We start from the raw sequence: 57,671 nt of genomic DNA on the forward strand, positions 1-57,671 counted from the left end.
ATGGGCGCTAAGGAACCTGCGTAACCGGGTCTGTGTCGAACCGTTGAGAGGATCCATCATACAGCCTCTTCATCCTCGCGCAGTGGAGATGTGATGGACGATGCAAGATCTGGTCAGGCAGGTCCCGTGCTGATGCCTGCTGCTGCAACGTCTTCGAAGGTTCCGATACCGATGGCGGCCATGTAACCCATATCATGTAGGGTTTCCCGCCAAGCCCGAGCGTCCGCTGACACACAGTGCGAGAGGATGGTTTTAGCCTTTTGGGTTGTGATACGACTGTCTGTGGTCGGCAGTGCCGACATGTGCGAGTTGATCCACGATGCCTTGCCTATCGAACACCGTATTCCTGGATTTCGAGGCGTCCTCCCTTGGCAAACAGGGCTATCCCATCGAGGTCGCCTGGGCTTTCGCCAGTGGCGAGGAGGAGAGCCATCTCATCAGGCCCGCCGCATCTTGGACCGATTGGGATACCAAAGCGGGGAGAATTCATGGCATTTGCCGAGAGCAGCTGAAGTCGGAAGGAACACCGCTCGAAGATGTCGCTCAACGAATGATATCGGTTTTGACGGGCCGCGCCCTCTATGCAACGGCCCCATCATGGGATGGAAAGTGGCTGAGCAAGCTCCTGCGGGCGGCAGGATTGCCACGGCATGCCTTGCGTCTCGAGGACACTGAGATGGCTCATAAGCGGGTGATGCGTGACGTGCTGCGGGCTGCTCAAGTCCCGGATGACCTTCATCGCACGCTCATGCAGGATGTTCTTGCGCAGGCGCACCGCAGCAATGATGAGCTCGGTCCTGCAGCACACCGCGCCCTTGCCGATGCACAACGGGAGCGACGTCTTTGGCTCGATATACGTCGTCGCGCGGAAGAAATCGCAGCGCAATTTCAACAGCCTGTTATTGAACCCACAAGGAACAGATAGCCAAGCAATCGACACGCGTGGCAAACCGGCTCGGCATTTCGCGACATATCTTTCTGTCAACGCCTCGATCAACAGATTAGTAGCCGTCCGGCAATCCAGATGCGATATCCTGATCAGGACGTGTCAAAACGTCGATGCGGCGGCCGTCCGGGAGCTGAATGGTTCGCAGCCTCATGACCTGAAGACCTGCGTCCAGCCCTTCCTGCACGGATCCATAGCGTGTAACCCGCGCACGACGTTCAATTGCACCGCGGGATTCTGCCTGCGACAGCTGCGTTCCGGTTGCACGCCGGCGCGCCACTTGCCCTTCCCGTCTCTGGCTGCGCGCCGATGCGTTGGCTTGCTGCGAGGAAGCACGTGACTTCCGTGCCGTGGCTGTCTTTTGCTTGGCTTGGTGACCCGTTGCCGCTTTACGCGGCGAGGCCTCGTCGGCCGGCTGAGTCTCCGCGCTTGCCTTAGCTTCCGTGGGAGCCGGAACGGGAGGAGCTACAGGATTAGGCACCGCAGCTTGGGTCGGCGGCTTCGCCGGAAGAGACGATGGCGCCGACATTGGTGCCGGGGCCGTGGTTTCTCCCTCAGACGGAGGGTCGATCCATGGCCGCCCTGCTTGGGCGAGAGCAGCCAATGGACTTCCGAGCATTCCCACCAACGAGGCGGTCACCAGCCACCGTCCTGAAATTCCTGCCATGACACGCCTCCAGATCATTCCATGAGGGAACGCTTCTCCTGCCATGGGCGGTTCCATAGCGCTGCCGCCGCATAACCGGCACGAGAACTAAAGCACTGAAACCAAAAGTTATTTCGCCTAGATTATAGGGAGGCGGCCCCAACGCTCGTCTTTGAATCATGTGGGCGCAGGCACTCGCACTTCAACGGCCTCGATGTCGAAATCAGCGAATTGTGAAAGCGGCAAAGAGCAATGGATGCCAGCCCGCCCCCTTGCGCAAGCTCGACAATAACCGAAATAAGGGCATGACATGATAGGAAGGGCTTCATGGACTATATTTTTGCATTGGCCGCCGATCCGACAGCTTGGGTTGCCTTGGCGACACTTGTCGTCATGGAAGTCGTGCTCGGGATCGACAACCTCATCTTCATCTCGATCCTGACCAACAAGCTGCCTGCCGATCAGCAGGCCACGGCCCGGCGCATCGGCATCGGCCTCGCTCTTGTTCTCCGACTGGGTCTGCTCGGAACCATCGCGATCATCGTCCAGCTCACGGAGCCTCTCTTCACGGCCTTCGGCCATGGCTTCTCCTGGCGAGACCTGATCCTGGTCGCCGGCGGTCTGTTCCTGGTTTGGAAAGCCACCAAGGAGATTCATCACAATGTCGACCCCGATCCCGGACCCGACCTCTTCGAAGGTAAAAAGGTTCAGATGAGCTTCGCCTCGGCGATCGTGCAGATCCTGCTCCTGGATCTCGTTTTTTCCATCGACAGCATCATTACCGCCGTCGGCATGACGGATCACGTGCCGATCATGGTCATCGCCGTCGTTGCCGCCGTGACTGTCATGCTGCTGGCAGCCGATCCCCTCGCCCGCTTCATCCAGGCCAATCCGACGGTCGTCATGCTCGCCCTCGGCTTCCTGCTTATGATCGGCATGGTCCTGATCGCGGAAGGCTTCGGAGCTCATGTGCCGAAGGGCTACATCTACGCGGCGATGGCCTTCTCTGCCTTGATCGAGGCATTGAATATGCTCTCGCGGCGAGCCCGGAAGACACGATAACCGACAAGAAATGACCGGGCGCAGTCGAGAACCTAGAGCATTGGATCGAGAAGTGGATTTGTCCTTTTCGGTCCGATGCTTCTTCTCTTGGCGGCACATCGTTCGGAGCGGAAAACCGGGTCCACCTTTTGCTGACGCGGACCTCCGGTTCCGACGATGCGTTAGTCGACTGTGCCCGAAGTCTTTTCGTAAATCAGAGCGATCTTAACCGTACAGCGACACAATCCATGTGGGCCAAGTATCGTAGAATTCCGAACAAACCCGCATGGCCCTCGGGCTTTACATATGTTAATAATTGAATGAGATAATCGCAATGTTATTCCAGATAAAAGCTTTATTGTGAAGCTTACCGGCCAAGCTTGGGAAGCCACCACCCTATTCGATAGTCTCACCCATTCCACGATTGTGGAAATCCATTAGGATCGTCTAGAATATATTCTGTAAAGAGTCATGCGCCGCCGAATGAAACGTCTGTTCTCAGAAGTCTATTTACACCTGATTGCAGGCGTGATCGCCCTGGGCATTCTCGGGATTTCAGCACACACGTTGTGGATGGATCGCCAGAATACATGGCAGGAGGCCGAAAAGGCCTCACGCAATGTGCTAACCAGCATCGCCCACGATCTCGACGGCAATCTCGAACTCCTGGATCTCTCGCTGAAGGGGGCGATGGAGGGGCTGAGATATCTCGGCATTCAGCAGCTTCCTCCCGACCTTCAATACCGAATGCTCTTTGACCGTGCGGTTTCGGCCTCCTTCATGGGAACGTTGCTGCTTGTGGACGAGGTTGGCAATCTCATCGCCGACGCAGGTCCCGTCATCGCCTCGCGGTCGCTCAACGTTGCGGACCGCGAGTACTTCATTGCCCACAAAGAGAACAATCACATTGGCCTCTATGTCAGCCGCCCCTTTGCGAGTCGAACGCGGCATGGCGACCTCAGCATCGGAATCAGCCGGAGGCTTTCGGATTCAGCCGGGCGATTTGCAGGGGTCGTCATGGGATCGATGCCCCTGACCACGATCAATCAACTGTTCGACAATCTGAGCCTCGGTCAGCAGGGAGCAATCAATCTCTTCCGGAACGACGGCGTCCTGCTGACGCGCTATCCTTATGACGAGAGCCAAATCGATCAGGACTTGGGCGGCTCTCCGCATGTCCAGCGCCTCTTACAGAAGAATTCCGGCACGTTCGACTCGGTCTCCCCCATCGATGGCGTTCGACGCATCATCTCCTTCGAAAGGCTCGACAAGTATCCTCTCGTTCTCACCGTTGCGCTCTCCGTCGATGAGATCTTCTCCGCCTGGCAGCGAAAGGCTCTGGTCCTGAGCTTGGTGACATTGATCCTGTGCTGTGCGGTCGTCGGACTCACGATCCTGTTTCAGCGTGAATTGAAACGCCGCACAAGGGCGGAGACCAAGCTCCGGCGTATCGCGCGGACCGATGACCTGACGGGCCTGCCGAACAGACGGGCCTTCCGCGAGACCTTCGAGCGGGAGTGGCGGCAGGCCATTCGCTCCGGTTCGGTGTTGTCGCTGCTTTTTGTCGATGCCGACTACTTCAAGAGCTTCAACGATCGTTATGGACATGGACGAGGTGACGAGGTCCTCCGCGCGATCGCGAGCACGCTCGACACAAATATCCGCCGCCCACGCGATATTGCAGCCCGTTACGGCGGCGAGGAGTTTGCCGTAGTGCTACCGGAAACGGATCTTGCTGGCGCCCAATTGATTGCCGAGACCATTCGCCAGACCATCGTCGCCATGGGCATTGCGCATGAAGGCAGTCCCTATCATGTGGTAACGGCCAGCATCGGGATCGCCTCAGTCCAGCCGTCTCGCGGAAGCGAACGAGCCACTGTCCTCGAAACTGCAGACCAGGCGCTCTACCGGGCCAAGGCCGCAGGCCGAAACTGCGTTCGCAATTTCGAGGATGGCATCGGATCGCGTCAACAGCGGCACCCGCATGCCGCAGCCTGAGCGGTACCTTTGAATGGGCTGGATACATGGGCTCGCATGGATAAGGCGAAGCCCCTCGTCAGCAGTTCGGCTGCTCCAGAAGAGCCCGCTCCTGCAAAGCCTTTGGAAAAGACCTTAGATGAGCAGAGTTACAATTGCCGCATGACGAGAGCGGAACTGGGCTCATGCCAATGTCCTCTACAGGCGGATCGTACAGTTTTGTCTTGGGAAAGGGTAGCGGAGGGATACAAAACTAGAGACACTGCGATCGATCCCTCGGACGAATTCCCCACTCGCTCCGCCAGACTGATCTACGAGGCGACCAGATTCCTTCGTGAATAGATTGAATTGATCGAGCATTTGCCAGAGGGATCCTCAAACCCAGACGTGCCGGATACTTTGTACGGTGCGATACGAAACTATCCCTGTGGCTGCTGCCCTGTCCCTCGGACAGGGCATGGCAACAATAGCTCGCTCAGAGAACCTTGGCGAAAAATCTGCAGTCGAAATGCACGAAGTCATCATACTTGGACCCACTTCTGGGTCCGATGCTCCTTCTCGTCGCTGGTGCATGGCTCGGGGCGGAAAACCGGATCCGCTTTTCGCTGACGCGGCCCTCCGGGTCTGCACGATGGGCTAGAGCATACCTCCCGTTCTACGCGGCTTTTACGCCTGACAGGAAGTGCCCCACCTCCTGCCCCAGGCTGTCGGAATGGCGGGCTAGATCCTGAGCCGACGAGAGAACCTGGGCGGCCGCTGTGCCCGTCTCGCCCGCTCCCCGGCGAACTTCGCTGATGCTGCCAGTGACAAACTCAGTACCACGGGCGGCCTCCTGTACGTTCCGGGCTATCTCGGAGGTTGCCGCACCCTGCTCCTCCATGGCCGCGGCAATCGATACCGAGATCTGGGACATCTCGCCAATTGTGCTGGCGATCGCCTGAATGGCTTGAACCGCGTCCGTTGTCGCCTGCTGCACACTAGTAATCTGAGCCGAGATCTCGTCCGTTGCGCGGGAGGTTTGGCTCGCCAGCTCCTTCACCTCAGAGGCCACGACCGCAAAGCCCTTGCCGGCCTCACCGGCGCGTGCTGCCTCGATTGTAGCATTCAATGCCAGCAGGTTGGTCTGAGACGCAATGGTGCTGATGAGCTGGACCACATGACCAATCTTCTCAGCAGAAGCTGCAAGCATCTGCACGGTCTGATTGGTACGCTGGGCATCCATGACAGCCCGCTCGGCAACACGAGAGGATTGTGTCACCTGAGCGGCGATCTCACGGATCGAGATCGACAGTTCTTCCGTGGCCGCCGCCACCGTTTGCACGTTGGCCGAGGTCTGCTGGGCCGTTGAGGCAACGCCCACCGACTGCTGGGTCGTCTTGTCCGCCACAGAGGTCATGGATCGGGCCGTGTCCTCCAGCCCGTTCGCCGCCACCGAAAGACGCTGGACCAGGGCACCGACCTTCGTCTCGAAGCTCTGCGCCAACTCAGCCATCATTCGGCGCTTCTCGGCCTCGCTCTGCACGCGGGTGCGCTCCTGCTGGCCCCTGAGGTGTTCCATTTCTCGAGCATTGTCCCGGAACACCTCGACGGCCCTGGCCATTTCACCAATTTCGTCGCGGCGCCTTGCCCCGATCACGTCAACGTTGGTGTCTCCATCTGCCAGAGCCCTCATCGTCCTGGTCATGGCACCGATCGGCCGCAGGGCCCCGCGAAGCAGGTAGAGACAGAGGCCGATTGTTATCAGAAGAGATATCGTGGCGGCCGCTACATTCATCCAGCGGGTTATGGCAGCCAGCGCGCCAGCCTCCTGCTCCAGGCGCTCTGCCACCTCTCCGATCCGGCCGCTGATGGTCTCCATCGCATCTTCGAGCACATCAAATCTCTGTACAAAGTCAGGAAGCATACGCTCCGCCTCCCTCGTACTCTCAAAGGCCGCTTCAACGAGAGTCGAGGCGGCTTTCGCATAGGCTGCCAGCGGCTCCTCGACATCGGCGAGAGCGGTGCGGATATCAGGGCTGAGAGCAAGCCCCTTGTTCTCATCAATATTGCGTCGAAGCTGAGCCAAGTGATCGCGTAGGTCTTCCTCGACCTGCGAACGCGACGTCGGCTCGACCCGCGCCGCATGGAGGGCACGATAGACGTCGCCTCGCAGAGCATCGTGCATCATGTCTGCGTTGCCCTGATTGCGGGTTGCCTGCGCCAGGACCAGGTTTTGCGAGATGCCGTCCGTCAGAACTGCGTTGCTCCACACTGCACTGATGCCCGCCCCCAGGCCCACTGCGAGCATGAGACCAGTAATAATGATGAATTTAGCCCGTAACGACTGCATGATTCCCCCCACTTCCCCAAGGAATCATGTTCGAGTTGCTGTTAAAAAAGTCCTACGGCCACAGATTTCATCAAATATTCCGATCACATTGACGTATCGCTGCATTGAATTTCGGGCCAAATCGATTACCCGATCATAATACATTCGTAGTGGTTCGTGGGATATCCACAATACTGCCTCGTCCTCACAGTGTAAGGTCCTCACTGGGTCACAAGTGGACATATATCCATTCCCGAGCGTCGGATCAAAAACGGTAGGTTCCGAGGACAATCGCAAGGTCCGCTTTGTGCCGTTTCTAGACCTTCCAGCACACCGCTTAGGTTGCATGTAGTCGGTCGCAACGTTCGGCGCCGTCGCCCATGGATCCAGCGGGGTAGCATGCCCTCGTGCGATCGGCCGGGGCCGCAACGAGTCGCGCCGAACCTTCTGCCAGGAGAGATGAGCACGGTTGCCATGCGGTGATAATCCGCCCGAGCTTTCAGGAGCTGGCTGCCGAAATCAAATGGCGGCCTGCCCATATCGATTCCGGTTGGACAAGGCCAGGCTCTGCGCCCATGTCCGACCCAGGCTGCCGTTGGTCGGCGGAGATCATCAACGCCCGCGTCAGAACGTAATCCTTCTGAACCATCTTTTTCGAAGCGGCGCGAGCCGTGTCAATAGGCCTTGACCACAAGGCTCGCCAACGTCACTCGTCCGTCGGTCGTGTAGTGGTTAACATGTTCCGTGGCGAGACATTGGCCGGCCTGATACACTTTCACCGCCTCGATGGACCCAATGTTTTTCAACTCATCGATGATAAAGTCACGCTCGACATTCGTGTCCGAATCCGTGGCGTGGGTGATCTGAAACGTAAGATGGGTCAAGGACAGACCCGTGTCTCTCGTACCAGCCCCAACCCAGAGAACGCGTTCGTCGTCCGGTGGACGGTCGGTGTTCAGCCAGAAGCTTGCGGATCCCCCTGCCCAGGTGTCCTCGGCCCGCGCGAGGCTCAAGGACCAGAACCGAATGTGATGGCGCTTCCGAGGGCTGTTGTCGATTGCCTTCTGAAACCCGACATCCTGGCCGCGGCCGAACAGATAAAGGGTGCTGAACGGGGCCGTTGGATAGGGTGCGTTGAACACGAACGCCCGGATCATGCCCCAGGAGCTGGCCGGGCCCAGCCGGTCCGCCTCTGACCAGCCGAGGGCTGCAAAGGCCGCGCGAAGTTGTGCGAGCGTTCCTACGAGCGCCACGTTGACGGGATCACCCGGCAACCCATCGCCTGTTGACGTGAAGCTGGGCACCCGTTTCTGGTGGAGAAGCTTGAGGCCTATACGAATAATCCGCGGGAGGATGACATAGGCGGCGATTGCGTAGGTGAGGCCCACAGCCAGAATCCATGGCAGCCTTTGGTCCGCAGTGTCGAAGACCACGAAGACTATCAACCAGACAGAAAGAACGCCCAATCCAAGAATCACGAGGCGTTGCAAGAAGCGGTTTAGCAATCTCATGATCCAGGCTCCATCACGATGGGCGCACCGGTGAGCTGAGAATCGTTCAACCCCCGCTCGGCTATTCAGGCCGCGACGCTGTGCGCTGGCAGGCCTCGGCTATGGCTTCGACATCAGCCCTCCACGAGCTTGTTGCGGACGGCGTAGCGGATCAGCGCGGCAGTCGTGTCGAGGTTGAGCTTGCGCAAGGCCAGGGCGCGATGGGTCTCGACGGTCTTGGTGCTGATGCTGAGGATGTCGGCGATCTGCTTGTTGGTCCGGCCTTCGGCGATCAGCTGCACGACGGCCTTCTCACGGGCAGTCAGCACCGACTCGTGCGTGCATCCCTTCGCCAGATAGGTCTCCAGCAAGGTTTCGGAGACTTTGCCGGTGAAGAACGGCTTGTGCGCGACAAGGCTCTCCACCGCCGCGACCAGAAACTGCCGGGCGTCGGATTTGAGCAGGAAGCCGCGTGCCCCTGCTTCGAGCACGTCCCGGACCAGGCTATCCGTGTCGTGCATGGTGAAGATCAGGATTTCGACACCGGGAACGCGGGCCTTGATCTGCCGAGTGGCCTCGACGCCATTCACCAGCGGCAGACCGTAATCGAGGATGACGATGTCGGGCCGGGTGGCCAGGGCCTGATCGACGGTCTGCTTGCCGTCTGTCGCCTCGCCGACAACTTCCCAGCCTTCATGCGCCTCCAGGATGGTCCGGACGCCGGAGCGGACCACGTCATGATCGTCCGCGATCAGGATGCGCGTCATTGTGAACCTTCCTTCGGCGACCCGATGCCTGCGGCCGCTCCGGTGAGCCCGAGTCCCACCGCAGGATACACCTTCCGGCAGCCGGACCCACCTGCGCAAAACCCTGAAACCGTCGGAGGCAGACCCTGAAATGTCAGGAAAGGGTCCTGCCGTTTGCCTTGGGCAAGTGTGCCTGCCATGGCATTCGCAGGCGGCCGGCGCTTTGCGGGACTTGTCTAGTCCGGATGACCGGGGTCATTGCGACGACGCAGGTGCCGACGCGACCCGTCCGGATCTTCAGGCTGCCGCCGAACTGCTCCATGCGGGCCCGCATGCCCGCAACCCCGACGCCGAGCCGGATCGGACCATCCGGCCGGGCCGGGCCTCCTATCCCGTGCCCGTTGTCACGGATGCGGACCACCAGCCGACCGGACCGGATCCGAGCGTTGACCGACACGTGCGAGGCATCGGCATGCCGATGCACGTTGGTGAGCGCCTCCTGCACCACGCGCAGGATCGCCCGCTGGAGCTCCGGCGGCAGATCATCGACTTCCTCCGGAATCCGAATCCGCGCGACGAGCCCTGTGCGCCCGGCAAAGCCCTCGGCAAAATCCCGCAATGTGGCCTGGAGGCCGTCCTTCGCCAGGTTCGGCGGATGCAGCAGATAGGTGAAGATGCGCAGTTCCCTGAGTGCCTCGGTCAGTAGGCTTTCGATTTCCGCAAACGCGGAGCGGGATGCCGGAGTGGCCACAACCGTTCCCTCGAGACTGGCGAGCCCGAGGTTCGCGGCCACGAGATGCTGCGCCGTCGAGTCATGCAGCTCGCGGGCGATGCGCTGCCGCTCCTCCTCTTGGAGTGCGAGCAGTTGCCCGGACAATTCGCTGACCTTGTTGTTTGCTCCCGTGACCTGATCCGACAGTGTCCGGAGCGGCTGCTCGAGTTGACGGGCAGTGAACCAGGCGGCAAGCCCACCAGCCAACAGGAGGAGAGATCCAGGTCCGGCCATCTGCCACAATGCGGCGGTGACCGGTGCATTGAGATCCGCAAGCGGCACCGTGACCGCCGTCGTCCAGTTCGTCGCCCCCGAGCGGCGGAAGGTGACCAGAACGGGCAGCCCGTGCTCATCCGTGGCCTCGACCGTTCCCGTGATCGTGCTGTCCGGCCCGGCATCGGCAAGGCGGGCGGCCAATGCTGCGGGGGCCGGCAAGTCGGACCCTTTGCGACCGTCCCTGTCGGCCACGATCGGCTGGAACTTGCGGTCGTAGAGACCCTTCACCCAGCCGGTCGGCAGCGTCTGGTCATCGAGGATCGTGCCGAGCCGCGCCTCCCCCAGGATGATCGTGAGATGGCCGTTCATCCGACCCTCGGGATCGTCGAGCCGGAGGCTGAGGGCCACGACGATGCTGCCCTTCAAGGGAGCCAGCATCCGGCCGGAGACGGCCCATCTCCGGTCCCGGATCCGCTCAAATGCCTCGCGGTAGTTCGGGAAGTCGACGTGCCGCGGCAGCGGTGATCCAAACGGTCGCAGGGTGTTGGCGACCTGCCCGGCGAGGTCGTTGAGAACCAGCCAGGAGCCTTCCGGCACTGGGGTCGCCTTGAGCTGGTCGTAGAAGGTCTTGGTATCGCCTGAGAGGAGCGCGGGGGATTTGGACAGACCCTTGAGCAGATAATTGACTGCCGCCACCTCCTGATCGAAGCCAAAGGAGAGCGCCTTCGCAGCCTCCAGGGCACGTTGCTCGATCGCGCGCCGCTCGTCGGCCGCGTGGGAGTGCAACAGGGCCGCGGCGACGAGGCATGCGGCAACCGTGATGACCATGAAGATCAGGGCGATCCGCCGCCGCAGGCGGGGTGGCATGCCCGAGAAAGATCGCGAAACCACCGGAACGGTGCCATTGCTCATGAGGGCGGTCTCCGGCCGCAAAGGCGACGCAACGGGACCGGGGTCGCGACGGGAGCCCTCGTCCAATAAATCTAAGTTAAACCCTGAGGCCACTCGCTGTCGACCGGGACGGCATGGACGCGCAGGCCGGCAGATCGACCCCGTATCTCGGCTGAAGATGTTAGCGGCCACAAATCAGGGTTTGCCCTCATCAAGTTCAGGGTAGACCCTAATAGCCTGAGGATCGGGTCTTGGATGATACTGCGGGCCTGCCAGGACGGGAGCAACGCCCATGTCGCAGGCCACACTCCGGCATGATCAGGATCCCGAGCCAAAGGATCATTCATATGCCGGCATGATCCGGATCCCCGGCGGCACGTTCCGCATGGGTTCGGACAAGCACTATCCCGAAGAGGCACCGGTCCATCGCGTGACCGTCGACGGCTTCTGGCTCGACCGGACGCCGGTCACCAATCGCCAGTTCCGGGACTTCGTCCGCGCCACCGGGCATGTCACCGTCGCCGAGAAGCAACCCGATCCCAAGGACTATCCCGGCGCCCTGCCGCAGATGCTGTATAAGGGCTCGCTCGTCTTCACGCCACCGGATCATCCCGTCGACCTGCGCCTGTGGGGCCAGTGGTGGACTCTGCTCAAGGGCGCCGACTGGCGCCATCCTTACGGCCCGAAGAGCAGCATCAACGGCCTCGACAATCATCCTGTCGTGCACGTGGCCTACACGGATGCGCTCGCCTATGCCCGTTGGGCCGGCAAGGACTTGCCGACGGAGGCTGAATGGGAGTTCGCTGCCCGTGGCGGGCTCGACGGCGCCGAGTTCGCCTGGGGCGACGAGTTCACGCCGGACGGGCGCCAGATGGCCAACACCTGGCAGGGCGCCTTCCCGTTCCAGAACAAGTGTGAGGACGGTTTTGAGCGTACCTCCCCCGTCACTGCCTTCCCGCCCAACGGCTACGGCCTCCATGACATGATCGGCAACGTCTGGGAGTGGACCAGCGACTTCTATGTGCCGAAGCATCCCGCCGACGCTCCCAAGGTCTGCTGCATTCCCGAGAACCCGCGCGGCGGCCGCGAAGACCAGAGCTACGCGCCCTGCGAGCCAGGGATCAGGATTCCGCGCCGGGTGCTCAAGGGCGGCTCGCATCTGTGCGCGCCCAACTACTGCCGCCGCTACCGTCCGGCAGCGCGTCACCCGCAGCCGGTCGACACCTCGACGAGCCATGTCGGCTTCCGCTGCATCATCAGAGAGAGGAAGATCCCATGACCAGTGATCGTGCGTCCTCACAAGCACCCGGCGGACGATGCCGCGCCCGGCCCATGCGGACGCGGGCCGCGCTGATCGGGGCCACGGCCCTGGTCTCGGCGACGATGGCCGTTCCGGCCTTCGCCCAAGCCCCGCAGCAGAAGCCCAATATCGTGCTGATCGTCTCGGACGATACGGGATATGGCGATCTCGGTCCCTACGGCGGCGGCCCGGGACGCGGCATGCCCACGCCCAACATCGATCGTCTCTCACAAGAGGGCATGACCTTCTTCTCGTTCTATGCCCAGCCGAGCTGCACCCCGGGGCGTGCTGCGATGCAGACCGGGCGGATCCCGAACCGCAGCGGCATGACCACCGTGGCGTTCCAGGGCCAGGGCGGCGGCCTGCCGGCGGCCGAGTGGACCTTGGGCTCCGTGCTCAAGCAGGGAGGCTATCGCACCTTCTTCACCGGCAAGTGGCACCTGGGCGAGGCCGACTACGCCCTGCCCAACGCGCAGGGCTATGACGAGATGAAGTATTGCGGCCTCTATCACCTCAACGCCTACACCTACGCTGATCCGACCTGGTTCCCGGACATGCCTCCGGAGCTGCGTGCGATGTTCCAGAAGGTGACCAAGGGCGCGTTGTCGGGCAATGCCGGGCAGCCGGTGCGGGAGGAGTTCAAGGTCAACGGCCAGTACGTCAACACGCCCGTCATCGACGGCAAGGAGGGCGTCGTCGGAATCCCGTTCTTCGACGAATACGTCGAAAAGGCCTCGCTCGATTATCTCGACCGCGCGGCGCAATCGCGCGAGCCGTTCTTCATGAGCATCAACTTCATGAAGGTGCACCAGCCCAACATGCCGGCGCCGGAATACGAGCACAAATCGCTGTCCAAGAGCAAATACGCCGACTCGGTCGTCGAACTCGACGCCCGAATCGGACGCATCATGGACAAGATCCGGCAGGTTGGCGGCAACAACACGCTCGTGTTCTACACCACCGACAATGGTGCCTGGCAGGACGTGTACCCGGATGCCGGCTATACCCCATTCCGCGGCACCAAGGGCACCCTGCGCGAGGGCGGCAACCGCGTGCCGGCGATGGCATGGTGGCCCGGCAGGATCGCACCCGATACCAAGAACCATGAGATCCTCGGCGGCCTCGACCTCATGGCGACGTTCGCGTCGGTCGCGGGCACGAAGCTGCCCGAGAACGACCGTGAAGGCCAGCCGATCTTCTTCGACAGTCAAGACATGACGCCGGTGCTGTTCGGGACAGGTCCCTCGCCGCGGAAGTCGTGGTTCTATTTCACCGAGAACGAGCTGTCGCCCGGTGCGATCCGCGTCAATAACTACAAGTTCCTGTTCAACCTGCGCGGCGACGACGGCGCCAGCACCGGTGGCCTCGCTGTCGACACCAATCTCGGATGGAAGGGGGCGACCAAGTACGTTGCCACCGTGCCGCAGGTCTTTGACCTCTGGCAGGATCCGCAGGAGCGCTACGACATCTTCATGAACAACTTCACCGAACGCACATGGATGGGTGTGGTCATGGAGGAAGAGCTCAAGAAGATCATGGCCACTTACGTGAAATACCCTCCGCGCAAGGTGCAGAGCTACGGCTACACCGGCCCGATCACGCTCTCGGACTACGAGCGCGTGCAGTCCGTCCGGGAGATGCTTGCCAAGGAAGGCGTCAACGTGCCGATGCCGACCGGCAACTGATGTGACTGGGGAGGACCGTGCCTCACATGGTCCTCCCCGCAATGCGACCGAGCGGAGGAGGTTCGGTTGGGAGATTGGTTCGGCTCGACGCTCCCGTGCCGGTCCCATGCGACAAGGCGGGCCGTTCGCCAGCAGGAGGATTGACTATGCAACGTGTCATTTTGCTTGCCGCCCTCTCGTGCTTGGTGACCGTTACACCGGGCTGGGCCCAGAACCAGGATCCGATGCCCGCACCACGCAGGGATGAGATCACGATCCCGTCGGAAAGGACCCTCGAGCGGGATGCGGTGACGTCGTCCAGGAACGATTTCTCTACGAACGATTCGACCGCCACCCGCCAGATGGAGCGGCAAAACCAGCAGATCGACCGCAAGATCATGAAAGGCATCTGCACGGATTGCTGAGGGAAAATTCAGTCTGAAATCCGAGGAGGAAACGATGATGAGAAGCGTACTGACATTCCTTGCTCTCGGCTTAATGATCGCGGCAGCCACGGCGCAGGTCGGCCCGCCAACCTCCCAGCGAACCTGCGGGGCCAACCGCCAGCTTGTCATGCGGGATGGCGCGGTCGTCCTCGACACCGGGCCGATGACCTACGCCCGCTTCGTCAGGAGCGGCGCGGAATGCACGGTCGATCAGTTCCCCGAGCCGGCATGGGTGCCAAGCTCGAACAACCCCCAATGCTTCATCGGCTACCGGTGCAAGGACGGGTCCGACGATTCCTGACGCTGTGCTGGCACACGTTCACTGGACGGAAACTTCAACGGGAGGCACACATGCGCATTCGCCTGTCCTGGCTTGGCACCATGGCCCTGCTCGCAATCTGGATCTCGGTTGCCTTCGCCCAGACCGACCCGCTGCCCTCGTGGAACGACGGTCCGGCGAAACAGGCGATCGTCGCCTTCGTCACCGACGTGACCCGGGAAGGATCCCCCGACTTCGTTCCGCCGCCGGAGCGGATCGCCACGTTCGACAATGACGGGACGCTGTGGATCGAGCAGCCGATCTACGTGCAGTTCGCCTACGCGCTCGACCGGGTCAAGGCGCTGGCGCCGCAGCATCCGGAATGGAAGGACACGCAGCCCTTCAAGGCGGTGCTCGACGCCGACATGACGGCACTTGCCGCCACCGGGGAGAAAGGGGCCGTCGAGATCGTCGCCACGACCCATGCCGGCATGACGCCGGAGGAGTTCCGGCAAGGCGTCAAGGAATGGCTCGCGACCGCCAAGCACCCGCGCTTCGGCCGCCGCTACGACGAGCTCGTGTACCAGCCCATGCTGGAAGTCTTGGCCTACCTGCGCGCCAACGGGTTCAAGACCTACATCGCGTCCGGCGGGGGAGCCGAATTCATCCGGGCTTTCGCCGAAGAGCGCTACGGCATCCCGCCGGAGCAGATCATCGGCTCCCGCATCGTCACGAAGTACGAGCGCCGTGATGGCCGGCCGACGCTGTTTCGCCTGCCCCAGGTCGACTTCGTGGATGACGGTCCCGGCAAGCCCGTCGGCATCAACCAGGCGATCGGCCGCCGGCCGATCGCCGCCTTCGGGAACTCCGACGGCGATCTCGAGATGCTGCAATGGACCACCGAGGCGGGCAAACGCAGGCTTGGTCTTGTGGTGCATCACACCGATGCGGAGCGGGAATACGCCTACGATCGCCAATCGAAGGTCGGCCACCTCGACAAGGCGCTCGAGGCCGCAACGGAGGATCGCTGGACCGTCGTCGACATGACACGGGACTGGAAGACCATCTTCCCGGTCGGACCTTAGTGTCTGAAGATCGGGACCGACAGCCGAAAGGCCGATACGGACGCGTCGATCCTTAACGTCTGGCCAGCACAAGACAGCTATCAATGCTGACCGAATGGTGAGCCGGTATCCGATTGAACTTTGAGGGCAATGTCGAAGAAAGTCCGATGCGCTACACCGCTGTCCTGACAGTCTTGGCCACTACCGCTCTACCGATCCTCGCCGCCAAGGTTTGTTCAGGGAATGCGCTCGATCCTGAGCGGGAATTTCCCCCGCGTGAGCAAGGGCTCGAAGCTACTCTCGAAGCGGCCGAGGCGGATCACCCCTTCCGAATAGTGGTAGCTCCCATAATACATCGCGAGATTGCCCCATGGAGCGAAATATCCGAAGTCGCCGGGCGCCGCGTCGTCAAATGCCCTGCTTCCCTGTTCGGTCAGCTTGCGCGGCAGATAGGCGATCTTTTCGTTGCTGCCGTGGTCATCGATCATCAAGTCGAGCGGCAGCAGGGATAGAAAATCTCGCGCTGACGGATTGTCGTGGAGGGTGACGATCAGATCCTGATTGTTAAAGATCAATTTGATCCTCATGTGGGTTGATTCCTGACGTGTTGGATCGTTCCTTTGTTGCGAGAAGGATAGCCTCGGCAGGGCAACGCTCGCAGCCATCGCACCGAGGAGAGCACGGCGAAGCGGCGAGAAGGACCGACTTGTCATGGCAAGCACTCCTTCAGTGATTGGCTCCGTCCGGAGATATCCGATCGAACCCGGTAGGCACAAAGACCCGCAACGGCAGCACCCATCACGAGAACGAGCGCACTGAACGCAAAGGTTGCTTGATATCCCTCGTGGTCGAACAGCAAGCCGCCGGACGCCGCACCAAGCGCTATCGCGAGTTGCACCACGGCAACCATAAGGCCGCCACCCGCTTCGGCATCATCGGGAAGCGCCTTGCTCAGCCAGGTCCACCAGCCAACCGGTGCCGCCGTACCGATCAGCCCCCACATCGCAAGCAGTGACGTCGTCGCGAACGGTGAATGACCGAGCAGGGTCAGGGTACCTCCGATGACTGCCATGAGCAGCGGCAGGACGATCAGCAGGCTGAAGAGCCGCGTCTTGAGCAGGAGCCCGATCAGGTAGGTCCCGACCACGCCGGCCCCGCCGATGACGAGAAGGATCAGAGAGAGCATCGACGTGTTCACCCCGGTCACCGTCTCGAGGAAGGGGCGCAGGTAGGTCTGAAGGACGAATTGGCCCATGAAGAGTAATGAGACTGCCACCATGCCAAGCGGAACGGTGCGGCGGCGCAGGACGCGGAAGACGGTCCCGCTTCTCGCTGTGTTCGCCGGCATCGACGGCAGGCTGACGAAAAGCCAGACGAGCGTCATGGCCGCGAGCGGCACGACAGCGAAAAAGGCACCCCGCCAGCCGATGTACTGGCCGAGGAAGCTCCCTAGCGGCGCCGCGATCGTGGCCGCAAGCGCGTTGCCGCCATTCAGCAGGCCAAGCGCGCGAGGCACCTGGGATTCCGGCACCAAGCGCATGACCATCGCCGCAGACATCGACCAGAACCCGCCGATCACGACACCGACGAGCGCCCGGCCCGCCATGAAGACGGCGGTGTTCGGCGCGAAGGCGACCATCATGCCCGAGAGGATCATCAGCAGCGTGAGACCCAGCAGCACCGTGCGGCGGTCGATGCCGCGCGTGAGACTGGAGATCGAGAGACTGGTCAGGACAGCGAACAGCCCCGAGACGGCGATTGCCTGTCCGGCAGTTCCCTCGCTCACATTGAGGTCGGCAGCGATGGGGGTCAGGAGGCTGACTGGCATGAATTCCGAGGCGATCAGCGTGGCCACACAGAGCGTCAGCGCAAAGACGGCGCCCCAGGAGGCATTCTCTGGGCTCATCGCCGTGGTGTCTGCGTGCTTCATAATTGGTCCTTGTTCTTGTTGAACAGCACGCCCGGCGCGCCTGCCGGGTGCCGGACGTGCTACGATGGGAGTGTTGGTGTCGGTTGAGCGCTTACGAGCTCAGGTTGCCGCGAAAGAAGTCGGTCAGCTTGCCGAACGGGATCAGGTTCACTCGGTCGTAAAGGTCGACATGGCCCGCATTCGGCACGATGAAGAGTTCCTTCGGCTCGCCCGCGCGCTTGTAGGCGTCCTCGCTGAATTCCCGGGAGTGCGCCTTGTCGCCCGTGATGAAGAGCATCGGCCGCGGTGAGATCGTCTCGATGTCGTTGAACGGGTAGAAGTTCATGAATTTCACCGCGCTGCTCAACGTCGGCTTCGTCGTCAATTGCGCCTGCTGCCCCTTCGGGGTGTAGGCGCCTCTCGAAGTCCGGTAGAAATCGTAGAACTCGCGCTGGATCGGATCGGTGCTCTCGGTGAGTTCGTTGACCGTGCCCGGAATGTACTGCGTCTCGCCGCCGGCGAATTCGACTAGGCGCTGAGCCGTTGCCTTCTGTATGAAGTCGTTGCGCTGTTCCAACGTCACCGCCTGCTTCAGTCCGTTCCGGAAGGCAGCGCCCATGTCGTACATGCTGACGGTTGCGATGGCCTTCATGCGCGGATCGATCTTGGCCGCGCTGATGACGAAGCTGCCGCTGCCACAAATGCCGAGCGCACCGATTCGCTCCTGGTCGACGAAGGACTGCGTGCTCAGGAAATCGACGGCGGCGCTGAAATCGTCGGAATAGATGTCCGGGGCCACGAGGTGACCGGGCGTGCCCTCGCTCTCGCCCCAGAAGGACAGGTCGATGGAGAGCGTCACGAACCCCTGCTCGGCCATCTTGGTGGCATAGAGATCGGCGCTCTGCTCCTTCACCGCGCCCATGGGATGCCCGACGATGATCGCGGCCAACTTGGCGTTCGGCTGCATGTCCTTGGGCGTGAAGAGATGACCTGCCACCTTCATGTTGTACTGGTTGCGGAAGGTCACGCTCCTCACGTCGACCCGTTCGCTCTTGTAGAAGTTGGCAGCACCATTCGACATGTCCTGAGCCAATGCCGGAGAGGCGCTGACAACGAAGCCGGAGACGGATCCCAGCATGATAGCGAGGCTTAAGGCGAATTCCTTCATCTCATTGTCCTTCTTGAATCCCATAGGGCTGATCCGTCCGGGGTGAGTTCACCAGCACGGATACGGCTCAGGCCAAGCACGTTGCTTGGCGCATAATTCAATTTAACGGCTGCGCACTCATAGGATTAGATGCTATATCGATCTTGAGCCTATAAGCAGAGGTTATGAATGTTTCGGGAGAACGTCAGCGATCTGGTCGCGTTCATCACCGTCGCGCGCGAGGGCAGTTTCACCCGGGCTGCGGTCCGGCTCGGCGTCTCGCAGCCGGCCCTGAGCCAGGCCATGAGGGGGCTCGAGGAGCGGCTGGGGCTGCGGCTTCTGAACCGCACCACCCGCAGCGTCGCGCCCACCGAGGCCGGCGAGCGCCTTCTTCGCAGCATCGAGCCACAATTCGCGCAGATCGAAGGTAGCCTCTTGGCGCTCACGGAGCTGCGGGACAAGCCGTCAGGCATCGTTCGCATCACGTCGACCCAGCACGCCGCCGAGACCTTGCTCTGGCAGAAGCTATCAAAGCTGATGCGCGAATATCCCGACATCACAGTCGAACTCGTGACTGACGAGGGCCTCACCGACATCGTGAGCGCACGTTTCGATGCCGGTGTCCGGGTGGGCGAGTTCGTCGAGAAGGACATGATCGCGGTGCGGATCGGTCCGGAAATGCGGCAGGCGATCGTCGGAACGCCGGACTACTTCAAGACGCATCCTGTGCCAAAGCGTCCGGAAGACCTCACCAATCACCGCTGCATCAACCTGCGACGGGTCACGCGAGGTGGGTATTTTCCCTGGGAGTTCGAGAAGCGCGGACGCGAAATCAACGTGCGCGTCGAGGGGCAGGTTGCTGTCAACAGCCTGGAGCTCGCACGCAGTGCCGTGTTGGACGGGCTTGGGCTGGCTTACCTGCCCGAGGACCTCGTCGAAGAGCAGATTGCGAAAAAGCGGCTCGTACGAGTACTGGAAGATTGGTGCGAACCATACCCGGGCTACCACCTCTATTACCCAAGCAGCCGTCAACATGCCCCCGCTTTTGCTGTCGTGCTGGAAGCACTTCGCTTTCGCGGCTGAATGCAGCAAACCCTCGGCCTGTAGGCTGTAGTGGCAGCTGTGCGCTATTCCATGAAATGCCCGCTTCGGGCTAAACAATGAAATTCGCCGACCTTGAGTAACGTCCGGTTAGGTGAGGATTGCTGCCTTCGGGCTTACGTCTCAGAAGTGCCAGCTCCGGACCTTTACGAGGGATTTGCTGACGAGCCGTTCTCGAGGGAAAGCCTGAGCGAGTGGCTCACGTTCGCGGGCTTGTCGCAGCAGGGCATGTTCGCATTGGTGCTCCGGCAGCGTCCATTGATCCAAGACTGTCGCGAATACGATGCACGCGTCGCGCTCCCGACGAAGATTGACAGCCAGACACACCCTCTCGCCGAAGGAGTATGTCCACGATCGCGCTACCAACCCTGCTGGTATACTGAACCAGCTTTGGGTCGTCGGGAACGGTGAGCACATTCCCTGGCCGGATGGCTTTGATCCCTCCCAAGCCGACTTGCGTGTAGTTTCGGATTACAGGACAAAGGCCTGGACCTGAACATCCCGTCGGGTCAGGAGACGATCGCGTGGAACTCATCAGATACGGCAGAACATTGGTGGCGGGCAAGGCACAAGGCCAGCTTCTCAGCGCCATGGTGGGGCTCAGCTTCTGGGGCGGCGTGGATCCTCAGACTAGTGTCGTCATCGATCAACACCACCCGCTGTGCGGTGAAAGCCTCGCCGGGCGGGTGCTCGCGATTCCGAGCGGACGTGGATCTTGCTCCGGAAGCGGCGTGCTGCTCGAACTGATCCTGAACGGCCATGCTCCGGCGGCCATCGTCATCTGTGAGCGTGAGGAAATCCTCACCCTCGGTGCGCTGGTCGCCGAGGTGGTCTTCGAGCAGTCGATTCCGGTGCTGCGGGTCGAGCGGGAGGTGTTCGCGCGCCTTGGTGAGTACCGGTACGCTAGAGTGGCGGGATCCAGCCTTCAACTCGTCCACGAGCCACCCATCGGGGATTGGCAACCCGAAACGGCGCAGCAGGAGAGCAACGAGGACACGACAGTCCGATTGGACGCAGTCGACGAAGCTTTCCTCTCGGGCCAGCATGGCAAGGCGGCGCAGGTTGCCATGCGCTTGCTGCTCCGGATGGCCGCGGTTCAGGAGGCTGATGCCTTTATGGATGTCACTCAGGTACACATCGACGGCTGCATCTATACGGGTCCGGCCAGCTTGCGCTTTGCGCAGATGCTGGTCGAATCGGGAGCCCACGTGCGCGTGCCGACAACTCTCAACTCCATCTCCGTGGACAAGCGCCGCTGGCGTGCGCAGGGCGTGGCGGAAGACCTAGGGGCTCCTGCGAGCGCCCTTGCTGACGCCTATCTTGCCATGGGTGCCCAGCCCAGCTTCACCTGTGCGCCGTACCTTCTTGAAAGCGCTCCCCGATTTGGCGAACAGGTCGGCTGGGCGGAGTCGAACGCGGTGGTTTATGCCAACAGCGTCATCGGTGCGCGGACGATGAAGTACCCGGATTACCTGGACGTGTGTATTGCCTTGACCGGGCGAGCCCCGCTGGCCGGCTGCCATCTTGATGCTGGACGACGAGCGACGCTCGCGCTGGAGGTCGACATGCCCGCAGGAGCCGATGACGCCTTCTGGCCGCTGCTCGGATATTGCTGCGGCTCGGTCTGCGGCACCGAGATCCCGCTGATCCGCGGACTTGAGACGAGCGCCGCCGGGCCGGACGAGTTGAAAGCCTTCGGTGCAGCCTTCGCAACGGTTGCCGCCGCACCGATGTTCCACGTCGCCGGGATCACGCCTGAGGCGGATGAGCAAAGGCCAGAGCGTCAGGTGCGCATCGGCTTGGACGCGTTGCAACACGCATGGGAGACCCTGAACACGGCCGCATCGCCGGAGGTCGGGCTTGTCAGCCTCGGCAGTCCCCACTTCTCTCTTGATGAATGCGCTCGGCTGGCAGCGCTGGTCCGGGGGCGAACCAAGGCAGCGGACGTTGCAGTGGTAGTGACCTGTGGCCGGGCCGTGCACGAAGCTGCTTCTCGAGCCGGGCATGTCGAGGTGGCTGAGGCTTTTGGCGTCCAGTTTGCGACGGATACGTGCTGGTGCATGCTCGGCGAACCGGTGATCCCTCCGGCTGTACGGACGCTGATGACCAACTCCGGGAAGTACGCGCATTATGCGCCGGGCCTCGTCGGGCGTGATGTCCGGTTCGGCAGCATGGCCGCGTGCGTGAAGGCCGCCTGTAGCGGCGAGGCGCAACAGGAAGCGCCCGCCTGGCTCTCGTAGTTCGTACTGGGGTAAGCCGAGAGTTCCCATGCCCTGCGGCAAGCCTCGGTTTCAAGTCTTGAACTGACGTTTGGATTCCTTGAAAAGTCTATCGAAGCTCCCAGTCCTGCACCGAATTTCGCCTATGCCTTGGGAACCAACTTGATGAGGCAGTGCGAAAGCAGCGCGCACAGCCCCACGATCGCCATGTGATGCAGGAACAAGGCCGACGTCGAAGTCTCGAAGTCTCGAAGTCTCGAAGTCCCAGAATTCAAATGTTATCTGCGTGAACAGCTTTGCCCCGACATTCAGGACATTCAGACTGTGAATTCCGCAGGGTCAGCAGGGCGACCGTGATCGCTAGCGGGGAAATCCGGAACATGGAGATCATGGAAGCCTCTGTGGAAGCCGCGAGGCTTGAGCGTCGCGCAGGAAACGGTGAACGCTTGCCCTGGCCTGACCTCCGTTGAGGTCGGCCTGGGCTTCGGTTCCGAGCAACGGCGACTAGAGGTTGCTCTTGAAGAAGGGTGCGAGCTTTTGGGCTGCGACGGACGAACCATCGCCGTCGTAGAGGTCCATGTGGGTGGCGCCGTCGATGATGAAGAGTTCCTTGGCCTCCGAGGCGGCCTTGGCGTGAAGCTCCTGGCTGTGCCACAGGGAACCCGCCTCACTGCCGGCGACCATCAACAACGGTTGCGTCAGGAAGGTTTCGGCCCCCTCAAACCCGGTGAACGACGCCAAGGTGCTGATGCTGGTCATCAGCATCTGGTTGGTGGAGTTGGGATGCTGGCCGCGCGGCGTCAGGTAATAATCAGCGGCTTCCTGGAGGTCGCGCGGGGCGGTCGTGTCGCCGATCTTGGGAACGTAGTTCACGTAGACCGGAGCGGCTCCGGCGGCCTCGGCCGAGCGCTGCTTGGCAACGGCATCCAGCGTCTCAATCAGGGCGGATTCCGCGGCCTTCCCATCCCAGCCCTTGCGAGTGGCAGCACCGACATCGACCGCGCTCACGGTCCCGAGCGCCTTGATGCGGCGCTCGGTCATGGCGGCCTTCACGGTCGTGCCGCTCCCGGCGCAGACACCCAGGGCGCCGATGCGCTCCGCATCCACATAGGGGAGCGAGACCAAGTAGTCGACCGCGCTGTAGATGTCCCCGACGCGCTTCATCGGGTCGTCGACGAAGCGGGGCATGCCGCCGCTGGCGCCCTGATGCGCCGCGTCGAAGGCCAGGGTGACGAAGCCCTCCTCGGCCAGTTTCCGTGCGTAGAGGCCGGCCGTCTGCTCCTTGACGCCACCACCGGGATGGACAACCACGATGGCCGCGTACTTCTGGTTCCGGTCGAAACCCTTCGGGTAGTAGACGTTCCCGGCCAAGGTGATGTCGTTCTTCTTGAACTCCACATTGGTGACGACGACGTCTCCGGCCTGCGCGCTGGTGACGGCGCTCTGAGGTGCGGGAGCCGGGGTGGCGGAGGCGGCCCCAGCCAGCAGGACGCCGACGGAGACAATGGAACTGCTCAGGAGGAGTTGGCGGCGGCTCAGCCCAGAGATCTTGCGCATGGTGTCGTCCCTTCGTGGTTCGGTGAGGCCCCAGCCGCCAGTGCGCCTGTGACCAACCGAAGCTAGTCGCTCCGACATTGAGAGATTAGCCCGTATGATTTGCATGGGCTTAGAAGGCTGTTTTCTGAATTGAAGGCGATCTGGCCCGCCGTCCCGCCCTGAGGCAGATGCGCCTAGCCGCGATAGCGAAGCGCCTCGATCACGAGCGCGAAGGCCGGCGAGTGCTGCCGGCGGCTCGGATAGTAGAGGTGGTACGCAGGGCGTGGCGGGCACCAGTCCGCCAGGACCCGGATCAGCTTCCCCTCCGCGATCGCCGTGTCCACCTGGTCCTCGGGAAGGTAGGCGAGTCCGAAACCGTCGAGCGCGGCCTTTCGCATCATTCCCACCGTGTTGAATGCAGTCCGTCCCTGGATCCGAACCTTCAGCTCCTGACCGTCCTTCTGGAACTCCCAGGCATAGAACGCGCCGTGGGTCGGCAGGCGGAGTTTGATGCAACTGTGCTCGATCAGGTCCTGCGGGACATCAGGCTTGGCACGGCCTTCGAAATAGGAGGAAGCACCCACCACCGCCATGCGGAGGTCGGCGCTGATCCGCAGGGAGATCATGTCCTTGTCGACCTGCTCCCCCAGCCGCACGCCTGCATCGTAGCGCTCTGCGACGATGTCCTTGAGACCGTAATCACTGATGATCTCGACGTTGATGTCGGGATACTCGGCCAGGAGAGGGACGAGGGCCGGCCAGAGGATGGTCTCGGCGGCGTGCTCGACGGTGGTGATGCGGATGGTGCCGGCGGGCTTGTCACGCATGGCGCTCAGCGCCGCGATCTCACTTTCGATCTCGTCGAAGCGCGGGCCAATGCTGTGAAGGAGGCGCTCGCCCGCCTCGGTCAGGGAAACGCTTCGCGTCGTGCGGGTGAGGAGGCGCAGCCCCAGGCGGGCCTCCAGGGTCCGGATCGTGTAGCTGAGCGCAGATTGGGACACGCCAAGCTGCGCCGCCGCCTTCGTGAAGCTCTCCTCGCGGGCGACCGCGATGAAAGCCGTGAGATCATTCACGTTGTCCCGGCGCATTCAGAAATCCGATTTCTAAGTCCATGCCGATAATACCATCTAATCGCGGATTCCCGGACGCGGTAGAGGCAGGGCTCAGAAATGGGAGACTGACATGAGCAAGGTCTGGTTCATCACAGGTGCCGGTCGGGGGCTGGGCATCGTTATCGCCCGGAAGGCCTTGGCCGCAGGACATTCCGTCGTCGCAACCGGGCGCGATGCGGATCGGGTGCTCCAGGCTGTGGGCGCACACGACAACCTGCTGACCGTCGCCCTGGATATCACCATCCCAGAGGCCGCGATTGCGGCCGCGAAGGCTGCGGTCGATCGGTTCGGCCGCATAGATGTCCTCGTGAATAACGCTGGCAACTTCTATGCCGGATACTTCGAGGAGATCAGCGCTACGCAGTTCCGGGCGCAAATGGAGACGAACTTCTTCGGTCCCCTGAACGTGACCCGCGCCGTCCTCCCAGTCATGCGGAAACAGCGCAGCGGTCAGGTGATAACGATCACGTCGACCGCAGGTCTGATCGGGCAGGAGTTCGTGGTCGCCTATGCGGCATCGAAGTTCGCGCTCGAAGGCTGGATGGAGTCGCTGCGCTTCGACGTGGCGCCCTATGGCATCCGCACGATGTCGGTCGAGCCGGGGTTCTTCCGCACCGAACTGCTGGTCGAGGGCAGTTCAACGATCTGGCCGGAGCTCTCGATCGAAGACTACGCCGACCGCACGGCGCAGACGATCGCAGCCTGGAAGGGCATGAACGGCCAGCAGGGCGGTGACCCGGCCAAGCTGGCCGCTGCGCTGGTGACCCTGTCGGACTCGGGAGAGCTTCCTCTGCGCTTCGTGGCAGGCGCCGATGCCATGGCGGCTGCCGAGGACAACCTGAAAGCCATTCAAGGGCAGATCGATGCGCATCGGGCCCTGTCGGCTTCGCTGGCTTTCGACGACGCCGAAGCGCCGTAGGCCTGATCTGACTGGCTGGCCTCGGCTGACCCGAAGCCCGAATGCCCATGAAGGACCGACGTGAGCACCAGGAAATCCATACTTCTCCTAGCTCTAGCTATGGCTGTCCTTGGGCTCGGCGTCTTCATGTTGATGACAGTGAAGGACCGGACCTATGTCCCGAGCAGGACCTACGCCCCGGTGGGCGAGCCGAACCGAGAGGTTGCGGTAGTCTACTACTCGCGCTCCGGGCATTCGGAGGCCGTCGCCCGGGAAGTTGCGCGCACGTTCAATGCGCCGATCGCTCGCATCTCAGCAGACTATCCTCTGGACTTCTCGGGTCAGGGAAAAGCCGTCTCTGATGCGAACGCGGGCGAGCTGCCACGGATCGCGGTCGAACCCATCGATCTCGATCCGGTTCGCCGCCTCTTCCTGGTGTCGCCGATCTGGATGTTCCGCCCGGCGACGCCGCTCTGGGCTTACGTCGAGCAGGCTGACCTTAAGGGCAAGGAAATCGTGCTCGTCACGACCGGAAACAGCCGATTCGAGCAATCGGAGATCGATGTGTTCGGACGGCGGGCCGAGGCGCGTGGTGGCCGCCTCATCAACCATCTTTTCCTACGCCGCGGCCGCATCTATTGGCAGAAGAGCCAGGAGGATCTGCTGACTGAGGCTCGCGCGAGAATACGCGATATCGAGTAACGCAGCTTGCCAGTCCCGGCAGTTCTAGCATGAGGGTTCGCGGTCTCAAATTATGTACCACGAGAAACGCTAACGTCTCCTTTCACCATAAGCGGCCCTTCCCTGAATCTGAATGGTCCATTCAAGAAGGTACGCACATACTCCGCTTGGGTTGATGATAGCGTTCCCGTTTAACCGCGATACCGCAGCGCATCCACGAGCAGGGCGAAGGCTGGCGTAGGTTGCCGACGGCTCGGATAGTAGAGATGGTATCCTGAGAACGGCGGACACCAGTCGGCAAGCATCTGTACCAACCGTCCATCAGCGAGACAGGCTTGGACCCGATCCTCAAGAAGATAGGCCAGACCATATCCAGCCACCGCCGCTTCGAGAGCCATGAGCGAGGTGTTGAACACGAGCCGTCCATCAACCCGCACCTTCAATTCACGACCGTCTTTCTCGAATTCCCATGTCAAGAGACCGCCGGACTGCATGCGGAGACTGATGCAGTCGTGAGAGGTCAGATCCTGTGGTGTTTCGGGCCGCGTTCGGTTCGCGAAGTATGATGGCGCGCCGACGACCGCCATGCGCGTGTCCGGTCCGATGCGGACCGCCACCATATCCTTGGCGATCTGCTCGCCAAGCCGCACGCCGGCGTCAAAGCGTCCCGCCACGATGTCGGTGAGGCCGTTGTTGATGTCGATTTCCACCTTGATGTCCGGATAGTCAGGCAACAGACGCTCCAAGGCTGGCCAGAGAACCGTATGGGCCGCGTGCTCGCCCGCCGTGATGCGGATCGTCCCGGCGGGCCTCTCCCGGAATTCGCTCAAGGCCGTCATCCCGGCCTCGATCTCGTCAAGGAGTGGCCCCATCGTCGTGAGCAGGCGTTCCCCCGCCGGGGTCGGCGCGACGCTGCGGGTGGTGCGGGTCAGGAGCCGAAGTCCGAGCTGCGCCTCGAGCCCACGCACCGTATGGCTCAGAGCCGACTGGGAAACCCCGAGCTTCGTTGCGGCCTTCGTGAAGCTCTGCTCACGCGCGACCGCCAGAAAGGCTTGGAGGTCGTTAATGGTGTCCCGCGGCATTCATGAAAGTCCTTCATATGTTCATGCGCTTTTTACCAGCTAGTTGAGGGTAGTCCCAATCACTAGATCGTTGGCAGTCACCTCATCGGCTGCCCTTGCGCTCCTGAGGCTCAATCAACGGAGGACAGACATGCAAAAGCGAACACTCGGCAAGGATGGGCTGGAAGTCTCGGCCCTCGGCCTTGGCTGCATGGGCCTGAGCCACGGCTACGGCCCGGCCACGGATACCCAGGATGCAATCAAGTTGATCCGCAATGCCTACGAGCGTGGGGTGACCTTCTTCGACACCGCGCAGGTCTACGGCCCATTCACCAACGAAGAGGTGGTCGGCGAGGCGCTGGAGCCCATCCGGGACCAGGTGGTGATTGCCACCAAGTTCGGCTTCGAGCTGCCCAGCCCTGACGGGCAGCAGAACCTGAACAGCCGGCCTGATTACATCCGGCAGTCCGTCGACGGGTCGCTGAAGCGCCTGCGCACCGACGTGATCGACCTTCTCTACCAGCACCGGGTCGACCCGAATGTCCCGATCGAGGATGTTGCCGGGACCGTGAAGGACCTGATCAATGAGGGCAAGGTGAGGCACTTCGGCCTGTCGGAGGCCGGCGCGGAGACCATCCGCCGGGCGCATGCCGTCCAGCCCGTCACCGCCCTGCAAAGCGAGTATTCCCTGTGGTGGCGCGAGCCGGAGAACGAGATCATCCCGACGCTGGAGGAACTGGGAATCGGCCTGGTGCCGTTCAGCCCGCTCGGGAAGGGCTTCCTCACCGGGACCATCAATGCCAATACCAAGTTCGACGGCAAGGATTTCCGCACCATCGTGCCCCGGTTCTCGGAGGAAGCCCGTAAGGCGAACCAGGGACTTGTCGATCTCCTCGGGCAGATCGCATCCGTGAAGCACGTAACACCCGCCCAGATCGCCCTGGCGTGGCTGCTGGCACGCAAGCCCTGGATCGTGCCGATCCCCGGAACGACGAAGCTGCATCGGCTCGAAGAGAACATCGGCGCAGCCGAAGTCGCACTGACTTCCGACGACTTGCAGAGGATTGAGGAGGCCCTCTCCACGATCACCGTGCACGGCGACCGCTATCCGGCCCACCTGCAAGCGCGCGTCGGCCGCTGAACCAGACACAGAGGAGACAGGATATGCAAAAGCGTAAGGTTGGAAACCTTGAGGTCTCCGCGCTCGGCCTCGGCTGCATGGGCATGAGCGCCAATTACGGCCCGCCTGCGGACAGGCAGGAAATGATCGCCCTCATCCGGACGGCGGTGGAGCGAGGCGTCACATTCTTCGATACCGCGGAAGTGTATGGCCCGTTCACCAATGAGGAGCTGGTTGGCGAGGCGCTCGCGCCCGTCAGAAGCCAGGTGGTGATCGCGACGAAGTTCGGGTTCGATCTTGATCCGGCCACCAGGGAGCGCCGCGGTGGCGTCAACAGCCGGCCGGAACACATCAAGGCCGTCGCAGACGCCTCCCTCAAGCGCCTGAAGACCGACGTGATCGATCTGCTCTACCAGCACCGGGTCGATCCCAGCGTGCCGATTGAGGATGTCGCCGGCGCGGTCAAGGACCTGATCCAGGCCGGCAAGGTTCGGACCTTCGGGCTCTCGGAGGCCGGGGCACAGACGATCCGCCGTGCCCATGCCGTCCAGCCCGTGGCGGCGGTCCAGAGCGAATATTCCCTCTGGTACCGGGGGCCGGAGGCGGAGATCCTGCCAACCCTGGAGGAGCTCGGCATCAGCTTCGTGCCGTTCAGCCCATTGGGCGCGGGATTCCTCACGGGCAAGATCGACACGTCCACGACTTTCGACAGCACGGACTTCCGCAACAGCGTCCCTCGCTTCTCGCCCGAAGCCAGGGAGGCGAACCTCGCTCTCGTCGACCTTCTCAAGGACGTGGCGGCAAGGAAGGGTGCTACGCCCGCGCAGATTGCACTGGCGTGGCTGCTCGCGCAGAAGCCCTGGATCGTGCCGATCCCCGGCACCACCAAGCTGCATCGCCTGGAGGAGAACATCGGCGCGACGGGGATCCAGCTCACAGCCGACGATCTCCGCGAGATCGATGCCGCTGCGTCAAGGATCGAACTCAAGGGAGAACGGCTGCCAGAGGGTGCGCTGAAGATGACCGGGCTCTGATCGCACGCGAGCCAAACCGATGTTCCGCTTCACGTTCGATGCCATCGGAACTGCCTGGGAGATCGAGACGCCGTCGCCGCTGGAGATGCCGGCGCGACGGCGGATCCTCGAGCGGATCGAGCGGTTCGACGTGACCTATTCGCGGTTCCGGCCGGACTCGCTGGTCTCGCGGATCGCGTCCTCGCCTGAGGGTGGGTGCTTCATATTCCCAAAGGACGCGGTCGCGCTCTTCGATCTCTACGATCGGCTGCATGCCTGCACCGGGGGCGCGGTCGATCCGCTGGTCGGGCGTGACCTCGAGCTGCTCGGCTACGACCGGACCTACTCCCTGATACCGGACACTGCCGGAATCCGCAGCCATTCTCCTGCAAGACCACGTTGGTCGAAGGACGTTCGACGCGAGGGCCTGGCACTCGTTACACGACGTCCGCTCGTGATCGACATCGGCGCAGCCGGCAAGGGATACCTCGTCGACATCGTCGCCGGCATCCTGCGCGAGGAAGGATTGACGAGCTTCCTCGTCGATGGCAGCGGAGACCTGCGTCATGCAGGCGACGATGCCCTGCAGATCGGACTGGAGCATCCCTTCGACGCCGGGCTCGCCATCGGCGTGGCGCACCTGAAGGATCGTGCCCTGTGTGCCTCGGCCGTGAACCGGCGGGCGTGGGGTGATGGACTGCATCACGTGATCGACGGGCGCACCGGAGCGCCGACCCGTGACGTGGTCGCGACCTGGGTCGTCGCGGACCATGCGGCGACCGCCGATGGGCTGGCGACGGCCCTCTTCTTCGTTCCAGGAGACCGCTTGGCGCACGAGTTCCGGTTCTCCTGGATCCGGATGTTTGCCGACGGCCGTGCCGAGATCTCCGCCGACTTCGATGGCGAGCTCTTCACTTGAATGGAAGGACAGCGACATGACGATGGGATGCAGGATGAAACGGATGACGGTGATCACGGCGGCCCTGATTCTGGCAGGAGCCTTGAACTCCGAACCGAGAGCGGAGGTGGCTCCACCAACACCCGAGCAGCCACACCCGCGCCTCCATCCCAACGGAACCGCTATGCGGACGGTACCTACACTGCAATCGGACGATACGGCGGCCAGCCGTCATTCATCACGGTCAAGGCAACCCTGTCCAAGGGCACCATCACCGCCCTTGAGGTCACCCCGCACGCCACGGTCCCGCGCTCGCTCGAGTTGCAGCGTCTTTTCGCGGCGGCCGTGCCCAGGGTGGTTGTCGGCAAGCCCATTGATCAGGTGAATGTGGGCAAGCTCGCCGGGTCCAGTGGAACGCCCAAGGGCTTCAATGCCGCGATCCGGCAGATCAGGGACCAGGCTGCTCGATGACCTAGCATGCATGCCGGACCGCATTCCATGAAAGATGTTCATAGGCTCATGCGGCATTCCCCGGCTAATCGATCGCCGTCTCCGTGATTAGGTTCGAACCAAGCCGCCCTTCCTGAGGCGGGGTGACATCCAACGGAGCAAAGCATGCCAGAGACGGAAACCCGGAAAGCCGATCCCAACCGACGCAAGTTTCTGGCTTCAGTAGCCGGCATCGCCGCAGTGCCGATGGTCGCTGGCACCTCCTTCCCGGCGAACGCCCAACAGGGCGCGCAAGGTGTCGGCAATAGCGGCCAAGGCTCGGGCGGTGCAACCGTAAGGGACCGCCGCAAGCTCGGCTCGCTGGAGGTCTCCAGCGTGGGCCTCGGCGTCCAGAACATGCACCGGACCTATCAGACGACGATCCCCAGCCGCCCCGAGATGCTCAACATCATCCGGACGGCTTTCGACCGCGGCGTGACTTTCTTCGACACGGCCGAGGCTTACGGGCCGCATGAGTGCGAGCGGATCGTCGGCGAAGCCATCGCATCGTTCCGCGACAAAGCCGTCATCACATCCAAGTTCGGCTGGGACGTCGATCTTGAGACCGGCGAGCGGCGGCCGGGTCTCGTCAGCCGTCCGGAGCGCATCAAGGCGGCCGTCGAGGGTATGCTGAAGCGTCTTCGGACCGATCGCATCGATCTCCTCTACCAGCACCGGGTCGACCCACAGGTGCCGATCGAGGACGTCGCTGGTGCGGTCAAAGACCTGATGGCGCAAGGCAAGGTCCTGCACTGGGGCCTGTCCGAAATGGGGCTCAACACGCTGCGGCGGGCTCATGCAACATTGCCGGTGACCGCCGTCCAGAGCGAGTACTCCATGCTCTGGCGCGGGCCGGAGGAGTCGGTCCTTCCGCTCTGCGAGGAACTCGGCATCGGCTTTGTGCCGTGGAGCCCGCTCGGCGTGGGATTCCTGACCGGAGCCATCGACGCCAGGACGCGGTTTGCTCAAGGGGACATCCGCGCGATCGAAACCCGCTTCTCGCCGGAGAACCTGCCCCACAACCTCGCGCTCGTTGCGCTGCTGAGGAGCTGGGCCGAGCGCAAGCAGGCCGCTGCGGCGCAGATCGCGCTGGCATGGCTGATGGCGCAGAAGCCCTGGATCGTTCCCATCCCCGGCACGACCCAGATGGCGCACATGCTCGAAAACATCGGTGCGGCCTCAGTGCCGTTCTCGCCATCCGAGGTCACTGAGCTGAACCAAGCCGTCGCCGAGATTCAGGTCCGCGGTGCACGCCTTCCGGACGCGGTGCTGGTCTTCTCGGGCGTGGAAGCGCCTCCGAAGACCTGATCCACCCCGACGCTGAATACAGCCCCTTCCAACCTGCCCTGATGCCCAACCGATGCGAGGTCCCTTGTGAAGTCCCCGAGAAGACGCCTTCCGTTGCTTGCCTTGGCCTCTGCCGCCATCATGCTGGTCGGCTGGCAGGCGATCGCCGAGAGCAATCGCGTGACGTTTCCGAGCCTTGAGAAGCTGGTTCACTACACAACCGTCCGCCGCGGCAACGTGACGGAGCACATCATGACCACGCCGGAGGCCATCGAGGCGGTCAAAAAGAGTCAGCCGATCCCGGCAGGCACGCACTTCGTGCTGGTCGACTACCGCGAGGGCGAGGTCTTCCGGTACTTCGTCATGGAAAAAGGCGCTGGCTGGGGCGGGGATTATGACGAACGGCGCCGCACGGGCGATTGGCAATTCCAGTGGTTCAAGCCCGACAAGACCATCAACATCAGCGAGAACACCGCCCGTTGCCAGTCCTGCCACCAGAGCCAGGCGGGAAGTGAACACCTTTACACGGGGTACCGCATTCCCCGGTTCAACGGCACGCCGATCGAATGAACCCGGGAAGCAGATCTTGAGCTCCATGTTCCTGATGCGGCTGGCGTTCGACCTGATCGCCGCTGGCCTGCTGCTGCTCGGCCTCGCCTACTGGTGGCTGGGCAACGCGGCTCACGAACTGGCTGGCACGGGGATGTTCCTGCTCATCATCGTGCACAACCTCTTCAATCGTCGCTGGTATGGCAGGATTGCCAAAGAGAGACGTCACGGGCGCGGGCTGTTCAACATCGGGATCACCCTGCTGCTGCTGATCGCGATGCTGGCGCTGCTCGTGACCAGCGTCCTGATCTCCGCCACGCTGTCGGGCTTCATGTCGGCCTACGGCGGCTTCACCGTGCGGCAGATCCATACGCTCGCCGCCTACTGGGTGCTCGTTATCGTCTCCATTCATCTGGGCCTGCGCTGGCCGATGATCATGGGTCTGGCACGCAACTTGTTCGGCATCTCGAAGGCGAGCGCCGTGCGGACCGCCGCACTTCGAGCGGCCACCATCCTTATCGCGATCCATGGCATCTGGAGCTCCTTCGAGCTGGGCCTCGGCACCAAACTCGCCATGCAGACGACGCTCGACTGGTGGAACTTCGAGGAGTCGGTCTCAGGGTTCTTCGTCCATTGCATCGCAATCGCAGGGCTGTACATGGTCCTGACCTACTATGCCGTGAAATGGCTCCAGCACCGGAGGCACATGACCTCACCGATCGGGCGCAGGACGGAGATCGCGCGAGGGCTGAAGACGGCCACGCATTCGAACCGTTCAACGGCGGTCAACGATCAGCAGGCCATCGAGTAAATCACATATGGGCATTCTCACATTGCCGTCCGCCACTATGGCGCTCTCCCTGTTCCTGTTGTCGACCTGCTCGGCGGCGAACGCGACCGAGGCCGCCTTGGCGCATGACAGGCCCGGTGCGAGCAAAGAGCAGGCGACGGGCGGAGCCAAGGCGGCTCCCCTGTCCACCAACAGCAGCATCCGGGACATTCTGAACCATCCGGCGTTCTCGGGGTTCGGTCGGCGGATATTGCCCTGGGACAACCGTCCCTATGACGAGAACATGCCGCTGGCCGACATAGGCTCGCTCCTGCCGTACCACACGCAGGTCCATCCCGAGACCGTAGTGGGATCGTTGAACCGCATGATCGACGATGTCGGCAAGGGCAGGACCGTCTTCTACGACATCTACACCGAAGCGCAGAAGCGGGCTGATCCGACGAAGGAGCATACCGGGTTGTTCTTCTTCCGAGGCAGGCCGGGAGCACCCTTCGCGGTGATATCGCCTGGGGGCGGGTTCGCCTATGTCGGTTCCGTGCACGAGGGCTTCCCATATGCCGCCGATATCAGCAGCAAGGGATACAATGCCTTCGTCCTGAAGTACCGGGTTGGACAGGGTGGAACGCTCGCCACCGAGGATTTGGCTGCGGCGCTCTCGTACATCTTCGAGAATGCCGACGCCCTCGGGGTCGGTACTCAGGGCTATTCCCTGTGGGGCAGTTCCGCGGGAGCAAGGATGGCAGCGTCGATCAGCTCGCACGGCGTCGCCCGTTTCGGCGGCAAGGACCTGCCGAAGCCATCGGCTGTCGTAATGGCTTACACGGCCCATACGGACTACTCAGCCGACGAGCCCCCTACCTTCGTGGCCGTCGGCGAGCAGGATGGGATTGCACCTCCCTCCGCGATGGAACGGCGGATCGCGGCGCTACGACAGGCTGGCACCGAGGTGGAATACAGGAAGTACTCGAATCTCGGACACGGCTTCGGGCTCGGCACCGGGACGAGTGCCGAAGGATGGGTCGCCGATGCCATTCGGTTCTGGGAAATCAACAAGTGATCGACGTCTCACCAATGTCCCCGGGGCAATAATGGGCATCAAGGGTCGGCTCTGGGTCAAACGCGGAAGCTAACCGAGGATCGAGAACGTCTGCTGACCGGCTCTTCTCGGACCATCGAGGTCTTCAGTATCTAAGTGGCGTGCGCAGAACTTGGCCTAAATGTCAGCTTCACGGTTACAATTCTGCATGTCACGGTCCCCTCTCCTCATGGCTTACCAATACCGCTCAGAAACGTTCATTTGTGAGCGGCGAGTCCCGGCCGAATTCAGCACGAAAAATGTTATTGTGAGCCCCGCCGCTCGAAATCTCGTCTCGAGATCAAATCGCTAATATCTTACCCTCGGACGAGTTTTGAGCGAATTGCGGTGCTGACCGGTCCAGAATCGAGCGCGGTTCACAGAATGCTTATCGGCGCTGCGTAGGGATCCACCAGCGACCAGGCTGACGCTATGCAGATCGAGGCCCTTAAGGCGGCAAGCTGTGAACGGATCTATCAGGAGACTGCGTCCGGTGCCCTCGCCGATGGTGGCCTTCGTCGTCTGCTCGATGTCGTGACTGGCGTAGGAGCCCGACACCGTGCCGCTCGGCTGGCCGTCCTGACCCGTCCCGTTCTGCTGCAGCCCGATCCCTACCGCCACCTGGCCGCTGGTCGAAGTGGCCCGGTCGTGGTCCTTGATGTCGCCGAAGCCGAGCGTATTAGTGTCGAGCGTCAAGTTCCCTGTGTCGGAGTTCAGCACCGCCCCGTTGACCTGCGTGTGCTTCTCCACAGTGACATCGAGCTTGTCCTTGGCATAAGGCCCGGTCTGTTCCTTCACTCAGGCCAGATCCGACCTGCTGCCTTAGTTTTCTAGAAAGTAATTCTTTGCAAGAGCTATAGCATCATCTCCAAACTCATCAGGTGTACCCGCTCGAACCTTATCCAGCAAACTATCGAGCTGCTCCTTTATAGCTTCCTTCCGAACGTTTCTAATATTTACCTTGTCCATATATTGAGCCGCTTTGTGAACAATTCGCAAAATTGACCAATGTAAATTTACCATTAGAAAGTCATGAGCGCTATGTTTATAATCTGAGGTTATGGCCTCTTGAAGCTCATGCAAGCCCACTACCGAGTACAGATTTCTTTCTTTCTGAGTATATATCAAGACGCTAACATCAATTTCTTCAGGCCACTGATCTAGGGCTTGTTTTAGCATTATGTCGAATCTCAGATTACGATTTTTCCTGGGGCTCACTTCCTAATCCTCCCGTCCGTCCAGACGCTGGTAGGCGTATCACCTCTTTCCCATGACTTCCTGTCAGGCCAACGTTTCCACTGCTCGCCACCATGCTTTGAGGTATCTTTTTCCCATATTGAACCATCCTCGCCATTCTTTTTCGCAGGTGTGCCCCTAATAGGGTCAAATATCTCTGGATTTGTTTTCGGAGTATCTGGGAAAGGCGCTGGCGTACTGTCATCGTCGCTGCTTTTGGCGATATATATGATCCCGCCGATTACAACAGCGGTAAGGGCAATGGCAGCTACAACAGGACCAGCTGCGCAAGCTCCACCGACTGCTACAGTTGTCAGTACTTCAGCATGCGCCGATGTAAATAGAAGATCATGGAGGAGAGAGCTTTGTTTCCCTGCGCATGCGCCAAGTTGGGCACTTGCTTTCGGATCTTCAACGGCAGCTTTTGCAGCCGCTACAGCAGCCCTCTTGCTCTTCTCTCGATCCTCAGGCTTGATCTCCCCGTTTTCCACGAGCTGGTCGACCAGCGCTCCGGCCGTCTCTTCAACTGTTCTTCCCTCCAGGTTCAGGGCGTGCGCGGCATCCGCAATAGCATTCTTGATGTTTTGTGGAACATTAGAGAATCCTTTGGCAGCGGCCTGCCCGAATTCATTGAGGTTCTGTTTTATGCTAGAAAACCCTGAAGCAATCTCCTTGACCGCATCGGTCGACGCATAGACCTGAACACCCGCCCGCTCGTTTTTGGTGATCACCTGCGCCGTGTCGGCATCGCGGTTGAGGTCCTTGACGTCCTGTTTCTGCTTGTCTTTGTCGCGGATCGTGATCGTGCCTTCGCCGACGGTGGCTTTCGTCACCTGCTCGATGGTGTGGCTGGCATAGGAGCCCGACACCGTGCCGCTCGGCTCGCCAGTCTGACCCGTGCCGTTCTGCTGCAGCCCGATCCCCACTCCGATCTGGCCGCTGGTCGAGGTTGCCCGGTCACGGTCCTTGATGTCGCCGAAGCCGAGCGTGCCAGTGTCGAGCTTCAAACTGCCCGTGTCGGAGTTGAGCACCGCCCCATTGACCTGCGTGTGCTTCTCCACCCGCACGGCGAGCGTGTCCTTGGCATAGAGCCCGGTCTGCTCCGTCACCCAGGCCAGATCCGACGCGCTCCTGCCGCCGCCCAGGTTCAGCGTGCCCGAGACCGGGCTCGCGCCGAGGCCGATCGTCAGCGAGCCGCCGACGCTCGACGAGGACGATGAGCCATGCGCCGTGTTCTGGCGCGAGGCCAGGGTGAAGTTGCCCTTGACGGCGACATCGATGGTCGCGGCCGTGACCACCGCTCCGGCGATCGTGGTGTTCTTGAGCGAGCCGATATGGACGTTGCCGCCCGCGTTCAGGTGCGAGTTGAGCTGCGTCACGCTCCAGTTGTTGGCCTTGGCCTGTGAGGCCCCGCCTTCCAGGTAGAGGCCGCCGGTGCAGCCGCTCGCCGCACCGCAACTGCCGCCCACGCCCACCCCGACGTTCCAGCTCGACGAGGACGACGACGAGCCGGCATACGACTGCGCGCTCTCGATCGTCACGTGCCGCCCGGCGTCGATGGCGATGTCCTTCTTGATCGTCGCCTGCACGCCCTGGAGATGCACGTTCCGGCCGGCGTCGAGCACCAGGGACTCGGCCTTGATCGTGGTGCCCACCGCCGTGTTGGACCACGCCTCGCTGTGCGATTTCGACCCGGAGGCGCCGAGCGTCAGGCTGGCGCTGACCGTCGGGTTCGTCAGCGACAGCACCCCTTGCGTCAGATTCAGCGCCGCGCTCATCGCCCCGATCGCCTGATAGGCCGGGTTGCCGTAGCCCGACTTCGCCAGCCCCGGCGTCTGGGCGATCTGCCGCATCGCCCCGGTGACGTTCTGGCTCACCTTGAGCTGCAGCCCGGCGAACACCTCCTTGTTGCTCTGGTAAGAGCGGTTCGTGTCCACACCGGCCAGGATCTTGATGTCGTCCACGGCGTCGATCTTCACCTGGCCCTTTTTCGAGACGATGGTCGCCGCCACGATGGTGGCGCTGCCCCCCGCATGGATCGAGATTCCCTCGCCGCCGCTCAGGATCGACCGAGCCGCCCGGCTCGCCGCCTGGCCGTTGCTCACTGACGAGCCGTGATAGCCCGCCTGCACGCCGAAGCCACCGTCGCCACCCGAAACATGCACGCCGATGCCGGACACCTTCTTGGTGAAGGTCTGCTCCGCCTCGTGCTTACCGGGATCGATGTTCACGTCGCGTTTGGCGTCGAGGGTGATCTGCTTTTTCGCCGTGACGGCCGAGCCCTTGATGTCGATGTCGCGCGCCGCCCTCATGGTGACGTTGCCGTCCTTCGAGGAGACCGACGAGGCCACGTTGGTGCCGATGCTCGTCGTGCCGGCCGTGGACGTCTTGCGGTAGATGTCGAAGCCGCCGTTGCCGAAGAACAGGCCGATGCCGCTCTTCTTCTGCGTGAAGGACGAATCCGTCGTATCCTGGACGGACTCGATGTTGACGGATGCCTTCGATCCTTTGACGAGCTTTCCGTCCGCATCGTAGCCGGCGAGAAGGTTGACGTCGTTTCGCGCCGAGACATGGCTGCCCAGCACCGAGATATCGCCCTTCTCCGTGCGGATGTTCACGTTGCCCTTGGAGGAGGACACCACGGAGCCGCGATTGGTCTCCGTCGCCAGATCGCTGGCGAAACTCGAGCTCTTGAGGAAGCCGCTCTTCTTGCCGCCTGACGCGGAATCCACCGAGTCGATTGCGGCGGCGATGGTCACGCCCTTCTTGCCGATGAGATTCATGTCCCCTTGGGACGTGACGGTGGAGCCCTTGATGTCGATTGTCTTCTTCGCGCTCATGGAGAGCGTGCCGCCGGAGGACACGACGGCGCCGATGTTCTTGACATTGGTAGTCGCGCTCCAGTTCTTGCCGAAGCCTTCCGCCGTCGTGGTGACGATCCTCTGCGTCTCGATGTTGATGTTGCCGCGGGCGTTGAGCGTGAGGGAGTCGCCCGCGAGCATGGTGCCGCCGCGATTGGTGATGTCCTTCCTGGTCTCGATATAGAGGTCCTTGGCGCTGACGAGGCCACCCGTCTGCAGCTTGCCGTCGATCACCTTGCGCTCGTTCAGGAACTCCTTGGCATCGATGGTGAGATTCTCCGTGGCCAGGATTTGTCCCGTGTTGGTGACCTTGCTGCCCGTGATTTCGACGTTCTCGCCGATGACCAGGCCCTGACCCGGGGTATAGGCGTATTTGGCGAGATCCTTCTCCGGCAGGATCAGCTCCGGCACCAGCACGCGCTCGCCGTTCACATTCTTCCACGTATACCAGAGGATCGGCTTGGTGACCTTCTTGCGCTGGTCCTTGGTGAGATTGTCGCCGAGCTTGAGGCCGGAATTGGCCTTCAGGAATTCGACCGTGCCTTGATAGAACTCCTCCTGCTGCTCCTTCGGATTCTTGTATTTGGGGTCGAGCAGGCCGCGGCCAGTCTGTTGAAGTAGCGACTGCTGAATCAACAGCCGCTCCGTTGCCGGATCCGCGAAGAAAGTAAGGTTCGAGGCATCGGCTCCAACCGACGCGAAGATCCAGCTCGGATTGCGCTCATCCGTTCCCTCGATCGGAACGGCATATAGGAATTTGACCGTCCCAACCGGTTTCGTACCAGAGGCCGTGATCGGCTTTCCACGGGCGTCGACTGCAGCCTTGATGGTCACGCCATCCTTGCCCGCGACGCTTCCGCTCGTCGCATCCGATGCCGGATCGTAGACGTTGCCCCGGCCACGGCTATAGCCTGCCTTTTTGAGATTGAGGGCATTCGCGAGATTGATCGTGGAAGCAGGTTGCTTGGGCGGTGGATTCCCGCCGGAAGAACCGATCGTCACCGTCTTCCCATCGATTACGACGGTGCTACCCTGGATCGTACCCGTATCGGTCAGTGTACCGTGCGTGTATACAGTCTTCTCTGCATAGATCAAAGCGAGTTGGCTCTTGACCGTCAGGTTCTTGATGACCGCCGCCGTCAAGATGACATCGCCACCGGCGCCGCTGATGGTCGACCCAATGTTGTTGATTGCGTCGCTCGCAGTAGCCGTGATGCTGCCTCCAGCTTGGATGAGCGAAGGGCCGGAGAGTGTCTGATTCGCGGCGATCCCTAAGCGGGTATTATCGATCTGACCCTTCGACGTCAGAGTGATGTCATTTCCCGCCTGTATTATGGACGCGTAGTTCAGAATATCCTTGTGCGCATTGATACTGAGATCGTTGCCGGCATAGAACATGCCAGGGTTGACCTTCTGCGGATCGTTGCTCCCGTTGATCACGGAGCCAACGGTCGAGGTAAGCTTCAGATCCTCCGATGCAGCCACGGTGGCATAATTAATCAGATCGCCGGCAACCTTGAAAGTGAAACTGCCTTTGACTTTCAAGTCCTCGGTAAAGGTGTGTCCTACCCCTGTCAGAGTGATGTTCAGATCTCCGCCGAATCGAAAGCGACCGTCCGTGACTTTATCATTGGTAAGGAAGCCGTTGCTCAGCTTCAATGCGTTAAGCTTCACATAGCTGCCGGCGATGATCTGGCTGTTCTTGTCGTTGTCGATCTCATGGAAAGATAAGAGAGTGAGCTTGTCCCCCGACATCGAAGCGATGTTTGAGGCATTGGCTCCGCGGTTTCTGACATAACTCGCATCAATGTAGAGCGTATCCGAACCAATGATAGTTCCTGCATTGAGAACCTGAGCCACATTCATGTAGGTGGTTTTAGCCTCAATCCTCGCGCCGCTCCCATTGATCACGAGGGTTGGCCCGCTGGTCTCGATTTTAAGCAAATTATTGGCTTTGAGCGTGCCGGAATTGCTTACGTCGTTATATGCTAAGATATTAAGGTCCCCGAGGCTCTCAATAAGTCCCGAATTTGTGAGGTTATATGCGCTAAAGGGAGAGCCAAATATCGAGATCAGTTGATCGCCAAGGATTTGTCCAGCATTGGTAACACCGGAACTCTTGGCATCGAGATTGATTACCGAAGCCTTAAGCGTCGCGCCAGACGCGTTTGCGATTACGTTTGCAGATATACCGAGCCCTGCGACCGCATCAACTACGCCGAAGTTAGAGAAGCCTTCAGCAAGCGAAAAGTCGATGTTTGTGGCATTCAGATGCGAGCCTGCTAGGCCCAAATAGCTTGGGCCAGAATATTTGATCAAAGACGATGCAATCATTTCACCGGCATTGGCGAACCCCTTAGGGAGGACCAACTGCAGGTCCCCATTCGCCGAGATCTTTCCGGTATTCGACAGCGTCCCCGGCACATTCAGCCACAAACCCGCATTGGTCGTCTGTAGCACACCTTGGTTGGTCAGGTTGGAGCCGATGGTCAGAGCCATCGCGCCTCCGCTGATCACGCCGATAGTCTCGCCGCTGGATGGACCGTTCAGGATATCGTTCGCTGACAAGGTCAGCTGCGTCGCGCCGGCAACCAAGCCGTAATTCTGGAGCGACCCAGTAATCGTCGCCGTGACCCAATTCGCACCGAATTTCGCATTTGTCGATGCATTCGAGAACCATGGCGCCGTCAGCGTCACGCTGGTATTGGCGAGGATATCGCCGGAATTCGTCACCCCGCCATGGGCATTAAGAGTGAGAGAGTCATTAACGCCGACGATCCGTCCAGAATTTGTCGTTGTCCCCCAAGCCGTGACCGTCAGGGCATTGTCGCCGATGATGTTGCCCTCGTTGTTAAGAGCGCCATCGACCATCACGTTCGCGCTCGCTCCGCCGAGGGTGGACAAAGCGCCCCGATTCATCAGCGAACTGGCCTTCGCGGTCACTGTGCTCGAGCCCAGGATCTTGCCGGCATTGTCGATCTGGATATGCCGCGTGTCCGTCCCGAGCTTCGTCACTTTCGCCGACAGCAGGGCTTGCGATGAGGCGGCCGTATAGGATGCAGCATCGATGGTGAGGGCCTCTCCGACAGTAATCGAGCCGTTATTCGTCACCTGGTTGGCCGTGAGCGTGCCGTTCTTCTCGGCGAGCATGCTGCCGGCATTGCTGAAGCTGCCGGCGTAGATCGTGAGGTCACTCCCAGACTCGATCGAGCCGAGATTGCTCACGCTCGCGATCGCGCTGGCCCCTCCTCCGAGCTTGATCGTCCCTCCCAGGATTAGGCCAGCATTTGTGTTCGCAACGGTGGGACCATTCTCCAGCTGTCCAGCCCGTATGTCCACGAGGGTGCTGCCCGAGACGAGGCCGAGATTCTTGAAGCTGCCGTTGCCAAGGCGAACGGTCAGCGTCTTGCCACCGAGCTTCCCCTGGGCGGTCGCGGTATAGCTTGACGCATTCAGGCTCAGATCGTCATCGGCGACGATGGTACCGTTGTTCTGCACATCAATGGCGGTGAGCCTGAGATTGGGCGCGGTGGCAACGCCCGTCGCGCTGATCGCCCCGTCATTGACAAGATTGCCCCCGGATGTGAGCTCGATGGACTTGGCCACGAGCGTACCGGCATCGGTCTGTGGTGCCGATGGCCCGACCGTGATCGTTCCGGCCTTGACGGTCAGAGCGTTCTCCGCATTCACCAGCCCCCGGCTTGTGAACGCGCCGGACACGTCGATTGTCACATTCGATCCGCTGACACGACCGCCCGCGGATATGTCGTCGAACGCGGCGGCGTCGATCGTCACGGCTCCCTTGGCGATCACGTCGGCACCGCTCGTGACCTTTCCGGCCCTCGCAGTCAGCGTCAGGTTGCCTTCGCTGGCAAGCAGCGATCCGGGCGAATTCAGATGACCGTGCGCCGTGATCGACAGGCTCGCGACGCCGCCAACCGTCCCTTCGTTCAGGATATCCCCGCCGATCGTGAGAGTGTTCGTGCCCGCATTGATCGCGCCGGTCGCGCGATTCGTGAGCGAACCGGCGCTCGCCGTAATCCGCCGCTCGCCGAGGATCTGGCCGCTGTTCTCAAGTGCTCCGGCGACGATCAGATCGGCCGTCAGGCCGGCGAGCACAGCAGCAGCCGAATTGGCTTGGTAGCCAGCGGCCGTGACCGTCAGCGCTCCGCCTGCTTGGACGACATTGTCGTTCGCAATGGAACCACCCGCCACGATCGAGAGCGTTCGATCTGACACGATCTGCCCGAGATTAGTGAGATCGCCGACGATCTTGAGGGTCAGATCCCTGCCGTAGATGACGCCGGTTTCGGTGTTGGACAGCGTTCTGGCTTCGATGAGGGTGCTGATCCGGCCGTAGAGAATGCCGGCATTCACGATCTTGTTCGAGGACGACAGGACGATGTTATCCAGCGCAAGCTGCCCCCCGGCCGCGTTCGTGTAGGTGTTGCGGACCGACAGGTCGAGATTGCCGTAATCGAGAACCGTCCCGTTGATCAGGTCTCCCTTCGCATCGATGATGATGCGATTTACAGCATCGAAAGCCGTGCCAGTGCCCAGCTCGACCTTCTGGCCGGCAACTTTGACGCTGTCGATGCCGGCGACGATGATGGTGTTGTCGATCCGTGCCTCATCGAGGCCCGTGACAGATACCGCACCGCCACCGATCTTGAGATCGACAGTCCGCAACGAGCGCCCTTCGAGCATGACCTCGCCATTGGCGCCGATCGTCCCTTGCGCGACGAGCTCTCCACCGGAGACCAGGCTGATCGTGTTGCCGGCCTGAAGAACACCGCGGGTGGCAAGTGACTGCAGCGCCTCCAGAACTACCGCATCGTTGGCGGTCAACTCGTCGTTCAGGCCGACCTCGATCCGCTTGCCCGACACTGAGATCCTGCCGAGCGCCTGATTGTTGCCGGTCAGCGTGACCTGACCATCGGCCAGCAACGTCACATCGCTCTTGGCATCGGAAGAGGCGAGGCTCAGGTCACCGGACGAGCGGATTGCAACCTCACCGGTCAATGCTTCGAGCTTTCCATCCAGTTTAATGCCGAGATCGATGTCGCGCGAGATGACCGAGATGGTGTCGGCCTTGATCGTACCGGCGGCGCTGGAGCGGATGGCCGGGCCAGTGATGGCGCGCAGTTGTGAGGCGTCCTTGGCGACGGCCGTGTCGCCCGCCAGGTTGTAGACCATGCCGCCGGCTCGGAGGCGCACGGCCTCCTTGGCTTCGACAGGCCCGTTCACATCGATCTGCCGCCCGATGAGGTTCACGGCATCGAGGGACTTCTTGCCACCGCTCGACAGACCCTGTCCTGCGACCGAGATCTTGCCGCCCTCGACGTCGAAGCTCACGGTGCCGCGCCGATAATCGGGCAAGGGCGCTCCGGTCGAGAGAGTCACGCGGCTGCTGTTGATGAAGGTGCAACCGACGCAGCCGACGCCGTTGGGATTCGCGATGATCACATCGGCTTTCGAGCCGAAGACTTCGGTCGGTCCGTTGAGTGTCGAGGCCGCAGCGCTCGTCACCTCGTTGAGGATGATCCGGGCCGGACGGCTGCCGACGAGATTGGGATTGGCCGTGACCCTACCGCCGATGATCGAGGTGCCACCGAGCTTGGAATTGTTGAGGATGACGCCACGGGTGTCGATGTCGTAGCGCTGGAACTTGTTATGCGAGATGCCGCCGAACGACGGTTTGGTGATATCGACCAGGGGCGTGCCGTTGGCCGATGAGCGGACCTTCGGCTGGAACGTGATCGGCGCGCGCGGGTCCTTGATGACCTGCGCATTGGCGAGGGGGGCAGAAAGCGACGTGGCGAGGGAGACGCAAGCCAGGGTGAGGCCGAGACGCCCCCACAGCCCTTGCCGCATTCTGCTGCTGAGCACTCCCGAATGCACCGCCACATTCGTGTGAGCAACATCCCGTTTCGCCATGGCCCCGTCTCCTTTGCCTGCCGCTTCACCCGGCAGAGCGTCTTATGGAAGTCCTGGGGCATCCGGACCGGACGCCCCGGGCAATCGATGTGTTTAAGGGATCGCCTTCCAAGCCCGCGCTTCGGCCTGAGCCTTCTCGACCTCAGTGGGCGCCAGAGCGGCGGAGACCCGCTGCAGCGCTTCGCTCGCCTGCGGGTGCTGGCGGGCGGAGGCGAGGTTGTAGTAGAGATGCGCCTTCGCGAGATCGGGCGCGCCGGCGCTGCCGGTCTCGTACAGGGCGCCGATCTCAAACAGCCCGACCGGGTTGCCCTTCGCCGCCGCCTTCTCGAAATAACCGCGCGCCTTTCCGGCATCCTGCTGAACGCCCGTCCCATCGCGATAGGCATAGACGAGCGCGTTCATCGCGCCGATATGGCCTTGCTCGGCAGCCTTCTCGTAGAGTGTCATCGCTTTGGCAGGGTCCTTGTCACCACCCTGGCCTTGAGCGAGAAGCCCGGCGCAGTTGAACCGCGCGTCGTGGTCACCGAGATCGGCCGCCTTGCAGATCGTTTCGCGGGCGGCCTTGTAGTCCTGCAGCACGCCCTCGCCGCGGAACGCCATCAGGCCGATGCGGTTCAGAGCCTTCGCGCTACCCTTGTCGGCCGCGGCAAGATAGAGCATGCGCGCCTTCTCGGGATCGACCTGCAGGCCCACGCCCAGCTCCAGCATCCGGCCGAGATAGAAGGCGCCGTCCGCCTTGCCGGCGCTATAGGCCTCGTTGAAGGATTTGAGCGCGGCTTCGTAATTGCGCGCCTCGAGACTGGCGAGGCCGTCTTTGAGCGGATCGCCGCTGGAGGCTGGCGCAGCAGCCGGCGCCGGTGCGGCCGGCTGGCTTTTCTCCTGTGGCGGTTTCGGTGCAGGTGCTTTGGTCTGAGCAGAAGCGGACATCGAAAAGGCACAGATTACGGCAGTTCCAAGCAATAGGCGAAGGTTCATCAAAAGACTCCTTGTCGTCACAGCAATTTCACGGAGAGGGTGAGGTAGGCTTCCGGCGACTGCCAGTTCTTGCTCGGGCCGCCGCCGCGCCGGAGTACCGGTTCGCCGACGCTCACATCGAGGTTCACGCGGCCGTGGCGGTAGCGGACCCCTCCACCGATGCTCGCCCGCTGCAGATCATCCCGATTAGCGATGTCGTACCCGAGCCCGTAATCGGAGAAGAGATACGGCTGCAGCCCGGACAAGACCTCGTTCAGAAACAGCCAATCGTCCTTGTGCTCGCCGAGGAGAGCCCCGACCGGCAGAATGGGGGCGAATTCGGATCGCAGCACGAAGCCGCGGTCGGCACGGGACGCCGTATTGGTGAAGCCGCGCACGCTCGCCACCGACCCAAGCACCAGCTGTTCATCGGAATAGAGTGGATGTGCGGTCCATTGAGCGTTCAGATCGAGCCTGAGCAGGCCGATCTCAGGCAGGGATTTGGCCAGGGATGCGTTGCCGTCGATCTTCCAGAACTGGGCGCGGGGAACGGAGCGGTCGATCGCAGCCGGATCGTCGATCGCGCCGAGGATTGGCAACCCGTGCACCAGGCCCGCGCCATAGCTGATCTGCATGGTCTCGAAGGTGCGAGTCTCCGTCAGACCCATCCGCCCGAAGCTGATGACCTCCGGGGCGAGACCGGCGCCGTTGATGTAGCGCTCGTTGTGCCGCCATCCGAATGTCGAATCGAGCGTGATCTGGCGGCTGCTCTCGCGATGAATCAGGTACCCGAGCGTGCCGGAGACATTTCCGCCACGCGAGAACATCTCGACCCCGCGCGTGATCTCGCTCAGCGACTCAGAGTAGCTGCCGTCGACCGAGAAGGTGAACCGGCGGAAGGGAAGAGAGAACGCGGCTCTGGCCTCGTTCGAATCGAGTCCACCCGCATAGGACAACCGCCAGGCGTCGTTGATGCCGATGAGGTTGTCCTTGGCCGCATCGATTTTGAGACGATGCGGAACCGTGGCCCCGGACCCGTTGAGCGCCACGCCGTTGGTTTCGTAGCCGAGATTGAGCCGGAACGCGTCCTCGCGGTTGTTCTCGACGACGATTATCGAGGTCGCCGGTTGCTCGCCCGGCTCGAGCTTTGCCTGGGCGCGCGCCGACGCCACGCGGTTGATCTGGTCGATGCCCTGCTGGACCAAATCCATCTGCACGACGTCGCCCGATCCCGTGATGAAGCTCATCCAGAGCTTCGGATCCGTCTCAAGATCGCGCGGCAGGATCTGGATATCGTCAAAAGGATCGTCGAGACGATCGAACAAGGCGGACAGCGCCGAGAGTGTGCTCCACGCCCCCTTCACCTCGACAACCTGGGTCCAGCCCTTGCTCAGTCGCTCGCGGAACGGCAGTGCCTCGTCGCCCCTCCCCTCCCGGTAGATCACCTTGTCGATCCGCCCGGCGACGATGTTGATGACGAGACGATGGCTTGCTTGGATGTCCTGCTCAGGGAGGTAGCCCTGGGTCGTCACATAGCCCTGCTCCGCATAGGCCTCGTTGACGACGGCCAAAAGCGTCTTGACCTCCTCATTGTCGAGGCAGCCGACCGCGAGAGCCGATAGCTTCTGCCTGAGATCCTCGGCCTCGATGAGAACGACGCCGCGCACTTCGATCTGTCGTACAGGCGTGCAGGAGCGGGATGTCTGTGCTGGAGGCTTCGTCGCGATCGTCAGCACAGGCCCTTCGGAATCGGACTGGGCAGCGGATGCGTGTGCTCCGGGCATGATACCCGCCATAGCGGCGACAAGGCCGGCAACCCCGACAGCCGCACAATGGACCCGGCGCAGGAAAAGGCCTTGCTCCTTTTGTGTGAACAGCGGCATGGCGTTCACTCAAACAGAAAGCGCAGGAGGCCGATATGGCTCGTGCCACCGAGGAAGATCGCCTTCGGAGGATCGCTGGCTTCGATGCCCTCGGGAACCACGGTCGCAACTTTCCCCTCGATGAGGCCACCTGCCAGGAGAACCGGCTGACGGCTCTCGACCGTCACCGTTCCGGTTGGCGCTAGGAACATGCCGCCGCTCGGTGACAGGGACAGGATCGCCTTCGGGCCTAAGAAGCCGTTGAAGAGGCCGGCGGGACGTTCAGAGAAGTCGGGCAGGAACGTTGCCCGTCCGATCACGCGCGGCGCTGTGACGGACAGGTTACCGTATGAGGTGATCTGCCCGCCATTCTCGACGACCGTGGTCGCCGTGATCGACGCACTGCCGGCAGCATTGATGACGCCGCCGAGGAAGGCTATGTCGCTGACGGCCCGGCTCCAGCACATGAGGCCGCACTGCTTCTCGATCCGATAAGCACCGGCTGGGATTCCCTGGTTGACGAGGGTGGCTGTCTTGACGAGAAGAGCGCCATCCAGAGCATCGATCTCGCCGGAATTCTCAAGCGTGCCCGACTGGATATCAATGGTCTTGCCGGATATGTATCCAAGCTGTTTTGCAATTCGGGCCGCGCCGAATTCCCCCGTTACGATTTGCCCGTGATGCCGAAATCCGAACAATCTTCCCAGAAATCCTGACCGACGGCGCTCCGTCGTCTGGACGGGAGCCTTTCCGTTCCCGGATACGCCGGTCAGGTTCTCGGTCTTGCCGGTGACCCGCATCACGACGGCGGCGTTCGACAGCAACCGCCCCGTGTCGTTTCGGACGTTGCGGCCGGCTTCGATGACAAGGTCGTCTTTTGAGGCGAAGGCAATTGCAAGCCTCTTGCCACTTTCGCTCAGCAGCTTGATGTCCCGCGCCGCCTTCAGGGTGACGCCACCCTTGGCGAGCGGGTCGTCCTCCGTGTGTTGTGCGCCGGTCACCTGACCAAGGAGGGTGATGTCGCCGGAGCTTGCAACCAAGCGGACGGATCCCGACACTGCGCTCACGGTGCTTTGCCGCGACTTGTTGTTGAGAATATCGATCGCGCCCGCTTCGATCGTGAAGCTCTTCTCGGACTTGAGGGCGGCGCCCTTGGCCGACACTTTGCCGTCGGCGGAGATCGTGAAGTCGCCGATCGCGGCCTGACCTTTGCCGGCATAGCTCACGCCCGCGCCACGACCGTTCACCGCAATGTGGACCCGGCTGGCCGACAGGGAGCCGCGCGGCGTCACGTCGACGACGATCCTATCCGCCGTGCCGTCGAGCGCCCGGCGTGACGCCCATGAGCGCAGCGTCGTCAGAGGCGACACGCTCGAGTCCAGTAGAACCTCGAAACGTCCACCGACCAGGGCGATGTCGGCGCTCGGGCTCACCTGGTCATTGGCGACGAGCCCGTCGATTTTCAGGCGGCCGGCCACCAGTTGCAGGGTCGTCATTGTCCCGGAGAGACCGGCGCCTTCGACGGCGATGTCACCCGTCCCGGCGGTCACGACCGTATTGACCAAGCCGGCCGCGGCATTCTCGAACCGCACCTTTCCGCCCGAGAGTGCGACACCGCCGGTATTGATGAAGTGACCGCCATCGATAGTAATGCCGTTCGGATTGGCGATGACGACATGGGCGCGGGATCCGAGGACCTCAACCGGCCCGTTCAGGAGGCTGCGGCGGCTTGACGTGACCTCATTGACGATGGTCGAGGCGTCCACTCCGCGATTGCTAAGCCCAAGGCCGTGCTTCGGCGGCGAGAATTCCGAGTACGTGTTGTGGCTGATCCCGCTCGGATTGGCTGGAGCGATGTTGACCGTGACACGGCCTGTATTCGCGGTCGTCGCGCTCGTCCGTGTGGTGCCATCCGGCACGACCTGGGCCGAGGCCGGGCTCGCACCGCAAAGTCCAACGAATGCGATGACGGACAGGAGCAACCTCATGAGGACCGCTCCAGGCGGGTCAGAGCGTCGGCTAAGCCTTTGAGCGAGACGGTTGCGTCCGCCGGCTTATCCTTTGCTGCCCAGAGCCGAAAGTTGGCGTGCTTGCCCGAGCGAAGTTCCTTGTCGATGCGACCTGACAGCGAAAATCCCGCGTGGCATCCGGCGGCGTTGCAGGTCTCGATCAGCAGCTTATAGGGCTTCTTGCCATCCACGCTCAGTTCAATCCCTGGGACGATATAGCCGCCAAGCGGGATCGAGACGATGGCAACCGGTGCACTCTGGGCGCTACGAACGATGGTAACCGCGAAGACGATATCATCGCCCCTCTCTGCCGTGAGGCGCTGAACCACCTGGCAATCCACCATTGGTTGTGGGGAGGCGGATGTCTGATGGATTTGGACAGAAGAAGCGCAGGCGACTTCCCAATCGGCGAAGCGCTCGGTTCGGGGTGCCTCCTGCGCCGAGGCTGTCGCGACCATGGCCAACAGCACGTGCGTCACCCGAGCCGCTCCCCGCAATCTCATTCCTGCCCCCGAAACCACGCTCAACCAGTTCAATCTCTGCGACGGCCAGTCCAACTCCCTGCGCTCTGGTAGCGACATATTATAACGTATACAAGTTGTAAAGAGGAACTTTTCCTACACCCAGGAGAAGCGCTATCCTGCCGAGCTCAGCACGATCTACACTCACGGCAATAGTGCCGTTTGATATAACTACCGGTGTAAGATTCTAGCTTTGGCTTGGTGCGATGGCACTCTCGGCCACTCCGCCTGGGATCGCCGGGCAAAAGCCCCTCAATGCGGCTCCACTGCTCGCTCGTCAATTCGTAGGACCCGGCCGTTCAAAGGTCTTCAGCTTCGATCGGGAGACCTGTGACTCACGCACCGCCGCCAAGGTGAACCCTGAATGTCGATCGGCCCTAGAGTGGTCTGGAGTTGAACGAACACGCGGGGTGTGACTCGATTGTACTCAAGGGCGCAGGCGAAGAGACTCACTATGAAAACACTGTAGTCCCAGGATCTGCCTCGCCGCATCCGGTGGGTGGTTGATAAGGGCGACACGATCTGCCGGGTCGCTGGTCGTTATGAGGTCACTCCCCCAGTCGCCGTAAAGCTCCTACCGCGGGCGTGGGAGACCGTCTCAATTAGGCCAGACCGGATCAGAGGCCATCGTCGTCCGCTGATCAGGCCGCATCAGGATCTGTTGATTTCGGTCGCTAGGCGGACAGCTTGCGGGCTATCGTTCGAGACGGCGAAGAAGAGCGATGCCATTGGCGCGCCATTCTTGTGATGTAGTCGGATTGGGTCAAGGACAGCACCCTTGAAGACTGTCTCAAGCCTCTCCTTAACGTAGGCCTCGATTGCGGCTATGTCCGCTCGGCGTTTGGCCTGCGCCTCTGTCTCAAACATGTCTGCTGGCAACGTCTTATGCTCATACCGGCGCTGCCGCCAATCGGTAGTGCCGAGAACACGATCGAGTGCCGCCTCCTTGTGCACATCCAGCTTTGTGGGGTCATGCGGAGCGTTGCGATAGAGGCCTGAGAGCGGGAGAAAGTACCAACAATCGAGTGCTTTGGTCGCCGCAATAGCCTCGAGGGTGCTCCAATCAACCTCCATCCCATATGGATCCAAGAAGATCACGCCCCGCGTGCCGCGTCGCCCGCCACGTTGCTTACGCCATTGAGCCTCGGTACAGAGCTTCCTCACAAGCGGATTGGCATCGCCCCGTCGAAGTACGACCCGCCGTGATGGATTTGCTGCAACGAGCTTCTCAAGCTCTGCAAATCTCGCGTCATCCTGCTCTATCAGAACAATTACGTCGAGGGGCGGATCAGTGGTGATAGCAATCGAGACTGAGCCCGGACTTGTGACCTCGATCGCATCCGCGCCACTTTCGAACAGTGGTAGAGCAGCTCTGACTTCGGTTCGGGTGCCTGAACCGGCGAAGGCATCGATGGAGACGCAGGCGAAGTTCTGGTTGCGCAAGGCCGTAGTGAAAGCACGCAGATAGGCACTTAGACAGCCGAGTTTCCGGTTCGTATCCGGTCCACCAAAGACATGAGCCACGCCTACGCACGCCCTTACTACACTGCTAAGCCATGAGGATGGACAGCAACATCCCCAGATTGCAAGCCAAGCTGACCTAGGCAGTAACGATGAGGCTTAAACCAGTGCCGCTGAGAGGCATAGAATAATCGAATTCTTTCCTGCCGGAGCCCATCGGCGTCGTGCAGAATCATATTGCGGGGTGTGACCAATATTTCGCCATTTGTAGCTCCTTCGGCCCAGTGCGGCCAACACCGCTAATCGCGGTCCTCAGGGGGCGTAAGAGCCCGCTTCCGCGGATTCTTCCGCCAATCGCCCTCTAGAACCTTCGCCCGGTCCCGCCGGGCGTCGGTCCTTGCGAGCTCCCGCACGAACTCCGCAATGAGTTCCCTTGCATCCTTCAAATCAGTTTTTGGGTGTGAAAACGGGCTGTGTAGGGCTTTCTCGCCATATGTGCGCTCCATCGGCCCGAAGCAGGCCAAGAGCGCCAAATGCCGAAAGCGCCGGAACGGCGCTACCAACACTGTATCTAATCAGTAAATTTGTTTGTAAGTTCAGTAAGTTACTGAACGGATGGTAGCGGAGGAGGGATTTGAACCCCCGACACAAGGATTATGATTCCTCTGCTCTGACCAACTGAGCTACTCCGCCCCAGGAAGCGGGGTACCCCCCGCGTCAGGCAAGCGCGATATAGGGAAGGTTGCCCCCGGTGTCAAGAAAGACGCGTGGCCAAGCTGCGGATTTGTGAAATACGACCTCTCAAAAGATCTGGTAGATCCAACCGGAGACCTGTCAGCCCTTGGGCTTCATGCGCCAGAGCTGGAAGCCCTCGCTCGAAATCGCTTGTTCGATGGCCTTACGGGAGAATTTATGCGGCGGCGCCTCGCGGGAACCCAGCGTGCCAGTCAGCCCCCAGGGAGCATATTTGCCCGGAAGCTTGCTGCCCGATTCATCGCCGGCGAAGGCGTGCAGATCGTCTTTGGCTTGGGAGGTAAACATGAAGAGGCGCATGGGAAGAGCTTTCACTTATGGGCAGATGGCAGCCCTTACGAAGATAGGGCTCGGGCTCCGAAAGTCATCTTGGGTGAAGGAGACCTGGTCGATGGCCTTTCGTGGCTCAAGCAGAGAGATCTGCTCCCGATCCACCTGAGGCAGGTCGTCAGGTCCGCTTCCTGATTCTCATCAGCTTGAAGAACCCGACCGGGAACAGGGATCTCAGTTCCACGACTTCCATGCGGCCAGTTTCACGCGCCCAGTCTTCAACCCGGGCCGCCTTGAAGGCCGAACTCCAGCCTATGGCCTTGGCGACAGGCGAGGCCAGCTCCTCCAGGGCTGCGATCGGGCCGGAGGGTTGGCCCCAATGATTGGCGAGAACGATCTCGCCGCCCGGCTTCAACACGCGCATGAACTCATCGAGGGCCGTCTCGGGATCAGGCACGAGGGTAATGATGAACTGGGCCGTGACCGCATCGAAGCTCTCATCTGGAAAGCCGAGGCGGGTGACATCCATCACCTGCAGGCTTCTCACATGGCTGAGCCCCCTCTTCTCGACCTTGTCCTGGGCCCTGCGCAGCATGTCCTCGGAGAGGTCGACCCCATAAACTTCGGCATGCTTGGGGTAGTAGCCGAGGGACAGCCCCGTGCCGACGCCGGCCTCCAGCACCTTGGGACCGCAGGCGACGGCGGCATCCACGGCCGCGCGGGCGGCAGGTTCGGTCAGCTTGTCGTAGACGAGGTCGTAGATCGGGGCCCAACGCGCATAGGCCTTGCGCATCAGGACGGTGGTCGCTCCATCCGTCATAAAGGTTCCTTTGGTCGATACCTCAGGCCGCGGCAGGTGCGGCTTCGGCTACTATGCGAGCAATGGTGCCCCCGCCAAGCACACGTGACCGGGGAGCATCGCTCTCATAGATGACACAAGCTTGACCGGGAGACACCCCGTCTTCCGCCGATAACAGCTCGACCGTAGTGTGGGTTCCTGTGGATCTTAAAAGGGCCGGGCGCGGTTGGCGGGTGGAGCGGACGCGGACGGCGACCTCCATTCCCTTCTCGCTCAGGGATTTAAGGGGCACATCGCCGAGCCAGTTCACATCGGTCACCCGGATCAGCCGGGTTGCCAGGGCTTCCCGGGGGCCGACCACCACGCGAGCCTCCTTGGCATCCAGGCGGATGACATAAAGCGGCTCGCCCACGGACAGCCCCAGCCCCTTCCTCTGCCCCACCGTATAATGGATGATCCCCTCATGGCGGCCGAGCACGCGGCCGTCCACATGGACGATCTCCCCACCGTGCACGGCACCGGGTTTGAGCCGCTCGATCACGTCGCTGTAGCGGCCCTGCGTGACGAAGCAGATGTCCTGGCTGTCGGCCTTCTCCGCCACCGTGAGCCCAAATTCGCGCGCGAGTTCGCGGGTCTTCTCCTTGGGCAACTCGCCCAGCGGGAAGCGGAGGAGATCCAACTGCTCCGGAGTGGTGGCATAGAGGAAATAGCTCTGGTCCCGATCCGGGTCGGCCGCCCGGTGGAGGGCGCGGCGTCCGTCAGGCAGGGCACGGCTTGCTACGTAATGGCCGGTGGCGAGCACATCGGCCCCGAGTTCCCTGGCAGTCTCCAGGAGATCGCGGAACTTGATGGAGCGGTTGCACTCGACGCAGGGAATCGGCGTCTCGCCCGCCAGATAGCTCTGGGTGAAGCGGTCGATCACGGCCTCGCGGAACCGGGCCTCGTAGTCGAGCACGTAATGGGGGATGCCGATGGCCTCCGCCACCCGGCGGGCATCGTAGATGTCTTGACCGGCGCAACAGGCGCCCTTTCGGTGGGTAGTGGCGCCATGGTCGTAAAGCTGGAGCGTGATGCCGAGCACATCGTAACCCTCGCGCTTGAGCAGGGCCGCGACGACGGACGAGTCCACGCCGCCCGACATCGCAACCACGACGCGGGTCTTCGAGGGATCGGTGGGAAGATCGAGTGAATTGAGCATGTTTCCATCCAGAGGCGCCGTTCAAGGCGGCGCACGGGAGGCGGACCAAAGCCCTTCTATAGCGCATCGTGCGGAAAAGTGGACCCAGTATTCGCTGACGCGGCCCCTCGGGTCCGAGACTAACGATGCGCCAGCTCAGAGGATGAGCATTGGATGGATCCCAAAAGTGCATGTCCACTTTTGGGTCCGATGCTCTCGCGCCACAATTCTTAAAGGGAAAGTGCGCGGCAATAAGCCAACGTTAACGTTTATGGCTAAGCTTAGGCATTCTCGTAACTGCCTGATGGGCTTAGGAAAACATTAAGTCCCGTCGCGTAGGTTCGAGCCTGTCAAAGGTCGTTGAATTTTTGTGTGAGCGTATCATGACCGAACCCCACCGCCCAAGGGTCAAGTATGTCATTGGGCCCGATGGCAGTCCCCTGACGATTGCCGACCTTCCCCCGTCCAGCACCCGCCGCTGGGTTATTCGTCGTAAAGCCGAGGTTGTCGCCGCCGTCCGCGGCGGTCTTCTCAGCCTTGAAGAGGCCTGCCAGCGTTACACGCTGACTACCGAGGAATTCCTGAGCTGGCAGATGTCCATCGACCAGCATGGCCTAGCCGGCCTGCGCACCACGCGCATTCAGCAATACCGCCAATAGGCATCGCAACAGATCTCTGGAAAGGGCGCCGGCTACCTGACAGGCGCCTTTTTCCATTGGCCAGCGTATCGTGCGGAGCCGAAGGTCCGCGTCAGCGAAAAGCGGATCCGGTTTTCCGTTCCCAACGATGCGCCGCTTGACGGATTGATGCTCTAGAGGCTCGGCCGTTAAGACCTTCCTAACCATAAGATGAGCATAAACTCCTGAATCACTTCCCTTAAGGCAGGCTTACATCGTGCTTGGCACCCAGGATTCGTTGGAACAGCAAGGCTCATCCCAGGCGAATGCAGGTTCGGTTACACCCGCTGAAGCGGAGCAGACCATCGATGCACTGCGGCGTATCCTTGTGGGGCGCACCATCGCCGATGTGGAGCGTCACCTCATCCTCGATACCCTGACCTATTGCTTCGGCAACAGGACGCACGCCGCACGGATCCTCGGCATCTCGATCCGCACCCTGCGCAACAAGTTGAACGAATACGTGGAAGCCGGCGTTGCCGTGCCGGAGCCGGGCCAGAAGCCGGCGGTCGCCGCCTGAAGGTTCGACGGGACGGTCCGCGCTATCGCTTCCGCAGCCACAGGCTGGTCTCGTGAGCGCCGGAGACCAGAGGCAGTTCGGACAGAATGCCCTGTGACAGGGTCGAGCCGCTGTCCCTCACGACGAAGTGGCTCGCGAAGACAAGTTCGTACCCGTCTCCCTGCAAAAGCGCGCCAACCGGCAACTGCTCGTTATACCCGCGCCATTCCCAGGCCTCCGGATAGGCATAGGGCAGCGTGATGTCATGGACGTGGATCAGCGTCCCGCTCGCAAGGCGCGGCAGCACATCGAGGAAGAGGCGGTCCACATCGGTGCCAGGCATGGCGATGTGGCTGGAATCGATGAAGAGGATGTCTCCGACCTCGAGCGTTTCGAACACGACCGGATCGGCGTCCCGCAGGAGAGCCTGCCGATGCTCCACATTGAGCTTCCGCAAAGTGGCCCGAGGGGCGGGATCGATGCAGGTGATGCGGGTGGGAAGCTCTCCATCCAGCACCGCCTGGGCCATGAAGCGGGTCGAATGGCCGGAGCCGATCTCCACGATGCGCTGTGGCTTCTCCCGACGAACGACGGCGTAAGCCGCCGCCGCATCGAGCCGCGGGAACCAGCTTTGATCGAAGCGTGCCGCCCCCCTGCCCTGCAGGATCGAGCGCAGATCGTCCGCGTGGCTTTCGATGTCTTCCAGCACCCCGGAAAAACGAGGCCGGGATGCCGCGAACACGGGGTGCAGCGCCGGGTAATCCTGCGGCTCGACGCTGTCGGCATAACGATAGGGAATGAAGAAGCCGAGTCGTTTGACCCCAAGCAGCGTCGAAAGGCCGAAGCGCAGCCGTCGCCAGAAGGGCGTCATTGATCGGATGAGGACAAAGGCGGCGGCGGTACGGAGCCATCGGCCGCCACAACCCGGCCCCGCCAGGCCTGCGCCAGCCGCGCACGCTCGAACATCAGAACGACCACCAGCGAGAGGCCGAAGGGGATCAGGAGATAGAAGAGGCGGAAGATGATGAGGGCTGCCAGCACATCGGCCTTGGGAATGTCCGGCATCGCCGTGAGGAAGACGAGCTCGAACACGCCGAGCCCTCCGGGAGCATGGCTGACCAAGGCCGCCGAGAAGGAGGCCAGGAAGACGGCAAGCACGATGATGAAGCTGGGCTCGAGATGGGCCGGGAGGACGAAATAGATGATGCCGGCTGCTCCCAAAAGCTCGAGCGGCGCAGCAATCAGCTGACGCACCATCACGGCAGGGCGGGGATATCCCAGTTTTGTCTTGCGGATGACGAGCGGTGGGAGGTGCAGAATGGAACCGACCACATAGAGAGCGACGAATCCGAGCAGCAGGAAACCGACGATGCGGGCCGTCGCAGGGTTGGTGAGCATCGACGGCAGAAGCTCTTCGAGCCGATGCAGCAGGGTCGGATCGGCCACCAGTACGACCCCGCCGAGCAGAATGGTGCCGAGGCCGAAGGTGAACGAGCACAAGGCCACCAGCACGGCGATCTGGGGCGCTCCCAGGCCTTTCGAGGTGTAGGCCCGATACCGCACGACAGCACCGGAAAAGACCGAGGCACCGATGTTGTGGGACAGGGCATAGGTCGTGAAGGATGTGATCGACACGAACAGCCACGAAATATGGCTCACGCCCAAGTGCAGCAGGGCGATCCGGTCATACCAGGCCAGGGCGGCATAAGCGACCAGGGTGGAGAGCGCAGCGAAGGCATAGCGGTGAGCCGGAACGGCGGTCAGACTGTCCCAGACATCGTCGAGGGACATGCCGCGCAGCTCACGATAAAGAAGCCAGCCCGACACGACGACCGCCAGCAGCCCGATCACGGGCCAAATGAACTCACGCACATTCTTCATAGAGCCGGCAGAACTCCCTCGCTGGTCCCTTCTGTGCCCATAATCCCTTTGTTCCGCAAGGGGATTATGCCTTGCTGCGGCATGACATAAGGTCCAAGGCCAGCATCGGCCAAAGGAGATAAA

The 57,671-nt window shown here is 61.7% G+C and carries 45 protein-coding genes, 1 tRNA gene and 1 pseudogene (1 of these 47 running past the window's edge); 23 read left to right on the plus strand and 24 right to left on the minus strand.

Annotated features, from left to right (window positions below; genetic code table 11):
• The 4 genes from ACD578_RS15450 to ACD578_RS15465 form a co-directional block, all read left to right on the plus strand.
• A protein-coding gene (locus ACD578_RS15450; protein WP_404286322.1) for a transglycosylase SLT domain-containing protein crosses the window boundary here: on the plus strand, positions 1 to 11 show its 3' portion. It extends 472 nt beyond the left edge of the window; only the last 11 of its 483 coding nucleotides appear in the window; the start codon falls outside the window, past its left edge; the stop codon is at positions 9 to 11.
• A 308-nt stretch (positions 12 to 319) separates the two neighbouring features.
• Complete coding sequence (locus tag ACD578_RS15455) at positions 320 to 925, plus strand: transcriptional regulator (protein WP_404286324.1); 606 nt, start codon at positions 320 to 322, stop codon at positions 923 to 925.
• A 994-nt stretch (positions 926 to 1,919) separates the two neighbouring features.
• Positions 1,920 to 2,654 carry a TerC family protein gene (locus tag ACD578_RS15460; RefSeq protein WP_404286326.1) on the plus strand — a complete coding sequence of 245 codons (735 nt, stop codon included), beginning with the start codon at positions 1,920 to 1,922 and terminating at the stop codon, positions 2,652 to 2,654.
• 462 nt (positions 2,655 to 3,116) lie between these two features.
• Entirely contained in the window at positions 3,117 to 4,631 is a 1,515-nt protein-coding gene (locus tag ACD578_RS15465; protein ID WP_404286328.1) for a diguanylate cyclase, read from the plus strand.
• A 634-nt stretch (positions 4,632 to 5,265) separates the two neighbouring features.
• Here ACD578_RS15465 and ACD578_RS15470 read toward each other — a convergent pair.
• The 4 genes from ACD578_RS15470 to ACD578_RS15485 all read right to left on the minus strand — a co-directional run bounded on the left by ACD578_RS15470 (position 5,266) and on the right by ACD578_RS15485 (position 11,054).
• Positions 5,266 to 6,939: a methyl-accepting chemotaxis protein gene (locus tag ACD578_RS15470; RefSeq protein ID WP_404286330.1), complete on the minus strand. Its 1,674-nt coding sequence runs from the start codon at positions 6,937 to 6,939 to the stop codon at positions 5,266 to 5,268.
• A gap of 653 nt (positions 6,940 to 7,592) precedes the next feature.
• The gene (locus ACD578_RS15475) at positions 7,593 to 8,429 is read right to left on the minus strand and encodes an LssY C-terminal domain-containing protein (protein WP_404286332.1); all 837 of its coding nucleotides are present in this window, start codon (positions 8,427 to 8,429) and stop codon (positions 7,593 to 7,595) included.
• 113 nt (positions 8,430 to 8,542) lie between these two features.
• Positions 8,543 to 9,175, minus strand: coding sequence for a response regulator (locus ACD578_RS15480; RefSeq protein WP_404286334.1), 633 nt, complete (start codon positions 9,173 to 9,175; stop codon positions 8,543 to 8,545).
• A 133-nt stretch (positions 9,176 to 9,308) separates the two neighbouring features.
• The gene (locus ACD578_RS15485; RefSeq protein ID WP_404286336.1) at positions 9,309 to 11,054 is read right to left on the minus strand and encodes a histidine kinase; all 1,746 of its coding nucleotides are present in this window, start codon (positions 11,052 to 11,054) and stop codon (positions 9,309 to 9,311) included.
• Positions 11,055 to 11,325: 271 nt separating this feature from the next.
• Between ACD578_RS15485 and ACD578_RS15490 the strand changes: the two genes are divergently transcribed.
• The 5 genes from ACD578_RS15490 to ACD578_RS15510 all read left to right on the plus strand — a co-directional run bounded on the left by ACD578_RS15490 (position 11,326) and on the right by ACD578_RS15510 (position 15,787).
• Positions 11,326 to 12,312 carry a formylglycine-generating enzyme family protein gene (locus ACD578_RS15490; RefSeq protein WP_404286338.1) on the plus strand — a complete coding sequence of 329 codons (987 nt, stop codon included), beginning with the start codon at positions 11,326 to 11,328 and terminating at the stop codon, positions 12,310 to 12,312.
• A 104-nt stretch (positions 12,313 to 12,416) separates the two neighbouring features.
• A complete protein-coding gene (locus ACD578_RS15495; RefSeq protein ID WP_404293890.1) occupies positions 12,417 to 14,018 on the plus strand; it encodes an arylsulfatase in 1,602 nt (533 codons plus the stop codon).
• 146 nt (positions 14,019 to 14,164) lie between these two features.
• On the plus strand, positions 14,165 to 14,422 hold the full coding sequence (locus tag ACD578_RS15500; RefSeq protein WP_404286340.1) for a hypothetical protein: 258 nt from the start codon (positions 14,165 to 14,167) through the stop codon (positions 14,420 to 14,422).
• Positions 14,423 to 14,456: 34 nt separating this feature from the next.
• The gene (locus tag ACD578_RS15505) at positions 14,457 to 14,744 is read left to right on the plus strand and encodes a hypothetical protein (protein WP_404286342.1); all 288 of its coding nucleotides are present in this window, start codon (positions 14,457 to 14,459) and stop codon (positions 14,742 to 14,744) included.
• Positions 14,745 to 14,794: 50 nt separating this feature from the next.
• Positions 14,795 to 15,787 carry an HAD family hydrolase gene (locus ACD578_RS15510; protein WP_404286344.1) on the plus strand — a complete coding sequence of 331 codons (993 nt, stop codon included), beginning with the start codon at positions 14,795 to 14,797 and terminating at the stop codon, positions 15,785 to 15,787.
• Positions 15,788 to 16,002: 215 nt separating this feature from the next.
• Here the strand turns inward: ACD578_RS15510 and ACD578_RS15515 are convergent, their stop codons facing one another.
• The 3 genes from ACD578_RS15515 to ACD578_RS15525 all read right to left on the minus strand — a co-directional run bounded on the left by ACD578_RS15515 (position 16,003) and on the right by ACD578_RS15525 (position 18,867).
• Positions 16,003 to 16,479 (minus strand): cyclophilin-like fold protein, encoded by a 477-nt coding sequence (locus tag ACD578_RS15515; RefSeq protein ID WP_404293892.1) that lies wholly within the window; start codon positions 16,477 to 16,479, stop codon positions 16,003 to 16,005.
• A complete protein-coding gene (locus ACD578_RS15520) occupies positions 16,476 to 17,696 on the minus strand; it encodes an MFS transporter (protein WP_404286346.1) in 1,221 nt (406 codons plus the stop codon). The genes ACD578_RS15515 and ACD578_RS15520 overlap by 4 nt, the downstream gene beginning before the upstream one ends.
• Before the next feature lie 91 nt (positions 17,697 to 17,787).
• The gene (locus ACD578_RS15525) at positions 17,788 to 18,867 is read right to left on the minus strand and encodes an alpha/beta hydrolase (protein WP_404286348.1); all 1,080 of its coding nucleotides are present in this window, start codon (positions 18,865 to 18,867) and stop codon (positions 17,788 to 17,790) included.
• Between the two features lie 144 nt (positions 18,868 to 19,011).
• Between ACD578_RS15525 and ACD578_RS15530 the strand changes: the two genes are divergently transcribed.
• The gene (locus ACD578_RS15530; RefSeq protein ID WP_404286350.1) at positions 19,012 to 19,905 is read left to right on the plus strand and encodes a LysR family transcriptional regulator; all 894 of its coding nucleotides are present in this window, start codon (positions 19,012 to 19,014) and stop codon (positions 19,903 to 19,905) included.
• A gap of 608 nt (positions 19,906 to 20,513) precedes the next feature.
• Complete coding sequence (locus ACD578_RS15535; RefSeq protein ID WP_404293894.1) at positions 20,514 to 22,163, plus strand: aconitase X; 1,650 nt, start codon at positions 20,514 to 20,516, stop codon at positions 22,161 to 22,163.
• Positions 22,164 to 22,646: 483 nt separating this feature from the next.
• Here ACD578_RS15535 and ACD578_RS15540 read toward each other — a convergent pair whose 3' ends face one another.
• Both ACD578_RS15540 and ACD578_RS15545 read right to left on the minus strand, forming a co-directional pair.
• The gene (locus ACD578_RS15540) at positions 22,647 to 23,699 is read right to left on the minus strand and encodes an alpha/beta hydrolase (RefSeq protein ID WP_404286352.1); all 1,053 of its coding nucleotides are present in this window, start codon (positions 23,697 to 23,699) and stop codon (positions 22,647 to 22,649) included.
• Positions 23,700 to 23,872: 173 nt separating this feature from the next.
• Positions 23,873 to 24,766 (minus strand): LysR family transcriptional regulator, encoded by an 894-nt coding sequence (locus ACD578_RS15545; protein WP_404286354.1) that lies wholly within the window; start codon positions 24,764 to 24,766, stop codon positions 23,873 to 23,875.
• 94 nt (positions 24,767 to 24,860) lie between these two features.
• Between ACD578_RS15545 and ACD578_RS15550 the strand changes: the two genes are divergently transcribed.
• The gene (locus tag ACD578_RS15550; RefSeq protein ID WP_404286356.1) at positions 24,861 to 25,709 is read left to right on the plus strand and encodes an SDR family oxidoreductase; all 849 of its coding nucleotides are present in this window, start codon (positions 24,861 to 24,863) and stop codon (positions 25,707 to 25,709) included.
• 99 nt (positions 25,710 to 25,808) lie between these two features.
• A complete protein-coding gene (locus tag ACD578_RS15555) occupies positions 25,809 to 26,390 on the plus strand; it encodes a flavodoxin family protein (protein WP_404286358.1) in 582 nt (193 codons plus the stop codon).
• 170 nt (positions 26,391 to 26,560) lie between these two features.
• On the opposite strand, the gene ACD578_RS15560 is transcribed toward ACD578_RS15555, so the two are convergent.
• Positions 26,561 to 27,451 (minus strand): LysR family transcriptional regulator, encoded by an 891-nt coding sequence (locus tag ACD578_RS15560; RefSeq protein WP_404286360.1) that lies wholly within the window; start codon positions 27,449 to 27,451, stop codon positions 26,561 to 26,563.
• A 130-nt stretch (positions 27,452 to 27,581) separates the two neighbouring features.
• On the opposite strand from ACD578_RS15560, the gene ACD578_RS15565 reads away from it, so the two are divergent.
• The 8 genes from ACD578_RS15565 (at position 27,582) to ACD578_RS15600 (ending at position 34,633) form a co-directional block, all read left to right on the plus strand.
• Positions 27,582 to 28,571, plus strand: a complete 990-nt coding sequence (locus tag ACD578_RS15565; protein ID WP_404286362.1) for an aldo/keto reductase — start codon at positions 27,582 to 27,584, stop codon at positions 28,569 to 28,571.
• 23 nt (positions 28,572 to 28,594) lie between these two features.
• Positions 28,595 to 29,584: an aldo/keto reductase gene (locus ACD578_RS15570; protein ID WP_404286364.1), complete on the plus strand. Its 990-nt coding sequence runs from the start codon at positions 28,595 to 28,597 to the stop codon at positions 29,582 to 29,584.
• A 19-nt stretch (positions 29,585 to 29,603) separates the two neighbouring features.
• Positions 29,604 to 30,482: an FAD:protein FMN transferase gene (locus ACD578_RS15575; protein WP_404286366.1), complete on the plus strand. Its 879-nt coding sequence runs from the start codon at positions 29,604 to 29,606 to the stop codon at positions 30,480 to 30,482.
• Between the two features lie 27 nt (positions 30,483 to 30,509).
• Positions 30,510 to 30,932: a hypothetical protein gene (locus ACD578_RS15580; RefSeq protein WP_404286368.1), complete on the plus strand. Its 423-nt coding sequence runs from the start codon at positions 30,510 to 30,512 to the stop codon at positions 30,930 to 30,932.
• A 144-nt stretch (positions 30,933 to 31,076) separates the two neighbouring features.
• Positions 31,077 to 32,258: an aldo/keto reductase gene (locus ACD578_RS15585; RefSeq protein ID WP_404286370.1), complete on the plus strand. Its 1,182-nt coding sequence runs from the start codon at positions 31,077 to 31,079 to the stop codon at positions 32,256 to 32,258.
• A gap of 120 nt (positions 32,259 to 32,378) precedes the next feature.
• Positions 32,379 to 32,807: a cytochrome P460 family protein gene (locus ACD578_RS15590; RefSeq protein ID WP_404293895.1), complete on the plus strand. Its 429-nt coding sequence runs from the start codon at positions 32,379 to 32,381 to the stop codon at positions 32,805 to 32,807.
• A 25-nt stretch (positions 32,808 to 32,832) separates the two neighbouring features.
• A complete protein-coding gene (locus tag ACD578_RS15595; protein WP_404293897.1) occupies positions 32,833 to 33,597 on the plus strand; it encodes a DUF4405 domain-containing protein in 765 nt (254 codons plus the stop codon).
• Positions 33,598 to 33,604: 7 nt separating this feature from the next.
• Entirely contained in the window at positions 33,605 to 34,633 is a 1,029-nt protein-coding gene (locus ACD578_RS15600) for an alpha/beta hydrolase (RefSeq protein WP_404286372.1), read from the plus strand.
• Positions 34,634 to 34,960: 327 nt separating this feature from the next.
• Here ACD578_RS15600 and ACD578_RS15605 read toward each other — a convergent pair whose 3' ends face one another.
• The 12 genes from ACD578_RS15605 to mnmA form a co-directional block, all read right to left on the minus strand.
• Positions 34,961 to 35,449 (minus strand): hypothetical protein, encoded by a 489-nt coding sequence (locus ACD578_RS15605; RefSeq protein ID WP_404286374.1) that lies wholly within the window; start codon positions 35,447 to 35,449, stop codon positions 34,961 to 34,963.
• Between the two features lie 24 nt (positions 35,450 to 35,473).
• On the minus strand, positions 35,474 to 35,830 hold the full coding sequence (locus tag ACD578_RS15610; protein WP_404286376.1) for a hypothetical protein: 357 nt from the start codon (positions 35,828 to 35,830) through the stop codon (positions 35,474 to 35,476).
• A gap of 35 nt (positions 35,831 to 35,865) precedes the next feature.
• Positions 35,866 to 44,685, minus strand: a complete 8,820-nt coding sequence (locus ACD578_RS15615) for a hemagglutinin repeat-containing protein (protein ID WP_404286378.1) — start codon at positions 44,683 to 44,685, stop codon at positions 35,866 to 35,868.
• A 93-nt stretch (positions 44,686 to 44,778) separates the two neighbouring features.
• Positions 44,779 to 45,660 carry a tetratricopeptide repeat protein gene (locus tag ACD578_RS15620; RefSeq protein ID WP_404286380.1) on the minus strand — a complete coding sequence of 294 codons (882 nt, stop codon included), beginning with the start codon at positions 45,658 to 45,660 and terminating at the stop codon, positions 44,779 to 44,781.
• A 17-nt stretch (positions 45,661 to 45,677) separates the two neighbouring features.
• A complete protein-coding gene (locus ACD578_RS15625; RefSeq protein ID WP_404286382.1) occupies positions 45,678 to 47,522 on the minus strand; it encodes a ShlB/FhaC/HecB family hemolysin secretion/activation protein in 1,845 nt (614 codons plus the stop codon).
• Positions 47,523 to 47,527: 5 nt separating this feature from the next.
• On the minus strand, positions 47,528 to 49,489 hold the full coding sequence (locus ACD578_RS15630) for a filamentous hemagglutinin N-terminal domain-containing protein (RefSeq protein ID WP_404286384.1): 1,962 nt from the start codon (positions 49,487 to 49,489) through the stop codon (positions 47,528 to 47,530).
• The gene (locus ACD578_RS15635) at positions 49,486 to 49,989 is read right to left on the minus strand and encodes an invasion associated locus B family protein (protein WP_404286386.1); all 504 of its coding nucleotides are present in this window, start codon (positions 49,987 to 49,989) and stop codon (positions 49,486 to 49,488) included. The genes ACD578_RS15630 and ACD578_RS15635 overlap by 4 nt, the downstream gene beginning before the upstream one ends.
• A gap of 693 nt (positions 49,990 to 50,682) precedes the next feature.
• Positions 50,683 to 51,555, minus strand: a complete 873-nt coding sequence (tcmP, locus tag ACD578_RS15640) for a three-Cys-motif partner protein TcmP (protein ID WP_404286388.1) — start codon at positions 51,553 to 51,555, stop codon at positions 50,683 to 50,685.
• Positions 51,556 to 52,108: 553 nt separating this feature from the next.
• Positions 52,109 to 52,185, minus strand: a tRNA-Met gene (locus tag ACD578_RS15645).
• A 141-nt stretch (positions 52,186 to 52,326) separates the two neighbouring features.
• Entirely contained in the window at positions 52,327 to 52,533 is a 207-nt protein-coding gene (locus ACD578_RS15650) for a hypothetical protein (protein ID WP_249688671.1), read from the minus strand.
• Between the two features lie 160 nt (positions 52,534 to 52,693).
• Complete coding sequence (locus tag ACD578_RS15655; protein WP_404286390.1) at positions 52,694 to 53,335, minus strand: class I SAM-dependent methyltransferase; 642 nt, start codon at positions 53,333 to 53,335, stop codon at positions 52,694 to 52,696.
• A 22-nt stretch (positions 53,336 to 53,357) separates the two neighbouring features.
• Complete coding sequence (gene mnmA, locus ACD578_RS15660) at positions 53,358 to 54,512, minus strand: tRNA 2-thiouridine(34) synthase MnmA (protein WP_404286392.1); 1,155 nt, start codon at positions 54,510 to 54,512, stop codon at positions 53,358 to 53,360.
• 362 nt (positions 54,513 to 54,874) lie between these two features.
• On the opposite strand from mnmA, the gene ACD578_RS15665 reads away from it, so the two are divergent.
• Entirely contained in the window at positions 54,875 to 55,150 is a 276-nt protein-coding gene (locus tag ACD578_RS15665; RefSeq protein WP_009763782.1) for a DUF1153 domain-containing protein, read from the plus strand.
• A gap of 334 nt (positions 55,151 to 55,484) precedes the next feature.
• Positions 55,485 to 55,688 (plus strand): annotated as a pseudogene (locus ACD578_RS15670) (helix-turn-helix domain-containing protein); the annotation flags it as partial.
• Between the two features lie 22 nt (positions 55,689 to 55,710).
• On the opposite strand, the gene ACD578_RS15675 reads toward ACD578_RS15670, so the two are convergent.
• Positions 55,711 to 56,538 carry a class I SAM-dependent methyltransferase gene (locus ACD578_RS15675; RefSeq protein ID WP_404286395.1) on the minus strand — a complete coding sequence of 276 codons (828 nt, stop codon included), beginning with the start codon at positions 56,536 to 56,538 and terminating at the stop codon, positions 55,711 to 55,713.
• Positions 56,535 to 57,548, minus strand: coding sequence for a lysylphosphatidylglycerol synthase domain-containing protein (locus tag ACD578_RS15680; RefSeq protein WP_152713702.1), 1,014 nt, complete (start codon positions 57,546 to 57,548; stop codon positions 56,535 to 56,537). The genes ACD578_RS15675 and ACD578_RS15680 overlap by 4 nt, the downstream gene beginning before the upstream one ends.
• Positions 57,549 to 57,671: the final 123 nt, after the last annotated feature.

This window comes from Microvirga sp. RSM25 (assembly GCF_044784385.1).
GTDB classification, from domain to species: domain Bacteria; phylum Pseudomonadota; class Alphaproteobacteria; order Rhizobiales; family Beijerinckiaceae; genus Microvirga; species Microvirga tunisiensis.

Coding starts and splice junctions, on each gene's coding strand:
- ACD578_RS15650 (WP_249688671.1), bottom strand. CDS start 52,533: ATGTTTACCTCCCAAGCCAAAGACGATCTGCACGCCTTCGCCGGCGAT.
- ACD578_RS15600 (WP_404286372.1), top strand. CDS start 33,605: ATGGGCATTCTCACATTGCCGTCCGCCACTATGGCGCTCTCCCTGTTC.
- ACD578_RS15495 (WP_404293890.1), top strand. CDS start 12,417: ATGGCCGTTCCGGCCTTCGCCCAAGCCCCGCAGCAGAAGCCCAATATC.
- ACD578_RS15460 (WP_404286326.1), top strand. CDS start 1,920: ATGGACTATATTTTTGCATTGGCCGCCGATCCGACAGCTTGGGTTGCC.
- ACD578_RS15610 (WP_404286376.1), bottom strand. CDS start 35,830: ATGCTAAAACAAGCCCTAGATCAGTGGCCTGAAGAAATTGATGTTAGC.
- ACD578_RS15520 (WP_404286346.1), bottom strand. CDS start 17,696: ATGAAGCACGCAGACACCACGGCGATGAGCCCAGAGAATGCCTCCTGG.
- ACD578_RS15465 (WP_404286328.1), top strand. CDS start 3,117: ATGAAACGTCTGTTCTCAGAAGTCTATTTACACCTGATTGCAGGCGTG.
- ACD578_RS15480 (WP_404286334.1), bottom strand. CDS start 9,175: ATGACGCGCATCCTGATCGCGGACGATCATGACGTGGTCCGCTCCGGC.
- ACD578_RS15675 (WP_404286395.1), bottom strand. CDS start 56,538: ATGACGCCCTTCTGGCGACGGCTGCGCTTCGGCCTTTCGACGCTGCTT.
- ACD578_RS15665 (WP_009763782.1), top strand. CDS start 54,875: ATGACCGAACCCCACCGCCCAAGGGTCAAGTATGTCATTGGGCCCGAT.
- ACD578_RS15470 (WP_404286330.1), bottom strand. CDS start 6,939: ATGCAGTCGTTACGGGCTAAATTCATCATTATTACTGGTCTCATGCTC.
- ACD578_RS15595 (WP_404293897.1), top strand. CDS start 32,833: ATGTTCCTGATGCGGCTGGCGTTCGACCTGATCGCCGCTGGCCTGCTG.
- ACD578_RS15630 (WP_404286384.1), bottom strand. CDS start 49,489: ATGAGGTTGCTCCTGTCCGTCATCGCATTCGTTGGACTTTGCGGTGCG.
- ACD578_RS15475 (WP_404286332.1), bottom strand. CDS start 8,429: ATGAGATTGCTAAACCGCTTCTTGCAACGCCTCGTGATTCTTGGATTG.
- ACD578_RS15490 (WP_404286338.1), top strand. CDS start 11,326: ATGTCGCAGGCCACACTCCGGCATGATCAGGATCCCGAGCCAAAGGAT.
- mnmA (WP_404286392.1), bottom strand. CDS start 54,512: ATGCTCAATTCACTCGATCTTCCCACCGATCCCTCGAAGACCCGCGTC.
- ACD578_RS15585 (WP_404286370.1), top strand. CDS start 31,077: ATGCCAGAGACGGAAACCCGGAAAGCCGATCCCAACCGACGCAAGTTT.
- ACD578_RS15580 (WP_404286368.1), top strand. CDS start 30,510: ATGCAGGATGAAACGGATGACGGTGATCACGGCGGCCCTGATTCTGGC.
- ACD578_RS15455 (WP_404286324.1), top strand. CDS start 320: ATGCCTTGCCTATCGAACACCGTATTCCTGGATTTCGAGGCGTCCTCC.
- ACD578_RS15510 (WP_404286344.1), top strand. CDS start 14,795: ATGCGCATTCGCCTGTCCTGGCTTGGCACCATGGCCCTGCTCGCAATC.
- ACD578_RS15655 (WP_404286390.1), bottom strand. CDS start 53,335: ATGACGGATGGAGCGACCACCGTCCTGATGCGCAAGGCCTATGCGCGT.
- ACD578_RS15560 (WP_404286360.1), bottom strand. CDS start 27,451: ATGCCGCGGGACACCATTAACGACCTCCAAGCCTTTCTGGCGGTCGCG.
- ACD578_RS15570 (WP_404286364.1), top strand. CDS start 28,595: ATGCAAAAGCGTAAGGTTGGAAACCTTGAGGTCTCCGCGCTCGGCCTC.
- ACD578_RS15680 (WP_152713702.1), bottom strand. CDS start 57,548: ATGAAGAATGTGCGTGAGTTCATTTGGCCCGTGATCGGGCTGCTGGCG.
- ACD578_RS15565 (WP_404286362.1), top strand. CDS start 27,582: ATGCAAAAGCGAACACTCGGCAAGGATGGGCTGGAAGTCTCGGCCCTC.
- ACD578_RS15535 (WP_404293894.1), top strand. CDS start 20,514: ATGGTGGGGCTCAGCTTCTGGGGCGGCGTGGATCCTCAGACTAGTGTC.
- ACD578_RS15615 (WP_404286378.1), bottom strand. CDS start 44,685: ATGGCGAAACGGGATGTTGCTCACACGAATGTGGCGGTGCATTCGGGA.
- ACD578_RS15545 (WP_404286354.1), bottom strand. CDS start 24,766: ATGCGCCGGGACAACGTGAATGATCTCACGGCTTTCATCGCGGTCGCC.
- ACD578_RS15550 (WP_404286356.1), top strand. CDS start 24,861: ATGAGCAAGGTCTGGTTCATCACAGGTGCCGGTCGGGGGCTGGGCATC.
- ACD578_RS15555 (WP_404286358.1), top strand. CDS start 25,809: ATGGCTGTCCTTGGGCTCGGCGTCTTCATGTTGATGACAGTGAAGGAC.
- ACD578_RS15590 (WP_404293895.1), top strand. CDS start 32,379: ATGCTGGTCGGCTGGCAGGCGATCGCCGAGAGCAATCGCGTGACGTTT.
- ACD578_RS15540 (WP_404286352.1), bottom strand. CDS start 23,699: ATGCGCAAGATCTCTGGGCTGAGCCGCCGCCAACTCCTCCTGAGCAGT.
- ACD578_RS15620 (WP_404286380.1), bottom strand. CDS start 45,660: ATGAACCTTCGCCTATTGCTTGGAACTGCCGTAATCTGTGCCTTTTCG.
- ACD578_RS15515 (WP_404293892.1), bottom strand. CDS start 16,479: ATGACAAGTCGGTCCTTCTCGCCGCTTCGCCGTGCTCTCCTCGGTGCG.
- ACD578_RS15500 (WP_404286340.1), top strand. CDS start 14,165: ATGCAACGTGTCATTTTGCTTGCCGCCCTCTCGTGCTTGGTGACCGTT.
- ACD578_RS15575 (WP_404286366.1), top strand. CDS start 29,604: ATGTTCCGCTTCACGTTCGATGCCATCGGAACTGCCTGGGAGATCGAG.
- ACD578_RS15485 (WP_404286336.1), bottom strand. CDS start 11,054: ATGAGCAATGGCACCGTTCCGGTGGTTTCGCGATCTTTCTCGGGCATG.
- ACD578_RS15530 (WP_404286350.1), top strand. CDS start 19,012: ATGTTTCGGGAGAACGTCAGCGATCTGGTCGCGTTCATCACCGTCGCG.
- ACD578_RS15505 (WP_404286342.1), top strand. CDS start 14,457: ATGATGAGAAGCGTACTGACATTCCTTGCTCTCGGCTTAATGATCGCG.
- ACD578_RS15525 (WP_404286348.1), bottom strand. CDS start 18,867: ATGGGATTCAAGAAGGACAATGAGATGAAGGAATTCGCCTTAAGCCTC.
- ACD578_RS15625 (WP_404286382.1), bottom strand. CDS start 47,522: ATGCCGCTGTTCACACAAAAGGAGCAAGGCCTTTTCCTGCGCCGGGTC.